Genomic DNA, 57,671 nt, shown 5'->3' with positions numbered 1-57,671 from the left:
TGTATCCGAGATTTAGGTTATTTTCATTTGAAAGATCTTCAACATATACAAAATAAAAAGGCTTATTATATCTCACGTATTAAATCGAATACACGTATTTATCAAAAAAATCCTAATCCTGATTATTTTCAAGATGGCAGAATCAAGAAAGGTACAGAGTATATCCAGATAGATATAGAGGTTTAATGAACTCTCTTCAACCAGGACAAACATATGAAATATCCAACGCTTATGTAGGAATGACGGATAAAGTCCCAACTCGTGTGATTATTCATCGACTAACAAAAGAACAACAACAAAAACGATTACAAGATCAAACTGTAAGAGAATAAAAGAAAGGAATGAAGTATTCTGCTCGTAGTAAACGACTTAGCGGGATCAATGTATATATGACAAATACCTCTACAGATATTGTCCCGATGGGGCAGGTACATGATTGGTATTCTTTACGTTGGCAAATCGAGAGTTTATTTAAAACATGGAAAACTGATTGCCATTCTACTTTGTTCTTCCACCATGTTTCAAATGCGGCAATTACTTCTTATGAAACAGAAACGAGAACTGAGTGAATATAAGGCCATATATATGATTAAAGATTACTTTCTTCTTCTCTTCCGAGCTATATAGAAAAACACCCAAGAGCTATCAAAGATTCTAATTCGCCTGTTCAACCTCCTACAGCAAAACGGGAGAAAATCTCATCGATATGAGAAGAAAACAGTCTTTGATATATTAGGTGTCGTTTACAATTGTACCATGTCTGATAATCAAGCAGCTTAATTCAAAAAAATGAAACCCGTTAGGGTTTATTTCGTATGCAAATCTTTAAATTCCTTACACATAACCTTTAGAAAAAAGAAACACTCTCTACTATAATTGACGTTGTATGAGCTAAGGTTGTGCATGTATAATGCCCCCTCCTAGTGAAGATCCATGCATAAACCTACTTACACATGTCTTTACGAACGCAAAAGAACAGACTATTTAAATAGTCTGTTCTTAAGGTAAATGACATAATTTTAGAGTTTTTACACTAGAACCAATTGTTTATGGATCATAGTGCTAGTCCATTTATTATTTCCAAACCCATTTAGAATGTTCAATAAATGGGGGCAGATTATGTTGATATTCCGTATAAATAATATCATTACATTAATTTTCTTTCGGAAGTACAATCCCTTTATACAATTGAACTGTAATCAAGTAGTAAATCGAGTAAATCACTACGAAAATAATAATTGGTAGCCAAATACGAAAGTACGGATCAGCCAAAAGAACGCTGAACATGTTCATACCAACTAATACGTGAACAATACCCACAATTGCTGGGACTAAAAATACGAAGAGTAACTCTTTATAAATCGATTGTATTAATAACTCCCTGCGAACACCGATTTTACGAAGCATTTGATAACGTGTACTATCTTTGGATGCACCGGATAGAATTTTAAACATTAAGCAGCTTGCCATCATTGCTAAAAATGCAACTCCAACGAAAAAACCCATAAACATTAGTCCGCTGGCAAAATTATGACTCACAATATACGCTTGATACTTACTATCCAATTCTTCCGCTTTCACATTTTTATATTTTGCTATCTGTAATTCATCAAGTTTTTTCCATTCTTTTATGTATGATCCAAAATCATCTGTTTTCCCCATAAACACAGTACTTTCTTTACCCTTCATACCATCATATATGTTTTGATCTACAATTTTCATTTCATAATCAGGATACATATAATCTGGCTGGATCGTTCTGAAAGCCTGGATCCATTGTTTTGTGTTCGTCTCTCTTTGAACCCGTTTTATTGAAAATGCACCAATGGGTATTTCCTCTGAAACTTTCTCTATTTTCATACCTTGCAAGAAAGGGCGATTTTTTTCTACATCTTCTTTAAGATAATAAACATACCTATCATCAACTTTGTAATGATATTCAAGTTTTTCTTGAAATAAGATACCACCCAAAATTTTCTTTTCTTCCGCTGTTGGATTATGAATGACTGAATCGTAAATTCTCATTTGATCTGTCATTTTTAGGATGTTGTTTTTAAATGCCATACCACAAGCAATTCCACCAGCACCAAGAGCCACTAAGATTGCTACTGTTGCAAGCACATTTGTTAGACCATTAATGCGGAAATTTAATTGTGCAAAAGTAAAAGCATTTAGGCCTTTTTCACTATGTTTTTTATTACTCTTTAGCTTGTTAATCATAACTGGGAGAAGTGATCCAAATATAAGGTAAGTACCCAAGGTTGCTGTGATTAATCCAACGGCCATTAATCCCAAACCAATTAGCGAATTTGCATGAGAAATATAAATCAGTGATGCATAACCAATACCTAATAAAAGAATACCAAGGAATGCAACTACAACGGTCACTTTTCCTTTTACGGCGACACGTTCTGTTTGTGCATCTGCATGTACAAGTTGCAATACAGAAATACGCGATAATTTAATACTATTCATAATTGCTGATACTATAAATAGTGCAAAGAAGAAGACGCAAGTAATAGTGATAGATGGCAGATAAAATGCTTTATAACCTTCACCAGTAAACTCGAGTTGTTTCATTAATAACTGACTGATACCTTCTGCAAGTCCTACACCAATTGTAATTCCAATCAAAAGAGATGTGGCACCTAATATGATTGTTTCGATAAACATAAGTAAGGTAACTTTATGCTTTTTTGCTCCTAACATCATATACATACCAAATTCTTTTTGGCGAAGAGCTGATAAGAAAGAGTTTGCATATAAAATATAGAAAAATGTGATAACCGCTAACAAAAAGGAACCAATTTTAAATACAGACACAATATCCCTAATAGAAGAGTTAGATTCAAGGAACGTTTTATTGGATGCTAGCGTTTGAAACATATAAAAAGTCGAAATAGAGACAATAAGACCAACAAGTAAAACAATATAATCTCGCAACTTACTTTTTAGGCCTGACATGGAAAGCTTAAATAACATGATTGAACTTCCTTTCTTACGCTTTTTGTGTGCCTAAGTCTGCAAGCACGTCTAAAATTTCTTTATAGAACTTTTCACGTGAACCACCACAGTGAATTTCTTTATATAGCTCACCATCTTGAATGAACAATATACGCTGACAGTAACTTGCACTGTACGGATCATGCGTAACCATCATGATAGATACACCTTGTTCTTTATTTAAGTTTGTCATCGCATCCAGTAAACTTGTTGCATTTTTAGAATCAAGCGCTCCTGTTGGCTCGTCACCTAAAATAATTGCTGGTTCATGAACTAACGCACGCGCTGCTGCTGAACGTTGTTTCTGTCCACCAGATACTTCAGATGGATACTTTTGAAGTATCGCTGAAATCCCTAACATATCAGCTACTTTTTCTACTTTCGGTCCAATATTACGTGATGAAACACCTTGAAGTGAAAGTGAAAGAGCGATGTTTTCGTAAATAGTTAAGTTCTCCAATAAGTTAAAGTCTTGAAAAATGAATCCTAACTTTTGTGAACGGAAATCAGAAAGCTCACCTTGTTTCATTTTCGTAATATCTGTTCCTGCAATTTCAACAATGCCGCCCGTTGTTTTATCTAACGTTGAAATTACATTTAATAATGTCGTTTTGCCAGAACCAGATGGTCCCATAATTCCGACAAACTCACCCTCTTGAATTGAGAATGAAACACCTTTTAACGCATGTGATTGGTTCTCACCTTTTTTACCGTACACTTTTTGGACGTTTTTCACATCTACAACTGGTTTTGTCATATATATCCTCCTACGTTTGTTTTTTCATTTCTTTAAAATAAGTCGCTATTCATACTTGCTACTAACAAAATAGTCATGTTGCATCTACCTTTTCCATAAGGCTATCACGATGTATTCAATTGAAAGCTGTAAAGAAAATTTTATTTTTAATTTCTCCACTCACCTCATTGCTTTGAATACATACATGATAAACTATGAAAATTAGGAAACACCCTGTAAAATCCTTAAGAATTCTTAAGTTTAATAAAAAAAGCTTATGGAACCTGTAATTCCATAAGCCAATCTATTTGATTGGATGTTCAACAATAAAGGACATCCAGCCATCTTTATATTCTACATATATATTACCATGATGAAGTTCAACAATTCTTTTTGAGATAGCAAGTCCCAGTCCATTTCCTTGATCACTTTTTCTTGCCTTATCACCCCTGAAAAATCTTTCAAACAATTTATTAGGATCGCTAACAGGTGGTTTCTCGATTTTATTAGATACTTTCAAAATTGCTTTATTACCTATTCGTTCAAGACATACGAATAATGCCGATGGTTTCATGCTGTACTTTATCGCATTCATAAATAGATTTTCATAAACACGTACCATTTTTTCTACATCTATGAAGATAGGTATTGTTTCTTCCGTGATTGATTTTTGAACGATTAAACTTTCCTTTTCAAATATAGGAATGTATTCTCCAACTATTTGCTCCAACAAACCTGATAAATCGACTTCATTAAGATTTAACTTAGCATCTATGCCTGATAAACGAGTATATTCAAACAGCTCATCAATTAAATATCTCAGTCTCTGTGACTTTGAATACGTGGTTTCAAGGTATTCCTGTAATTGTGTGTTATTGTTGTATTGCCCTCGTTTTAATAAATCTATATAGCCAATAATAGATGTTAACGGTGTGCGTAAATCATGAGATACGTTTGTTATAAGTTCATTTTTTGTACGTTCTAATCGTCTTTCTTGTTCAAATGTATTTTCCAATTCCTTAGACATATAGTTGATATTTTGAGCAAGTTGGGTCAATTCGTCCTTCCCCTTAATCCCAATTGTCAAACCCAGTTTTCCATTGGCAATAGCATTTACATTATCCGAAATGAGCTTCAAATATACTATTTTCTTTCGAACCAATATCAAAAAAAGTATGATAAAGTTAAAGATTGCGAACGCGAATAAGAAAAACAGTGCCAAATTGCCTTCAAAGATACCAAATTCTTCGTGTTTTACAAATAATGGATCTATGACGTATACCAAAATGAGGATTGTTAAACCAAATGAAATAAAAAAACTAACTGCAACAGCACCAAGAAGTTTTATAATGATCTTATTTCTAAAACTAACATTCTTCATATTTTATATCCAATTCCCCACACAGTTTTAATATAAATGGGATGTTTAGAATCTTCTTCAATTTTGTCTCTTATTTTTGTAATATGCACCATGACAGTATTGTCTGATTTATAAAAAACCTCTTCCCAAACTGCTTCATATATTTTTGCTACACTCAGGACAATCCCTTTGTTGCGGGCAAGTAGTTCGAGAATAGCAAACTCTTTTGGAGTTAGCCTTGTTTCCTTTCCCCTTACCCATACTTGACGAGTATCTGTATTCACGGTTAAGTCACCAATTTCTAGAATGCTTTTATTATGTTCTATTGATGTATTGTATTTTTTAAACCTTCTTAATTGCGATTTTACCCTAGCAATTAATTCTAATGGGTTAAACGGTTTTGATAAATAATCGTCTGCACCAGAGGCTAGACCTTGAATTTTGTCTATATCCTCAGATTTTGCAGATAGCATAATGATAGGCATATTGCGATTCTCCCTAATCTTCATGCAAGCTTCAATACCATCCATATTCGGCATCATAATATCTAAAATAATAAGATCAAATTCCTTTTCTTCTAACAATTGTAAAGCTTCCATAGCATCTTCAGCTTTTTGAGTTTTCAGACCTTCATTTTCCAAATAAACAGAGATAAGATTTCTAATCTCTTTATCATCATCAACAATAAGAATTTTTAACTCCATATGATTCCTCCACATTTTTTCTCGTATTGAACAGCTAAAGACATAAACAGTTGAAACATTTCTATCTTATTTTCTTCAAATTAATTCCTTAAATTATTTTGAATCCAATAAACCTTGAAATTGGAAGGGCTGTACCAACTGATTCCTAGTTCATTATATACAAAAATAAGAAAATGAATTTTTTTCATACTTAATCCACCCACAGGTTTGAATTCATAATTATACACTAGTGTCCAAATCTTAAAAAAAGGTGGGAAAAGTTCTTAAGAATTCTTAAGCTTTCTACAGCATTTTGTCATAAGGATATATAGCAACTCTTGAAGTGTTCACTATTAGGTCTGCTACTTCTTTTAATATCACATTCATAAATAATGAAATAGGTATCCCATATCGTTGTAATTCCTCTGTAAATGTTTGTAGCTCATCTTGAATCGAGAGACTCATCAAAAAACGTCATCCTTTCTAATCTAGCTTATTTAGAAAGGATAACGTTTTTTGGTACTTGAGGTACTAAAATTTCTTAAGTTGATGGGCATGTATGGTGAACCCACTATTGTTATTTATTCGTAGCTTTTAAAGCATCTAACACTATTTTAGTTGCTTCTGCAATAAGTTTATCATCGTAGTTAGCATCCTCTTTATCATGATTAGAAAGTATCGCAAGAACAATTGGCTTTTTATTTGGTGGCCAAATAATTGCGATATCATTTCGGGTTCCATAAGATCCTGAGCCAGTCTTATCAGCTACTTCCCACCCTCCTGGAACTCCGGCACGAATTAAGTTGTCTCCCGTAGTATTCCTTTTCATCCAATCTATTAATAAATCCCGTTTGTCAGTTGAAAGTACATCTCCTAGACCGAAAGCCTGAAGACTAGTGGCTAATGCCTTTGGGGTACTAGTATCATGAGTGTCTCCTGGATGCACTTCGTTTAATTCTGGTTCAAAACGTTCAGGATTTGTAACAGTATCTCCTATTTCTCTCAGTGATTTTTTGAATTCACTAGGCCCACCTAATTGTTTAAGAATAAGATTTTGTGCAGTATTATCACTATATCGAAGGGAAGCATCTGCAAGTTCTTTCAAAGTCATACCTGTATCAACATACTTTTCTGTAATTGGATTGTAATTAACAAGATCTTCACGAGTATACAAAATTCTTTGATTTAGATCTTCTATTGATTTCTTTTGTAAAAGTACTCCCACAGCTAGAGCTTTGTGGGTAGATGCGTATGCAAACCGTTCATCTGATCGATAAGTAACAGTTTGATTCGTACCAGTGTCCAATGCATAAATACCAAGCTTAGCATCAAACTCTTTTTCAAGTTTAGAAAAAGGATGGTTAACTGTATTTTCTTGTTTGGTTTGTTTGGGTGGTTCAGATTGAGTAGTATTATTGGAACAGCCTATAAGCGTTACACTTAAAAGCAATAATACAGGTATATTTTTTTTATAATGTGAAATGTTAAAAAACTTATTTAAAACTATCATAAAGTTTCAACCTCTTTCAAGAAAATATAGATTTTGTCTAGGTATTTTAAATACCGATGCAATTAAAGAGTGGATGGGATAACACTACTCTCACACTTCTCTTATTATAAAATAAGCAAACTATCATGTTGTTTTCAAAATCATCATTCCTTTCAAACTTTTACTACTAAAAACAAATATTAAATTCAATACATTGTATCCAATTTAAACACCAGTTTTATACGTATACTTAATAGACAATCTAAGTAACAAGTTTGTTCCATACATTTAAAAATATTTTCAATCAACAAAAAAGTTGTTAACCAAAAACAAAAAATGAAAAATAACAACTATGATAGCTTCCATTTCTCATTTCGAACCATATTTTTATTCTTTATATTATAAAGGCTTGTATATAGATAGAGTTTTTTCAATCCACCATACATCGCCATCAAGCTAAGGTTTTGAAGTACCCCCTAAATGAAAATTTTCTTTTTCTACAATTAGTTTTTTTTGAGATATGAGCTCATTTTTTTGTTTTGGGGATATTTACTTTTCTTTAGTTGATGGGCATGTGACGGTACCCCATAAATCTCCTTTACCATTATTAAATGGAATAATCTTTCTAACACTAGCTACATTTCTATTTGGAATTTCTTTTAATGAAACATGATAGTTCATCTCAACAACATCCTATCTTATCGTTTTCATTGGGGCCTCGAGAAGACATAATTGTTTTTGTAGGTCATTTATTTTATCCTTGATTTGAGCACTACGATTTTCAAATTGTGATTTTATTATTTCAATATTATCGCTCTCCACTATTTCTTTAATAGTAGAAATATTGAACCCCATATCTTTTAACGTTTGAATTTGATTTACTTTCTTTAATCGGGCCTGAATAGTATCAATATCCACTTTGTTCATCAACTTTTACTGGTTGTAATAATTCCACTTTATCGTAGTGTCACAACATACAAATACTAATGGAAGATAGTTTTGAAAAGTCCCCTATTTTAAATATATTTGCCTCCCATTAAATACCTCTACTTCCTAGCTCAACTTTATCCTAAACAATGACATCGTGTGAGAGTCAACTGTTTATAACACTTGAATTATATTTCTTTAATTATTTCCCCTTATACTCTCTTCCGTCTTAAGGCTATAAATATTGATATTAGTCCGTTCACGACTAATAAAGTTACTATAATACTTGTAAGAAAGGCTACATCTGCCGCAAATATTTTAATTGTTCGCCATGGTGAGCTTGTACTATAAGTAAGAATCGGGATGAAAATAATAGATAATAGTAGAAATAGATTTCCTACGAAAAACCAAGTTAGTTTTTTAATATTTTTCTTATGCCTATACGTTTTAACAAACATAATTGGTGAAATGAAAAGTACGAGTATAACTAAAGACATAGCAATTTGTGTAAATGGTATGTTTTTAGGTGGATCAATTGGTTCTTTTCCATTCAAAATACTAATAATCCCATTTTTCAGCACTGATAATGTTTGCTCTTCTAATACATGATTTTTATTCGTTAAAATCACACCACTCCAGCCACTATGATTTAAAGTAAACATTTCTGCACGAGCATCGGGAGTTGATCCTGAATGCCAAATCATCTTTTCACCTTCATTTATATTTGTTGTTCTTAACCCAAAACCATAACTTTTTTCTGAATTAATTCTATAAAGTGATGATAGATAAAGAGCTATGTTTTCTTTCTTTAAAAATTTGTGCTCTTTATAATTCAAAAACACAAGAAATTGAATCATATCTTCTAAACTTGCAGTAATATAGCCATAAGGTGCCCCTGCATTATCATAGGACACTACACTTTTTCTTGGTATGCCAAACCAAGACTGATAACCTGTTAAATAACCCTTTTCATATGCAGTTTCTTTACTTGCTGCCGCGCCATTCATATTTAATGGCTGAAAAATATGCTTTTCCATATATGATGAATATGTTTCATTTGTGACTCCTTCAATAATTGCACCTAATACAATATAATTCGCATTACTATATTGATATTTTTCACCTGGTGGAGCAGTTAATTTTACATTTGAAAGTTTCATTACATTTTCTTTTAAAGCTGTAGAATTTTTGGATTGCTTATCTGATAATGCTAAGCCCTCATATGTACCGATTCCGCTTGTATGAGTTAGTAGATGTTGGATTGTTATAGTTGAGGATATTTGAGAATCTTTTAGTTTAAACCAGGGAAGGTATCGTTGAACTGGATCCTCTAATTTTAATTTTTTATCTTCTATTAATTTTACTATAGCTAAAGCTGTTAAAGATTTACTTATTGAGCCGATTGCAAATGGGGTTTTACTATTTACCTTTTTTTCAGATTCTCCAGTAATTCCTATCGTTTTTGTGAAAAATACATCTTTTTTATGTACAATTGCAACAGAAGCTCCTGGAATGTTCTGCTCTTTTATAAATTTTTCAATATACTTATCCAATGCAATTTTAATATTTTGCTGAGCGTAAACTTTTGGATCTGTAATACATAACATTAATACATTACAAAGAATATAAATTAGAGACATTTTATAGATTGTATTCTTCATTATGCTTTAGAGAGCTTTCTTTTTTTATAACTTACTAAACTAATAAATACTAATACAGAGAGCATAAAACTAATCATTATTAATAATGAATTCCACCATTGATTTTCTGAAATACGATATAAAAGATTATACTGAAATGTATTTTTACTATTAGTTGGATTTAATGATTTAGTTAAAAATATTGTAAATGTAGTTTGCGAGATGAGGTAAGTAATAACTGCGATGAATATGCCGCGTAAGATAGATTTGTTTAATTTCCCCTTTTCATTTTTCAATTGCTTCCTTTTAACTTGTAAATCAATCTCATTTATTTCTAAATAATCTTGAACAAATAATTGAGGTGTACCTAAATCATCTATACTATCTTCACCATGTTCACGACATTCTTGAATATGTTCTAATATTTGCCGCTTAATATTTTCCCTTTCTTCTAAACTAATATTGTATTGCTTTAATTCCTTAAGTACGTCTGTTAAAAATTGTTTTTCTTTACCTAGTAATCTATTCCTCATTTCAGAAGGTCTCCTTTCAAACCGCTTTTTAGTAATGTTTGAATATCCAATTGCAATTCTAACCACTCATTAATCTTATTCTCAAGACGTATTTTCCCGCTTTCATTAATTTCATAATAAATCCTAACTTTACCACTGTCTGTTACTACTTGATAAGTATTAACCCACTCTTGATTTTTCAACTTAGTTAAAATAGGGTAAATACTTCCTACTCCTTTCAATTTTAAATTGTTTACTTCAAGTTCTTTCATAATCTCATAACCATAACTTTTCTTTTTCGACAAAATAGATAATACACACATTTCTAAATGACCTTTAATTAAACTTGTTCTATCCATAGGATAAATTTAACAGAAATATATACTTCATTCAAGTATATATTTCTGTTAAATTTAAATAATCAGACAAAATAACGAAGATATTAAATTAGCAATAACATCACTTATAAACTGTTTTCACACTTAATAATTATTTTTACAATATAATAATTACATAATAAATTAACTGTTCATCCTATTTATTTCTTATATCCCTTCCGTATATTCATCTTAGTTGAAATACATTATACAGGACATAAAGTACTAAAAAATCCAATTTCTTAATTTTCACATTAAGAAATTGGATTTTCTTTCATTACTCTGTAATACTCATAATGCCTTATTATGAACATTATAAAGAATATATGTTTTATATAAGTTATGTTAATAACACATAAACTAATAAAACTTTACTGATTACTCTCCAAACATTCATAAACCGCCATCATATCCCGCTTATCCAATTCGCGAATGCGATTAAAAATTGGTATTTGCGAAACAACTTCTGTTAATAAGCTTTCATCCACAATATCACTAACTTTTCCAGTTAACCATGTTTGTACATCCACGCCATCAACAACTTCTTTTAGTCCTTCGTCATTAATACCAGTTGCATTACAGGTTACACATGGAATTGTTAGTTTAAACACACCATCATGTAGATTATCTTCTGTTATAACTTTCTTTCCTTTACAAAATGAACATGGATTACTTTTTTTAATTTTATTAATTTGGGTAACTAACTTTTTGTATCCAAATGCTTCGTATACATACGTAAGTTTTTTATATTTACCATTTGTGAAATACTTATCTATAATGTTTTCTCTCGTTTCATATACATTAGGGAAATCACAAACAGTTACTTGATTATTAACACTAATGGATTCAATATTTCTTTTTATTTCATCCCAAAATGGTAAGACATTTTGTAACACCATTTCATAGTTTGAAAAGCTTGCCTGTTCTAATTCAAACATTTTCAGTGCAACTTGTGCTTTTCTTGGCAATAAAGAAACATCTTCTGTCAATCTCATATCGCCACCAACTATAGACTTTAATTTATGAAGTGCAGGTAAATCACCGACTACTTTCAATACATCATCAACTGGTTGATTGATAATTTCACGAATATCGAAGTTACCAAATTTAAGCGGTTTATGATGATTTAATACCGTTCCCTCACAAATTGGACATGTCATCATTTCTTTAGAAGACTTAATTTCTTCTTTAATAGCTGCTTTTGAAATAACAATATATCCACCAATAATTGTATTAAATCCTACCCATGTTCTACGTGTCTTTCCTTTTTTATCATAAAATGATTTTTCAAAATATCCGTACCAAAACGTATGCTTTTCTTCTTCTGACATATCGTTATAGCTCATTGATAAATCGTGACCAAGCTCATTTTTAATTTCTTCAAATAAAAATTCTATTTTTTCATATTGATAAAATTTTAATACTTTCATGATTTCCGGATTGAATAAGCCATCCCAAAATGGAACGTTTTTATCTTGAATTGTAATATCTTTATCGAAAACTTCAATTTGAAGACGTCCAGAACAAGATGGACAGTGATTGTCCTGGGAATAGAAATCAAAACTTCTCGTATCTTTATTAGTTGGATGAGCAGCTACAATATGATTAATTAGTCCACCAATCTCATATAAGAAACTATATTGACTATATAAATGTCTTTCAAGATCAATAGCAACAACAGGTGCAATTGTATTCGATTCATATTCACCATAAATTAATCGCGCCATTGATGATAAACTTTTTAAAATACCACCCTTATAAATATTTTCGGCATTTTTAAAATAGTTAATATGATTTTCTTCTAAATAGCGGACGCCTTCCTTCTGCTTAAGCGCTGAAGAAATATGAATTTGCTCAGCATGATTCACACTGCTTTTTTGACGATAATAATCTTCATGACTTACTACATCAAGATGATTTATAGCTTCAAGCTGTCTTTTCCCGAAATCTACAATATAATCAGAGCTTTCTAACATGTAACTATTATGTTCAATCATAATGATAGAGACTGATTCATCTTGCAATATCTCTCTAACACTATCAATAAATTGATTTAAAATATTTTGTGATAACCCTTTTGAAGGCTCATCAAAAATAAATAATGTATGTGGATTTCTAGTGTTTGCAAATAACTCCGAAACTAAATGAACACATTGAAACTCACCTGTTGATAATGTTTGTGTTTTTCGTTCTAACGTTAAATAACCAAGTCCTAATTTAATGAGTAGACTCAAGCGTTTATACGCAATATCTTCATTTGGAAGTTCATCTATTATATCCTCAATCGAACGCTCAAAAATATCATCAATTTCTTCGCTATACTTTGTTAACTTCTTTTTAATATCTAGGAAAGTGGCTACAGTTGAACGACTTGTAATGGATTGATTTCGATCTTGCCCTACCATAACTAATTTATCTTTTGGATATCGTTTCATGAAATCTGTAGCTAAACATTCGTTAACAAGTGTAGATTTCCCGCATCCAGATTCTCCTGTAACCGTCACAAGCCTATTTTTAGGAATTTCAAACTCCGCCATTTGGATATTACGGCAATATAATTCTTGGAATGTATAATATTCTGTTGGTACTTCCTTATTTAAATCCGACAGTATTGGTTTTGGTCTTGGTGATTCTTTCACAATTTGTCCACCATATTTTCCGCTACCAGGTCCAAAGAACAATTGCTCATCTGTTGTATCAAGTACCGTATCTGAATGATCAATGAGCCAAATTTGATTTTTACACCCTAACTGTTTGATTTCTTCTAATATTTGTAATAATGTTTCATGATCAAGTCCAACTGAAATCTCATCAATAATAATGACAGCATTTTCACTTACTGCCATAAATTCAGCCAAATAAAGTCGTGTTAACTCTCCACCTGACAACGTACCCATAATTCGATTTAATGTTAAATAACCAATGTTCATATTAATTATATTTTGCAGTATATGTTGTTTTGCTTCACTAATATTTAACACTTCTGCTAACGAAAGAATAGACTCAACACTTAAATCATTTATATTTGAAATTGTATGTGGTGTAGCAAATAAATCTATAGTATATTGTTCGATTTCTTCACTATAACGTTTTCCTTTACATTTTTTACACTCAATATTTTTAGTAGTACCTCGGCCTTTACAACCAGTACACCAACCTAACTGATTATTAAACGAAAAAACCTCAGGGGAAAGATGAAATACTTCGGCAAGTTTTTCGCGAACTTCAGTAAACACACCAGTATGAGTACCGATCGTTGAACGTGGGTTGGAAGAAATCGATGATTTCCCTAGAAAAAGTACTAAAGGCATATCTTCCATCTTAATTGCACTAAAATTCGTTTCCATGATATTAGGAAATAAATATTGATATTCAGCCTTTGGTAATAAAGAAACCAATCGTTTTTTTGATTCTTCGCCAATCGTTTGACAAAAAGTTGTTTTACCTGATCCTGATAAACCAGCGATTCCAAACGACTTATTAAATGGAATAACTGTATCTAATTTATTAATGTTATTAGCAATTAATTGATTTACTTTCATATTGACCTCTATTCTTATTTTTCATTAAAACCATTTTTAAAATATAATAATTACACAATAAATACAACTTCTTATGCAATTATCCTCTCGCTTCAATAACCTTATCCTTATATATTTCAAACCATTGTTGCCATTCATCTTTAGAAAATTCTTTCTCTTCTCCTTCTAGAACGTAAGAAAAAATCTCTAAGCAAATATGCCAACCTGCTATATCTTTCGGTGTATGATCAGTAAACTCATGAATGTATTCTTTAAGAAGTAAAAGAGTACCATTTTCCTCTTTATGTATTTCAAATCGTACCCGGTCCTTATCCCAAGTAAATTCAAGCACTGCGTTTACTTGACACTCTAAAATATCAATATTTATAAATGAACCGTCCATCATATCGAACTTTATAATTCCACCCGTTTTAAGGCTTTCGATTTGTAAATTAGACATCCATTTTTTCAGCTTACTGTTTTCTGTTAAAACAGACCAAACTTCCTCTTTTGTATATGGAAATTGACGTTCAAATTTTACAATATATCCATCGGTTATTTTTTGAATTTCAGCTATCATAAATATTGCCTCCTGCCTTCAAACAGAATATATGTTCTTCTTTTATTTTAACCGATTTTATATATAAAATAAATCTTTAAATTATCATAAATAGCCTCTTCCATATTACATACCAATAAAAAAAGTCGCAAATGCGACTCATAAAATTGTAGAATTAATTCCTGCTTTTATTGAATGACTTACCGCTTAATCGCATCGACAATTAGCGATGGAAAACCAAGTTTATCGCCTTTATTTCTAGAATCATACCTTTACGAACGGAAAATAACACCGTCGATTGCATCCCATTGATTATAATAAAACTGACCATTTTCATCACAATATTCAAGTAAAACTACCTCAAACCCAGCAGTTTCAAACATTTTTGTTAATGTTTTATAATTATGAACAATTTTATGACTTGCTGCTGGATGATTTTTCGGACCGAGGCCCCCTATTTGAACTATATTTTGATATGCCTCATCCTAAAAGAATGCATCAGGGACTCCGCACCGAATATGGCCAGATGGTTTTAAAAATTCATAACAAATTTCAGCTGCTCTTACACCTTCTTCAAAATTAAGGTGTTCCCATACATGCTCAGCAAAAATAGCTGAAATTGAATTGTATTTAAATCTTTCTTTCCACGTAGTTTTATCTAGTAAATTAAGTTTATCTTCCTGCGTTTGAATCCAACCTGGATTATTATTAAACGCTCCAGCTCCGACTACTACTTTAATTTCGTCTTGTTTTATTACCACCATTTTCACCTCTTAAATATATTAATTCATTAATATATTCTATATTTACTATTATTCTTCCTCCTTCAACAAATTTAGTAACATGAGTCCAGTACAATACCGAACTCATGCCCTAAAAACTCTCTAATGCAACGATCTGTCTAACATTATAAAATTATTTCATAATATACAATTATTTTCATACTATTTATATACGATTTTTCTTACAGAAATATAGCACACCAAACATTAGCATAATACCAATCACGTAAAAAATTGTTGTTCCCCTCCCACCAGTACTAGGAATTACCCAGTTATTCTTCGCATTTTTCACTGTTATTTTTTGTGTCTTTACTGTTTCTGTAATTTCTATTTCTATTGGATCTCTAAGTAACATGTATCCGTTCGGTGCTTTTATTTCTTTAATCATATACTTTCCAATTGTTAATTGGTTGGAAATTACCTTTCCTTTTTCATCCGTTGTTAATCTAGTAACTTCTTTACCTTCTTTATCTAAGACTTGAAATACAGCACCTTTTAGTTTTAAATTAATATCCTTATCATCAACTTTCTCAATTTCAAATTGCCCAGTCGGATCTGGTAATTTCTTATTCCCTATTTTAATTTCTACTACTGTATCTTTTTCTATTTTTACAGCTATTTTATCTTTTAATAATTCATAACCTTTAGGTGCTTCTACTTCCACTAGAGTATAGTTACCTATTGGCAATTCTTTTGATATCGCTTCTCCTTCTTCATTTGTTACTAACTCACCAACTACTTTTTTATTTGAATCTTCAATATGAAACTTTGCCCCTGCTAGCTTTTTATTTTTATCGCTCGTATCTACTTTTACTAACTTCATTTTACCCATTGGATCTGGTAATTTCTTATTCCCTATTTTAATTTCTACTACATCTTTTTCTATTTTTACAGCTATTTTATCTTTTAATAATTCGTAACCTTTAGGCGCTTCTACTTCCACTAGGATATAGTTACCTATTGGCAATTCTTTTGATATCGCTTCTCCTTCTTCATTTGTTACTAGATCTCCAACTACTTTTCCTTTTGAATCTTCAATTTTAAACTTTGCTCCTGCTAGCTTTTTACTTTTATCTCCCGTATCTACTTTCACTATCTTCATTTTCCCAATCGGATCTGTTGATTTCTTATTTCCTATTTTAATTTCTACCACTGCATCTTTTTCTACTTTTACAGCTATTTTGTCTTTTAATAATTCGTAACCTTTAGGCGCTTCTGTTTCCACTAGAGTATAGTTACCTATTGGTAATTCTTTTGATATCGCTTCTCCTTTTTCATCTGTTACTAACTCACCAACTACTTTTTTATTTGAATCTTCAATATGAAACTTTGCCCCCATCAATTCTTTATTATCATTATTACTATCTACTTTTTTTATCTTTACTTTTCCTGCACTAGGCTTGTTCCAATGTTGCCAGTTAAATTTGAAATTGTGAAATTCAAATCCACCAGTTTGTTGTACCTCACCGACAAATGCTTGTCCATTAATCGAACCGCCTTTTGTTTTTAATACAGCATTTGGAGCAAACACACTCCCAACGACACCATACCCCTCTGTTGTGATCTTTTTTGCATTAGGAAATACCCAAATCACCTTCCCGTATAACTCAGTGAAAGGTGAATTAGGAGAATAGGGTTGTGATGTTGGAATTATATCTGTAGCCCTACCAATATTGTTCGTATCATATAGAATAGAGCCATTTTTAAATGTAACCTCTATTGCATCCGAATACATAACAATAAAATCTTTTCCTTTAGCATTAGGTAAAAAGACATCTCTTATATCTAAATCGATTTTCCCTATCAATTCTGATGAAATATAAATATTAGGATTGTTTATATCTTTTCCGATTCCATAACTCATATTTGGAATTGGGGTATTCGTTTTATATTGACCTGCATTTTTACTGACTTGGCTAACTATGTTTTGAAATTCATTAAATTTCGCGTCAATTTCTAATTTTTCTTTATAAACGATACGATCATAAGAAGATTGTATGATACGATCTGGATCACTCTCTTTTGTCATTACGACTATTCCATTTTGAATGATAAAAGATTCCTCTCTTGATTTTTTAAATTTTCCAGACAATAACAAGGATGGATATCCCTCATCATCCCATTTTTCCCCAACTATATTAGATGTTCCCGCTGCTGCACCTACAATCGTATAGCCAGATGCATCCATATCACCTTGAACTGCAATTGCTCCTTCAATGTCGCCACCTACTGCTTTATGGTTACCGAAGACAACAGCATTATAACGCGATATATCCCCTAGACCTTCTAAGTTAGTCGTGGATCCATATGCTTCTTTTGGTGCAAATACGACAAAACTTACACATAACATTAACAAAACCATAAAATGAATACTTACCAACTTTAATCGTAACCTCAATTCCTTTGTTCCCACCTTTACCGTATTTTTTCTACAGTCGAATAAAGTGAAACTTTTTTCAGTGAGGATTTACTTTACCCTCTATACACCTTCTTTGCTTATCTCTGGATTTTCGGTCCCACTGCCCCTTAATACAGGATAAATAAATTCATTCTATCGAGTTAATTTTTTCTTATAAATTACGACTAGAAACACAAATAATAATAGGATTAAGACTACTACGGTCCACTTATTAAACATAAATATCTCTTTACGCATTTTTTGTTTTTCTTTCTCATTAAATTCCACACGCTCACCTCGAACCAGTAATCTCTTTGTATTTACTCCATAAGGCGTACATGTAATTAATGTTACATAATCTTTATTTTCCACAATTTCCAAATTGTCCGTTTCGTGTGGTAACACTACTTTAATTTGATCTACTTTATAAGCAAGAACTTTGTCTAAAGAATGAATATAAAAAAGATCTCCTTCACTCAACTTATCTAAATCTGTAAATAATTTTGCTGATGGTAAACCACGATGCCCTGTTAAAATAGTGTGCGTATTTTCTCCACCTACCGGAAGTGAAGAATAATCTAAATGACCTACCCCACGACTCAATACTTCCTCAGAGGTCCCTTGATAGATTGGCAGTTTTATATTAATTTTCGATATTTCAATATACCCCATTACATCACCTAAATTTAACGCATCGGCATACGCTTGATGATTATTTTTTTCTTCAGAAAATGGATCTGCAAATGTTTTCGTGGAAGTTTGAACTTGTTTATTATATTCGGCTGCTTCTTTTTCCCTACGTTCAACTTCTTTCTTCTGTAGTGCTTTAATCTTCTTATCGTAGGAGCTAATCTCAGAATAATGTGCACGAGTCGCCAACCAATTACTAATAGTAGGATATAAAAAAATACCTAATCCAAATAAAAAAATACCTCCTAAAACAAGATTTCGTTTCATATTTCCACCTCTGTATATACTAAAATATTGAAAAGAGGGAAGCATTTTGCTTCTCCCCTTTTACATCACTTGGTTACATGTTCCTAAAACCTTAATTATTAGCAAACTTTTTTCTAAAGAAAACAAATGCCGCTGTAACCATTAACGCAAGGCCTAGTACAGTAAAAAGAGTCGTTCCAATACCACCCGTTACTGGAAGAATCCATCCATTTTTATTATTTTCTATCGATAATTTAACCGTTTGATTATTTTCGCTAATCTTTACATCAATAGGGTCCTTTAATAATTGATATGAAGCTGTTGTACCATCTTCTTTTGTATATATTGGTGCTTTCGTTTCAAAAATTTGATAGTCTCCATACGGAATGTTAGTCCATTTAATAACACCATTTTCATCTGATACACCTGTGACTTCTTTACCTGCCACGACAACTATTTTTCCATTTTTATCTTTAAGTACAAACTCTGCACCTTTTAATTTCTTCTTATCAGCACCATCAATTTTTGTTAACTCGATAATTCCAGTTGTCGGAACAACAACTACAGGTTTAGATTCCTTTTCTCCAATTACATCATTTTTATTTATAAAATCAATTTTTGCTGTATTTAAAATTTCCGAACCAGATAGTACTCCTTCTTTTACTTGTGATTTAATTTGTAAATGAAATTCTTTTTTACCATCTAACTTTGTGAAATCTTTTACTGTAGCTGTTACTTTTTGGCCTTCTACAGCTACCTCTACAATGCTTGCATTTACTTCCGCTCCATCAATTTTCACGACTGGTTTTCCTTGAATCATTAAACTATTGTCCAAAGTATCTGTTACTACATATTTTTTGTATTCTTTAATGTCTTCTGGAATTAATGTTTTGATATCATAATTGTAATTAGTTAACGGATTGATTGGTAACGCTTCCAAAACACCGTTAATCTTTTTATCAATATTTGGTTCTTCATAGTTTTGCACTTTTACTTTAACTACTGTACCAGAAGTAATCGTTCCATCTTCGTTAATAGTTCCGGAGGTCTTTATAAAAAACTCGCGTTTAGTCGGATCTATTACATACCCTTTCGGCGCTTTTGTCTCTTGGAAATAGTATTCCCCATACTCTAATCCTTGCACACGAATATGCCCATCACCATCTGTTACTAACTCTTTTTTCACTTCTATACCATCTTTTTTAAATAAAGAGAATACTGCACCTGCTAATGCTTTTTCATTTGCACCAGTCTTTACTAAATCAACTGCACCACGTTTAATCTCATTTTTCGGATACATATGAACATCATAGTTTAGCACCTTACCCTCTTTATTCGTTAATGGAATATCCACCGTATACGTATTTGGATTTAGGTTAACATGCGGAGGTCCTGCCACTTCTTTCACTTCATAACGTCCTAGCGGAAGATCTTTTAATACAGCTTGTCCATTATCATCTGTTACTACTTGAGTTGGAGTTGCTCCCATTACAGGCTTCACATCTTCTTTCACGATTTTCCCATCGTTTGAAATTTTTTCAAACGATGCAACCCTTTTCACTTCAAACGTTACACCTTTTAACGGTTTCGCATTTGTTGGTACTTCTTGATTTGCAGATCCATCACCTTCTAGCCCCAGTGTGCCATCTTTTTCTTGTTCATATTTATGAATCGTTAAAGTACCTTTGGATGGTGAAGCTGCCTTTACGAATACACTAGACCATGTAGAAAATGTTAAGAAAAATACTAAAAGCACACTAAATATTTTTTTCATTTCTCTTATCCCCTTTACTACTTCTATCATTTTAAAAATCTCTTTATTACTATTACCCTCTTAAAAGTAACAGTGTGCCAAGTACCAGATTTAAACGAGGAACCTAAAACATAGTCGTCCAACAATCCATTGTATACAATCACTTATTCACTCTTCTTATTTTCTATTATTACGTTGTCTCTCCGTATGATATATGTAGTTTTCCCCTGAATTACACTTATATCTCTACTTCAAAAATCGTTACACATTAACTTCTATCGCTATTTTTTCATTTATTACTTAACTTCAATTCATTAATCTCTCCCTTCCTATCCCTATTTAAAATCCAATCTTAATCATTTTTAATGCGTATAAGCAATGAACAACGAATAAGTGTGACAATTCATATTTTACGTTACTCCCTAAAACTAATACCTGTATATTCAAATAATATGTGCTATTCATGTTAAATTATGGTATTATTCTTAGAAGTTTATAATTTTTATAGATAAATTTTTTCCGTTTCTACTTGTAAAAAAGGAATATATAAACATTCAACTATTACGCACAACTGTAAGGAGGAATAATATGACTAAAAAGCTCAGTCTAGTTGAGATAGAGTACATTTGTAATATGTTTTTCCAATCTTTTGAAATTCCAGTTTGTTTTTTAGATTGTAACAAAAATATTCTTTTAGAATTTACATCAAAAGATGATTCACATTCGTTCTATAAATCAAAAATAGAACAGTTACATGTGCTTTTTCAAAAAAATGATTCATATAATTTGCCTATCTTCAGAACTCACCAATATTTAGGGCACTTCATTTTAATTCCCATAAAGAGTCATTATATGGTGAACGGTACTGTTATTATTGGGCCCTTGACACATGTGAATTTTTCTACAAGTAAAACGGATAGTAACCTTAATTTTATTTCGAATTATAAAAGAACAAGAGATCATTATTTTTCATTGTCAGTCAAAGATCAAAATTTCTTTGTAAATATAGCAATATTGTTCTATAACATTCTCTATAAAAAAAATTCAGATGTAAGTACCTTTTCAAATAACAGTGACTCTTTTCATGTAAGTCATAGCAGTATCTTAAACGAGGATGTATATATTTCAATGCAAAAAAACGAATCTATCTGTCATAATTTGTATATAGAGCAGCAACTACTTGGAGCTATAGAAAACGGGGATAAAGAAAGCGTACTCAAATATTATTACGAATTCCAACAAGAGACTCTATCATCCTTATCTTCATTTCATCAATTAAGACGTCATAAAAACATTTGCATTTCATCCATTACACTTGCTACTAGATATGCTATAAAAGGAGGACTTCCTTCCAGGATTGCTTACAAGATTTACGATCTACACATCCAAAAGACAGAGGATTTAAAAAACACGGAATCTGTTTGGGATTTATTAAGAAATGTTTTCTGTACTTTTGCAGACCGTGTAAAAGCACAAAAAGTACAGAAACACTCAAAGACTATCGCTATTTGCAAAAACTATATTTTTGAAAATATTTACAATCAAATATCTGTTAAACAACTTGCTAAATTTGCAAACGTAAATTCAGATTATTTATCTATATTATTCAAAAAAGAAGTCGGTATTTCATTAATTGAGTACATTCAACGTGAACGAATCGAAGAAGCAAAAAAATTATTAACTTTCACAACCTATCCCTTATCAGACATATGTGCTTCTCTCAATTTTAGTGATCAAAGCTATTTCACTAAAATTTTTAAAAAATTCACTAACGAAACACCTGGTAAATACCGAAAATCTCATGTTGTCATATAGAGTTAAACTTTCATTAAAACAAAGTGTTTTTAGTAACTTATCAATGGCAGATTAGAATTACTTCCACATTCATGACCTTTTGAATTTAGGCTATTTTTAAATCAAAAAGCACGTTACTATTCTTTTATTTGAATGAGAATAGTAACGTGCTTTATATGTAATGTAGGTCAGTAGGCAAAATAGCGTCCAAACACAAAGTTTTAAAGAAGCAAAATACACCACTTAAATACTAAAATCTTATTAAGTAAAAAATTCATCTAATAATTATTGTGTGAGAAATAATTCCTACTATTATTTTTGTATCTTTCTAAATTTGCGAACCAATGCGAGTACGGTACCTGTAATAACCATCCATATGCCCATTGTTGCACTATTAGTTGTACTTGCACCCGTATTTGGAAGTTCTTTATATGTAGATTCTTTTTTATCGGAATTACTGTTGTTTTGGATATTACCGTTATTACTGTTATTAGTAATACCTTTAGCTTTGCTAGTGTCTTTATCCTTCACTAATACTTTTTGTATTGCATGCACCTTATTACCTACAGAATCTGTAACACTATATATTATTTCAAAAGTACCAGCTTTAGTAGTATCTCCAATACCTTCATATGCTACTTTAGAAGTAAGATCACCGTCTTCTTTATCAGTAGCTGATACTTTTGCCATTGGATTGAATTGATCTCCTTCACTAATTGTAGTTGTAGCAGGTACTTTTAGTGTTGGTATTTCATTATTAACTTCTTCTCTAACTTTGACCGTTACAGTTTGTTTAGCAGTTACTTCATGTCCTTTAGAATCTGTCACTGTGTACGTTAATACGTAAGTACCAGCTTTAGAGGTATTTATTTCACCATTAACTTTGACTTTAGAAGTAAGATCACCATCTTCTTTATCAATAGCTTTTATATTGCTCATTGGGTCAAATTTATCACCGACACGTAGTGTAATTGTTGGCGGCACTGTTAACTCTGGGACTTGGTTTGCCTCAGTTTTTTCGTTTTCTTTCACGGTTCCTTTAATTTTCGCTGCATCAAATGCTTTTTGGACCGCTTCAACCTCAATTGAATTCGCACCATATTTGTTCGTTGCAACTTTAAGACACGCTAATCTTAATTCAGTGAAATTAGATGTCATGTTCAATTCATCAGTATTTGCATAATAGAAAATATCAAACATTTTATCTTCACCAATACCATTTACAGTTACACCGTTATGAGTTCCACCTTGTGCAATTAAATAAGCGACTTTATTAATAATACTTGAGTTGAAATGGACGCCCTCATTATCTTCTCCGTTTAAATCACTGTATTTGCTATAATCATCTGGATACGATACTCCATTAAAAAATTTGACTGAAGATGGATTTTTCATATTACGGAGAACTGATCCGCTTTGTTCTCCTATTGTCCAATTAAATTCCCCATTATTTATATATTTCTCAATAGCCGTTCCCATAATATCAGATAATGCCTCATTAATTGCCCCAGATTCCCCGAAAAATTCAAGATTAGATTCGCTAGATGTAACCGCATGTGTAAATTCATGACCCGCTATGTCAAACGCTCTAACCATCGGATCACCATATATAAGCATACTAACATTGTTAATATTAGCACTAAATGCATTTGCCCAATTTTTAGGATCATCTGTTTCTCCAGAATCCCATGCATGCACAACTGAAACTACTTTTTTCCCCTTATTATCAAAACTATTACGCTTATATTTACCTTTATAAAAATCATATACGTTTGTTGCTAAGTAATGAGCACTTACCGCTTTTGGATCATTAAATGTTGTTGATGTGCTAGTCGCTAATATACCAGGATAATATTTATCTTCAAAAGTAATATCTCTATAATTCACATCGTACGTCTCAATTCCTTGCCCCCTTGTGTAATCAGCAAGCGCATATTTCCCGTTACTTTGTTCAGAAATACCGAATGTACGAGTTATTCCTAAATCATCTTTTCCAGTGCCGGTTAATGATTTAAAATTACTTTTTTTACTCTCCTTAATAGCTTCAACATGCTCTTCACTTACTTTTAAATCTGACTCTTGCACCATATTTTTCAACATATTCCCATTATGAGCATCCACTAAATAAGTTCCAGATACATAGTTTGGTGTTGCAGCAGCAAATGTAACTTGATATGCATTGCTGGCCTGCCCATTATTTTCATTAACAAAAATAACTTCCTTAACTTCTGGTTCAGAAATAAATTTAACATCCTTTCCGTATTTCGTATAAATATATTGCATTGCTTCTTCTTTTGATAAATTTTTTACATTCTTTACATTTTCTTGAGCTAAATTTTGTGCGCTTTCTCCTGAAACACTTTTAATAATACCCTTTTTATCTACATGAGCAGTCAATTGGTGTCCGTATACTTCTATACCTTCATATATTTGTTGCATACGCACGAGTGTAGTCCCATCATAAGAACCACGTTTTTGAACAACTTCGTAATCTACCCCTTCGTCTCCACTCACTTGTTTTGGAGACAAAGCGTGCTCCGTCTTTTCCATAAGTGCATCTTTCACTACATTCTCTGGCGTATTTTGTGATGGTTGTGTAAGTTCACCTGTTCGGAAGGAATCCTCTTGAATTTCAATTTGCATTCCATTCTTTTCCTCTGCATAACCTACTCCATATGGTGTTACAGTTGTTAAGGCCAATCCTGTTGTTAAGGCGACTATAGCTATTTCTTTTTTATTATTCATGTTATTTTCCTCGTATAATTTCTTAAAATATGAAACTGCTTAAATGTATTCCTATCAAAAATAGAAAAACAAAAATTACAGCACATTACGCAAAAGCGTATTATAAAAAAATGACTTCTGTAACGAACAAAAGTCATCCCTTCAATATGTAAAACCCCTAATATATTTTTAATGCATAATTTCTAGATAAAAAGAAAAAATATTCATTAACGAGCATTTTGCAATACTTTTATTAGGTCATTTATATTTTCAACTTTCTGCTGAAACTGATCAAAACTACTATGTAGTAATAAAGGATTTTTATCTTCAGTTGAAATAACTAGTTTTAATTCCTGTTCTAATTTATCATATGTATGAAAGAAATTATCAAATTCTACACTTATGAGTTCTTCATTTTCACGATAAAATCTTTTTGCTTCTAAATAAGTCATATATGATTTATTTAGAAACCCTAATGAAATTAAATATTTAGAAGTGTTTTCTTGATAAATAGCAATATCACATGCTATTTTAATATCAGAATAAGTCTTTTGAACGAAACAATGCAATTCAAAAATCTTAACTTTTAATCCATTATTCATTTCATCCCCTCCCATCCTATCTATTCTACAAAAAAATAGAATATTATACAAAGTAAAATATCAATATAGTACAAAAATAAAAAGCGAAAGAATAACTCCTTCCGCTTTTTACAGCAATACATACATTTCATATTGTGCTAACGAATTCTTTTCAAATCCAGTTTTCTTGAAAAATCCTTCTAGTAAATTGTTGTTTGGAAACCCAATTGATAAACTTGATGCATTTAAGTTTTCTCTTGCCACTTGTAATAAATTTGATCCAATACCACGATTTCTATAGTCTTTGTCTACGAAAAGAAAACTAATTTTACCTTGTTCATTCATACATATTGAACCTTTTAAATCATTATCGACATATGCGCCGTAAAATGTATTATTTGATTTTTCGATATAATCCATATCATTTTGCCAATTTATATGGAAGTGCAACCATTTCTGAATTTCAAGTTTAAACGATGAAAAATCTAATTGTTTTACTTCAATTCCCTTACACTCTTTATTTATTATTTTAGTCATATCTTTTAAATGATAATAAGATAGATCGTACACTTTTTCATAGCCTAATTTCGTATAAAAATGAATCGCTCGGTCATTGCCTACAATGACTTCAAGAAAAAGTTGCTTACACTCATTTTGAACCGCCTCTTCTTTATGTAGTTCAAATAACTTTTGACTCACACCAATACCACGGTAATTAGGATGAATCGCTAATGTTCCACAGCGCATTGTTTTTATGTTTTCGTAATCCTTTATACCGCCAAGTATTACACCAACAGATTTGTTACCGTCTAAAGCAAGAAAGGAATGTTTAAGTGAATTCCCTTCTGGCCCCAAAAACTTTTTTATAAAATCTTCTTTTGAAACTTCCATTTTAATAATATAATCTGAAAATCCATCTTTAAAAGCTTCATATACTAAATCTATACTTACTTCACTGCATCTTTTGTATTGAATCATATAAAATTATCCCCCACTCACTCGTGTTAAACTTAACATTCAAATACGTAAAATGTACTAGTTCCACTCTACCCATCATTCTTTAACATTTAATTTGAAATAAACGGGCACTTCCTTACATATCTGTTACTATTAATTTGTTTTATAACAAATGGTGCTATATCCCCATTTTGTATTTTGATTCCTGGCATATCTACTAAACTCTCTTTTATATTTCCATTACCATTTCCCTCTATAACGAATGGTAATCTAACAATTGTCCAATCTACTTCACTACTTTGAATAATTTGTAATTCTCTATATTTATTTTGCATCATTTTTGATAAAAAAACTTTAAATAAGGTAGCCCCTATCTTATTTACAATTCCCTTTTGATCTCCTGTAACATTTAAAGAACCTCCAGAAATTACAATATATCTTTTTATTTCAAATTCTTTCATTGCTTCTAAAATATGCTTCGTTACTGTGCTAAAAATATAAGATTCATTTTTGGGTTGACCTACCGCATTAATTACAGCTCGACAACCTTTAAGTAATTCCCGTATTGAAGAAAAATCACGTGCATCCCCAATAATAATCTCTAAATTTCTATTAGTTATCGTCATATTATTAGGGTTTCTCGTTAATATTTTTACTTGATATCCTTTTTCTAACGCTTCGTTTACAAGGAATCTCCCGGCTTTTCCGTTTGCACCCAGAATAGCTATTTTATTTGTACTTTCCAATATTAACCCCTCTTACTATCTATTATTTACTACATTAATCTCATACACACGTAAAAAAGCAATTAAATGCTCGCACGCTCGTTCACACGCTAACATTTTAAAGATTTTTTGTTCCTCTTTCGTTTTATCATTCGCTTGATCTGAAGCAGCTTTTAAACATAGAAAAGGCTTGTTATTGATTTGGCATACATAAGCAAAAGCCGCCACTTCTTGATCAACCGCCAATGCTCCATATACAGTATGAAGTAAATATCTCATTTCCGAACTACGAATACGTTGATCTCCAGATAAAAATGTACCAAAATGAATCGGATCATAAGATCGGACCTTTTTTATTCTTCTTACAAGTGACTTTGTTGTTTCAATAGGTGCTGTTCTACCATTATATAAATTAAAAACATCTTCCCCCGAACCCGCAGCAGTAACGTCGTGTTGTATTGCATTAAGAGCTACTACAATATGACCATTTTTCACCTTATTTGATAAGCTTCCGCATATCCCTGTCATAAACAACTCATCAGGCTGAAACTCGCTAATTAATAATTGTACACAACTAGCACAGCTTACCTTACCAACACCAGTTATAACTGAAATAATTTCCAGATCATTTATAGTATGAAAATGAAATTCCCAAGCTGCTCGTTTTTCAATACGTTCACTTGGATAATATTGATGTAAATACGTGAGTTCTGGTTCCCATGCAGATACGATTGCAATACGTTTCATAACACGCTTCACTTCCCCTATTGTTATCATGTAAATACTTTATCTATACTCTCTCGTTCATAATATGGAATCCACTCTTTATATTTCTCATATACATTTCGTATTGTTTCTTTATTCTTCGTAATTACTTCACATCCTCTATCATCATAAATAAACATGATAATATCTTTCGTTACATTTATAAGAAACACATCTGGATAAGAAATTTCTTTTTTGCGCCCAAAACGAGGCTAAAGACCCGGAAAATCTTCATGATTCGCAGCTTGAATAAGCGGCATATACTTTATATCGCTAGCAAAACATATTAACGAAAATTGATATGTACAATATAAATCAGCTTCTTCGTCTTCAAATAAAAAAGGTAATGTTTCTTGTCTTAACTTGAAATTTAAATCCCTCTTTTTAATAAAACTATTGTATACATTTATTTTCTGCGGATTTTTCACATTTTCCTTTTTAAATCGATAAACATTTGTTACTAAAAACACTCCATCTTCTTTTGAAAATATATCTTCAAATAAGTATTTATTATATGTATAAAGTTGAGTGAAGTATTCCATATTTACATCATCGGTTCTTTCGACAAATGGGTCTTTCCCTTTCCCAAAATGAAAATGCAAACGATTTTCCCACTGAAAGTATATATGTGGTACTAATGTAACCCCAGGAAATGTTTGATTCATATATTCTTTTAATTGCATTCTTATACCCTTTCTACTCTACAATTTCTTTTAACTGCCAATATGATTCTTCTAACCAAGGATGTAAAACTTTCAACTTATCTTTTCTCTCCCACAAATATGAAATATATGCAAAAGCAGCATGTTCTAAAGATTTTTCTAATCCTTTTTTTACTTCTGCTAAATGTGGTGGTGCTCCATTTTGATCCCATTCTATTTTATCAGCAACAAATAACACTAAATCCATTTTCGTTGCATGTTTACGTAGTGTAGTATGGCAGCAAATTGCATTCAAAATTTCTTCATTATCCACTTTAAATATCTCTTTAGCGATTACTCTCGAAAGTTTTTGATGAATAATCATTGGGAATTTCCGTTCTTCTTCCAATATCCCTATTCCAAATTCTTCAGCAACTACAATCCGATCTTCATTCGGAAAGATTGCACTAATATCATGTAAATATCCTGCAATTGCTGCCTTTTCTTCATTTACATGATACTTAACCGCAATTTTACGAGCTTCATTTGCAACCCGAATTGAATGTTTATATGTAACTTCTTTACTGTATTTTAATAGAAAAGCTTTTATATCATTTTCAATTTTTCCAGTTGGAGTAAATGAATATATATCCTTATATACCATCGTATGTCCCCTTCTCCCTAATTTTGAATATAACGTTGTATTTAAATATCCTTTATATTTGTATTCGTTAAGAATATTTTAATCCCTTTTTTATACGTTACATGAAATTTTATGTGGAATCATTGCTACAAAATACATAAATGTTTGATATTATAGTAATGTTAATGATTTGTAAGGAAAGGAACTACATAATGAATAAAAACATATTAATTATTGATGATGATAAAGAAATTGTTGAATTACTTGCTGTTTATTTGCGAAATGAAGGCTATAACATTTATAAAGCATACGATGGTGATGAAGCATTACAAATGATTTCTACATATGAAGTTGACCTTATGATTTTGGATATTATGATGCCCAAACGAAATGGATTAGAAGTTTGCCAAGAGGTTCGTGAGAATAATACTGTACCTATTCTTATGCTAAGTGCAAAAGCAGAAGATATGGATAAAATATTAGGTCTTATGACTGGTGCAGATGATTATATGATTAAACCATTCAATCCATTAGAATTAGTAGCTAGAGTGAAGGCTTTGCTACGAAGATCATCTTTCCAAAATGCCACTTCCTCTAAAAAAGAAGATGGTATTATTCGTATTCGTTCTGCTGAAATACACAAACATAATCATACAGTTAAGGTCAATGGAGAATATATTAAGCTTACATCTATTGAATTTGATATTTTATATTTACTTGCGAGTAATACGGGGAGAGTATTTAGTTCCGAAGAAATTTTTGAACGAGTTTGGAATGAAGATGGTTATGGTTCAAATAAAACTGTAATGGTTCACATTAGTAATTTACGAGATAAACTTGAAACAGGAATGAATGGAGAGAAGTTTATTCATACTGTTTGGGGAGTAGGCTATAAAATTGAGAAATGAAGCATTTGATATATTAAAAGATATCCCAAAGTGGAAGTTAATTTTTTGGTTCATGTTAGCTATCACACTTACTCCTATTACGGAATTAATTATATATCGTCTTGTTACAAGTGTAATTGAAAGTTCACTTACGTTAAGCGAACTAGGCAAAGAATTTATTAGAATTTTTGGTTATGAAAAATATAAAGGAATAAAGGAATCACTTTGGATGATGATTGTCACTTATTTATTTTTATTCTCTATTTTCTCATCCTACCTATACATTTTTTATCGTCATGAAAGAAAACTGTACTATGAAACATGTATTAAAAAAATGATAGAAGAGATTCGTTATATTGCAAATGGCAACTTCAATCATAAAGTTTCTATCGTACATCATAATTACCTGGAAGAGTTAGCAACTGGGGTTAATCACATTGTTGAACAATTGAAAGTCTCAATTGATGAAGAAAGACAGGCAGAACAAGCAAAAAGTGAATTGATTACAAATGTATCGCATGATTTACGTACTCCTCTTACCTCTATAGTTGGATACGTGAATTTAATCCACCATGATAATTATAGAGATGAAGTGGAATTACGTCATTATATACAAGTCATTTACGATAAAGTAACACGCCTTAATGCATTAATGAATGATTTGTTTGAATATACACGTGTTCAAAATAAAGAGTTAAGTTTATATTCTGCTCCTATCGACATTGTAGAGCTGCTTGGACAATTAACTGTTCAATTCCGCATTCAGGTTCAAGAAGCTAATATAGAATGTCGCCCTTCTTTCCCATCTCAAAAACTCATGGTATTAGCTGATGGAGACAAATTAGTTCGCGTATTTGAAAATCTAATTATTAATGCGATCGCTTATGGTAACGACGGTGGATATATCGACCTTGTTGCCTATGAAAGCAATAATATGATTACTATAGATATAACAAATTACGGCCAACCTATTCCTAGTACAGATTTACCTCATATTTTTGAACGTTTTTATCGCGTTGAAAAATCTCGCTCTACGAACACTGGTGGATCTGGTCTCGGATTAGCAATTGCAAAAAGTATTGTTGAATTGCATAAAGGAACAATTGAAGTATATAGTGATGATAAAAAAACAACTTTCACTGTAAAACTACAACAATATAAATGTTAATAGAGCTTAACTTTAGGTCCAATTCCTTATCATAAAAGGAATTGGACCTTCCATTTTCCATTAACATCCAAATTTTAATAATCCTTTATAATTCTTTAGAAATTCTTTACCTTTTCTTTCTTCCTAATTAAGCATTCCTTTTTACAATATTATTATCGATGTCATATTAGGAGGATCGCTTATGCAATTCCTGAAAAAATTCACTATTTTATTATTATCTTTTGTTATTACAGCACTTATCGTTTTATATTTTTATCTTTATGTAAATGGTCCAATTATTCAAGCTAAATCAGCTATTTTAATAGATGCTAATTCAGGTGAAGTTGTTTATAAAAAAAATGAAGATATTTCTATACAGTCAGCTACTTTATCTAAATTAATGACAGAGTATATCGCAATGGAACAACTGAATGAAGGAAAAATACACTTAGATGAATTAGTAAAAATAAGTAACGAAGTTTTCCGAGCAGAAACGAGCCCTATACAAGTAACTTCGAAAGATAAAACGACAGTTCGTGATTTACTTCACGCATTGTTTTTGACAGGGAATAATCGTTCCGCACTTGCCCTTGCAGAACACATTGCTGGAAACGAAGATAACTTTACACTTTTAATGAATGAAAAAGCAAAACAACTAAAGTTATCACAAGCTTCCCCGTTTCTAAATGCTACTGGTATGAATAACGATACAAATAAACAATCAAATACAACAGCGATAGATGTAGCGAAACTAGCAACACAATTAGTAAAAGACTTTCCAGATGTATTGAATATTACGAAACTAACCTCTTACCAATTTACCTTCAAAGATTCAAAAGTTTTCAATACAAATAAGATGATTTATTCCCTTAATAAAAACATTAATCTCCAAGGTGTTGACGGCTTACAAACTAGTTTTTCAACTAATGGTAATTATAGTTTTGTCAGTACGGCACATCGAGGAGATACTAGACTTATTTCTGTAATATTAGACTCAAATGAAGAAAACAGTACCTTTATTGAAACAAAAAAACTACTACAGTACGGTTTTGATCCATCCTCGTACTCCTCACTCCAAGCTTTTAAAGATGCTGTTACCTCTTGGACAGTATTACTTCAATTTCAAAATTTAGTCATACAAACATTATTGATTTTTTTCATTATTACATTTTTAATGTTTTTACATATACGCCAGAAAAAATCCGAGGATTTCAACTAGGAAATCTTCTTATATATAAAACGGCTTGCATTTATAGTGCAAGCCGTTTTTCAAGTCTATAGTCCTCTTCCAATTAAATTTGCTGAAATAGGCTGAAGATTTAGCTCTCTCGCCCATATAGATAGCTGACCAATGTGATGAATTTCATGTACAATTACATGTCTTAAAACTTCACCGTATGTATATGTTTTATCTGTCCACGAAGCTTTTAATATCTTATATTCTAGGCTAGATGACCAAAACTGCAAAAAAACTCCTAATTCTCGTTTATATAAATCAGATAACGCTCTCACTTGTTGGATCGATTTATAATCTTTATACTGCGGTTCATTATCTTCTTTTCCTTGAAGTGCGCTAATCCAGCTGTATTCAACATCGACAATATGGAATAATGTTTCTAAAATACTTCCTACACCACCTACACGCTTGCGGAGTAATTCTTCTTCTGAAAGTTGCTCACACCACTTAAACCAGTCGTCCCTTACTTGCCAATTGTATTGAAATAAAGTGTACATATTTATCTCTCCCCAACCTCTATTATCCACTTAACAGCATCTGTTATATATTGAGGCTCATCTTTTTGAATATAGTGACCGCTTTGTTTTGCAATTACAAATTTATTATTGCTTGATAATCGTAATAATTCTTCTTGCAATTGTAACCATTTCATTTGTGCATCTGGTGAATAAAAAGCTTTTTTACCTGCCGCTAACACGACAAGTGGAATATCATTCATTGATTTACAATGTCTATCTACTTCACTTAAACTAAATGTAAACTCTTCATAGGAACTTTCATATACAAATTGTTTATAGTAAGCTTCTTGAAATTCAGTAGACATGATTGGTAAAAATGATTCTTTATAATTTTCTGGTGTCGAATCCACCAAAACGATTCCCAACATATCTTCGGGATAAAAAGTGGCAAATAAACGTGCATTTATACCTCCAAAAGAATGTCCTATAAAAATATAAGGTGGTTTCAATTGTAATTGCGCTAAGCAACACCTTAAATCTTTTACCATTTCAGAACTAATATCTCTCTTGGAACTCTTCTCACTTTTCCCTAATCCCGCTCGATCATATGTAAGTACCGTCCCATATCCCGTCAACTCTTCAGCAATATGATCCCATGTCTTTGAATAATCGCCATAACTTGCCTCCATTATAATAACTGGCTGCAGCTTCTTTCCTTGGAACTTTTTCGTATACATTTTAAAATCATCAACTTGTACATATTCCTCTATACATTTAATCATTAACAATCACTTCTCTCAGGCCAAGTTCCTCAACAGCATGATCAATTATTTCACCAACAGATAAAGAGCCATCCAATATAATATCCGAATTCGGCTTAACAGTATGAATTGCTTCTAAATAAGCTTTTCTCGCAAATGTCATATAATGTTTCAAATCATTATGTATTTCATCTATTGTATCCTCTTTAAAATCTCGCAAGATTCTTCTAGCCATTGCAATATCTAAAGGCGTATCGATAAATATAGTTGCATCAATACATTCTCGCATTTCACTATTTAAGTATGCAAAAGGATAATCTACAATAATATAATCTACATTAGCCTCACCTATAAGATGCTGAATATCATGAATTAATGGCGTAAGCACCCATTCATCATAATTTGCTCCATCATCAATCCATTTACAAATATCAGTAGGACAGTTTTTAAAGTGATAGCTATCAAAATAAAGTGCTTTTGAATTTGTTAGCTTTTGAGTTAATTTTTCTGTAACAGTAGTTTTACCTCCTCCTGAAACAGCTGCAATTGTAATGATTTTCGTTTTATTATTCATAATTCCCCAACACACCCCATTAAGTTAACATAATATAATTATAGAAAACTATTATTTTTTACCACTCCATTCATATTCTAACATGCTCATTTCCCATAAATTCCAGTACGTTTCACCTACTTTTTTTGACTCGCGTAATAAACCTTCTTTTACAAACCCTATTTTTTCATAACAAGAAATGGCGGACGTATTAAAATCATAAACACCAAGAGTTACTCTATGTAGTTTTAATTCTTCAAATGCAATTTGTAATACGGCTTTCATCATATGTTTCCCTATAGAACGTCCTCTCATTTTCGTATCACCAACTAGCACTTTTCCAATCCTTGCAGACTTATTAATATTGTCTATTTGCCCAAGTGAAATATGACCAACTACTTTCTTAGACTCTTCATCTATTACTTTAAATACAAGTGTATTTAAGCTTTCTATATAATTCTCTAATTGTTGTTCATTTAGAGGATATGCAAATGCATTTCCCGACCATTGTATTAAAAACTCTTCAGAGTCAATCCAACCCATTAATTGTTTGAAATCAGACTTGTTAAAGGTTTCTAGTTTAATCACTTTTATGCTCCTTTCATACAGCATACTTTAAAGCCTCAAACCTATTTCTATATAAATAATATATTCTCCTTTATATGAAATTAAAATAAAGCCATTCTTAAGAATGGCTTTACCAAAAAAGCGAGATTACTCTTTTTCCTTATGTCAACAATGGCTCAATCGCTTCAATTTTACAAACTGAAATAATTATTGTAACTACCCCAGCACTATTAGCAAGCTTTACAACATCACAAGTGACCGAAGAAACAGTTCCAGCATAATTATTACTTCCTGTTGTAATGCGCACTGATCTGTTTACTAACTTTCTCAGCTCATCTTTAATTCCTTGTACACAGCAACAATCGCATGCTTTATTTTGTTCTTCTTGTTCTTTTTTACATTCTTCGAAAGCATCCCAGCAATCATCCTGTTTACATGAACACTTCTTTCTAGAATTACTATAACGATATCCCAAAATCTCACCCCCTAATCATTTCTATTAATATAGTATGTCCACTAGCTTCAAAGTGTACGAGGCAAAAGCATAGAAAGAAAAAACAAACGCATGTACTAAATTAAACTATATACATAAAAAACAAATGTATTGCTGTATGAACTCCCAGTGTATATACTGAGGATCCTCACATTAATAATTTCCTTTTTCTATTCAGCGCAATGCAAAAAAATAAAAATTGACCTCTAACAATTAGAGGCCAATTTTTATTATACATACTTTATATCTTATAATTTGCTAGACTGTAACCCCTGAATAAACGGAACTACCTCAGGATTCACAAGTGATGATAAATCGCCTAATTCTTTTCCTAAGTAAGCAGCTTTAATGACGCGTCGCATTACTTTAGAATTACGTGTTTTCGGTAAATCTTCTACAACGTGAATATCTTTTGGACATAATGCTTTTCCAATATGAGAGTTTACTAAACTCATTAATTCCTTCTTTAACTCTACTGTGAATGTTACATTGTCCCTTAATACTACAAAACAATGACAAACTTCACCTTTAACTTCATCAGGTACACCAATCGCGGCTGCTTCTATGACATCATTATGCTTTACAAGAATTGATTCATATTCAGCAGGTCCAATACGCTTTCCAGCAATGTTTAACGTATCATCTGAGCGTCCTGTAATAATATACTGCTCACCATCATAAATTACCCAGTCACCATGAACCCATTTATTTTCAAAACGTGACCAATATGTGTTCACATAACGTTCATCGTCTTCCCAGAAACTCTTCGTCATACCAACCCAAGGTTTCTCTAAACATAATTCTCCAACTTCATCACGAATTGGATTACCTTGAGCATCGAGCACAACCGCTGCCATTCCTGGTAAAGAAGCGTTAAAGCTTATCGGTGCAATTGGTTTAATAAGGACATTTCCGAAAATCCCACCAGAAATTTCAGTTCCGCCTGAATAGTTACAAATCGGCACATTACTTTTTCCAACCGTTTCAAATAGCCACATCCAAGGGTCTGGATTCCAAGGTTCACCTGTTGAAGCAAATACCTCTAAACTCTTAAGCGAATGTTTATTTACATATTCATCACCTTTTGCCATTAACGCACGAATTAATGTTGGTGATATACCCAAATGTGTAATTTCATATTTATCAACTGTCTCCCATAAACGATCTGCCTCTGGGAAGTCAGGTACACCTTCATACATAACCATCGTTGCTCCATTTATGAGAGAGCCGAATAGTAGAAATGGTCCCATCATCCAGCCCATATCAGTTACCCATAATACGCGGTCACCTTGTTTGATATTCATTCCAAATCCTGCATCAAATGCAGCTTTCAAAGGGAAACCAGCATGTGTATGTACTGTTCCTTTCGGTTTCCCAGTTGTACCTGATGTATAAATGAGCATTAATGGATCATCACTATGCATTTCTTCAGCATGTACAAATGGCTTTTCTTTTTCTAATGTACTCCATGAGAAATCATAATTATGTGGTGTAAATTCGTTTCCCGCATGACGCACAATAACAACTTTTTCAACAGTTGGACAATGTTCACAAGCTTTATCTACTTCATCTTTTAATGAAACTATTTTACCGCGGCGTGAAAAACCATCTGCAGTAATGATCATTTTAGATCCTGCCGCTTGCACACGTGTCATGACTGCATCAGATGCAAAACCTGAGAATATTGGTGAAATAATTGCTCCGATTTTCATAACAGCTAGCATTGCAACAACTGTTTCTGGAATCATCGGCATATAAATGGTTACTCGGTCACCTTTTTCAATACCCGCATGTTTCAAACCGTTTGCAACACGACTTACCCAGCTATCAAGTTCTTCATATGTAAATGATTTTGAAGTTCCATTTTCCCCCTCATACTGAAGTGCTGGTTGTGTTCTTGTTTCATCATCTGCAAGCCAGCGTGATAAAACTGATTCTACAACGTTACATGTTCCGCCATTATACCACTGTGCAAACGGCGTTCCATTTTCTAAATCTAGCACTTCTGTATAAGGTTTCATCCATTGATAGCCAACCGCTTTTTCAGCTTCTCCCCAAAACCAAGCTGTTTCTTCAATAGATTTATTATAAAACGTTTCATAATCTTCATAGCCCAATGATTTCATCCAACCATACAAACGCGTTTTTTCTTTATACTCTTCTGTTGGAAACCAAACTGCTTGTTTCAATGTTTTCCCCTCCTTGACTTTTTGAGCAAGAAAGCCCTAATTAGGGCTTTTAAACTGGATAAACAGGATGTTTACGATCCGTAAATATTTGATATTTACTCATATACATTTCGAATCGTCCTTTTAACTCTTCTCTTAAATTGTTTGGATGAACAATACCATCAATGACCATCTCTGATGCTAAATGGTAAATATCAATATCTTGCTTATACTCTTCGCGTTTTTCAGCAATGAAGCTATCACGCTCTTCTTCTGGTAAAGCTGCAATCTTATTTGCATATACAGCATTGACCGCGGCTTCTGGACCCATTACCGCAATAGAAGCTGTTGGTAATGCTAGGCAGCAATCTGGTTCAAAGGCTGGACCTGCCATCGCATATAAACCAGCACCATATGCTTTACGAACAACGATAGAAATTTTCGGTACAGTTGCTTCACTCATTGCGGAAATCATTTTTGCACCGTGACGAATAATACCAGCACGTTCTACTTTTGTACCAATCATAAATCCAGGTACATCTGCAAGGAATAATAACGGAATATGATATGCATCGCATAAATTAATAAACTTCGCTGCTTTATCAGCTGAATCGTGGAATAATACGCCGCCTTTCATTCGCGGTTGATTTGCAATAATACCTACTGGCTTACCATCAATACGTGCTAAACCTGTAATTAGTTCTTGAGCAAATAATTTTTTCACTTCATAGAAAGAACCTTCATCAATAACTCTATTAATAAGATCTTTCATATTGAAAGGAGCATTTTGATTTTCTGGAATGATTTGTTCTAACGTTTTATCGAATTGTTTCGGTTCTTGAGGTGTAACCAATGGAGTCTTTTCTAAGTAGTTATTTGGAAAATATGAAATGTATTGTCTTGCTTGTGTAATTGCATCTTCTTCTGTTTTACATAAAACATCTCCGCATCCTGATACAGAGCAATGCATACGAGCTCCGCCCATTTCTTCTAAAGTTACCTTCTCACCGATAACCATCTCAGCCATACGAGGAGATCCTAAATACATAGATGCATTTCCTTCTACCATCATAACAACGTCACAAAAGGCTGGAATATATGCACCACCAGCTGCAGAAGGTCCAAATAATAAGCATACTTGCGGGACTTTACCTGATAATTTCACTTGATTATAAAAGATTCTTCCTGCACCGCGGCGCCCTGGGAACATTTCAACTTGATCAGTAATACGCGCCCCAGCAGAGTCAACTAAATAAAATAACGGAACACGTAATTTTTCTGCCGTTTCTTGAATACGTAAAATCTTTTCAACTGTACGTGCGCCCCATGATCCAGCCTTTACCGTAGAATCATTTGCCATTACGCATGCCGTACGACCATGTATTTTTCCCGTTGCTGTTACAACACCATCAGCAGGTAATCCTGTTTGTTCACAATTTGCAAATAATGCATCTTCTACATATTCACCATTATCAAATAAAAGAGCTAAGCGATCTCGAACGAATAATTTTCCTTTTGCTTTGTTTTGTTCATGATATTTTGGTGCGCCGCCTTGTTTAATCGTTTCAACTCGTTCTTCAAATGTATTCGATTGTTGTTTTTGGTCTAACATATTTACTCCCCCTTATACATTGGTGTGCGTTTTTCTTTGAATGCTTGTAATCCTTCTAATCTATCTTTCGTATGGATTACACCTTCATACGCTTGTTTTTCCATTTGTAATCCGGTATGTAAATCAACTTGAATACCGTTTGAAATTGCTTCTTTAGCTAATCGAACAGCAATTGGACCATTACTAGCAATTCTCTCTGCCATTTCAATTGCTTTCTCTTCAAGTAAATGAGCCGGTACAACGAATTCTACTAGGCCATATTCTTTCGCTTCTTGCGCCGAAATGCGTCTGCCTGTATAAATTAATTCTTTCGCTCTACCAACACCGATTAATCTTGGTAAACGCTGCGTACCGCCTGCTCCTGGTATAATTGCAAGTGTAGTTTCAGTAAGACCAAGACTTGCAGTGTCAGAAGCAATTCTAAAATCACAAGCTAAACTTAATTCCGTACCACCACCAAGTGCGATTCCATTTATAGCAGCAATCACCGGCTGTGGTAATTGTTCAACCATTTCCATAGTAGAACGAATCATACTAACAGCATGACGAACTTGTTCTTCATTCATGCCAGCACGTTCTTTTAAATCAGCTCCGGCACAAAATGCTTTTTCACCAGCGCCTGTTAGAATAACTACACGAGTATTTGACTCTTCATTTATTTGAGTTAATATGTTTTGTAACTCTTCTAATAACGCTAAAGATAATGAGTTTGCTTGTCTTTCACGATATAATGAAATCTTTACAACGTGAGGTGTTATATAATCAACTGAAATGTTTTGTAATTGTAGCATCTTCTCACCTACTTATCGTTTTATGTTGAAGCGCTCTATACACATGACTCGGTAATTGGATATTTAATTTACTTTGAATAAATTGACTCGCTCTCAATAACTTCTCTTCATCAATATTCGTTTGGACCCCTAACTTATGGAGCATATGAACTAAGTCATCAGTTGCAACATTGCCTGATGCTCCTGGTGCATATGGACATCCACCAAGACCACCACAAGAACTATCAAATGTAGTAATACCATATTCTAATGACTTAACTACATTCGCCAGAGCCATTCCATATGTATTATGGAAGTGCATTGCAAACTGCGAAGCATCATATTTCTTTAATAAATGTTCTAATACTTTCTCTACTTGTAACGGATTTGCTACACCAATCGTGTCACCAAGAGATACTTCATAAATGCCATATGAAAATAGTTGATTACATAATTCGTCAACTGCTACGACGCTTATATCTCCTTCATAAGGACAGCCAAATACAGTAGAAATATAGCCCCTTACCTTTTTTCCTTCGAATAATGCCTGTTTTGTTATATCTTCAATTACAACTAATGCTTCTTTAATTGATTTATTAATATTACTTTTATTATGAGATTCACTTGCTGATAAAAAAACATTCACCTCATCTACATTTTGCAAAAAAGCTCGTTCCAAACCATTTTGATTTGGAACAAGCGCTGCATATGTAACATTTGGATCCCTTTTCAGCTCAGAAAACACATCATTTGCATCTGCTAATGCAGGAACCCATTTAGGGTGAACGAATGAGGAAACTTCAACGTACGATAATCCCGACTCTGTAAGTAGTTGAATCCATTTTACTTTATCTTTTGTGCCAACAATCTTTTTTTCATTTTGTAAGCCATCACGTGGCCCGACTTCTTTAATGACAGCAAAATTAGGTAGTTTCAATTCGCTTCCCCCTATATCTCCCTATTCAATTTCTAGTAATACATCTCCTTCATTTACAAAATCGCCTTCTTGTACATTAATTTTCATAACTGTGCCAGCTTCTTCTGAAACGATTGGAATTTCCATTTTCATAGATTCCAAAATGACGACATCCTGCTCTTCCTCTACTGTATCTCCTACTCCTACAACAATCTTCCATACATTTCCTGCCATCGATGCATATACTTTCGTCATCATTTTTTCCCCCTTAATATTGTTAAATCTTATTTTTTAACAAGTTGTTTTGTTACAAAGCCTGTTGTATAAATACCGCTTTTGAACACATCATCTTCTAAAACTTGAATTAACATTGGCGTGTTCGTTTTAATACCTTCTACCTTTAATTCTTCTAAAGCATCATGTAATTTCAAAATTGCTTCTTGACGAGTTTCACCATGAGCAATGACTTTCGCAATCATTGGATCATAGAAAGGTGTAATCGTTACTTGATTCTCTAAAAAGTGATCAATACGTACATTTGTTGGAAGCGTTAAATCTGTAATTTTCCCAGGTGATGGGAAGAAAGTTTTCGGATCTTCTGCATAAATACGTGCCTCAATGGCATGACCACTACGTTTTACATCATCTTGTGTAAACGATAATTTCTCACCATATGCAATTAGAAGTTGTTGTTCTACAAGATCTAAACCAGTAATTTCTTCTGTAACTGGATGCTCTACTTGTAATCTCGTATTCATCTCTAAGAAATAGAAGTTTTTCTGATCATCAACTAGAAACTCAACTGTACCAGCATTTGTATATCCTAGAGCTTTAGCAGCTTGTACAGCAACTTCACCCATCGCTTTTCGTGTACCTTCATCTAAAAATGGTGAAGGTGCTTCTTCAATTACTTTCTGATTTCGGCGTTGTACGGAACATTCACGCTCCCATAAATACACTGTGTTACCATGTGTATCTGCTAAAAGCTGAATTTCAATATGGTGTGCATCTGCTATATAGCGTTCTAAATACATTTCTCCGTTACCGAAGAAGTTTTGCGCTCTTGTTTTGTTACTTTCAAATGCTTTGGTGAGCGTTTGCTCAGTTTCCATCAACTGCATTCCAATGCCTCCGCCGCCTGCGGATGCCTTCAACATTAATGGATAACCAATCTGTTTAGCGATTTCAATTGCTTCTTCAGCAGTTTCAATATTTGTAGTAATACCTGGAACTACTGGGACATCTGCAGCTTGCATTGCAATACGTGATTCGATTTTACTTCCCATCTTCGTAATGATTTCTTCTGATGGTCCGATAAATACGATTCCTTCTTCTTTACAACGAACCGGAAAAGATGGATTCTCAGATAATAATCCATATCCCGGATGGATTGCTTCAGCATTTGTCTTCTTAGCTATCTCAATAATTTTTTCAAGGTTTAAATAGCTTTCTTGGACACGCGGCCCACCTACTAAGTAAGCTTCATTTGCCATTTTTACATGTAGGGCATTTTCATCTGCCTCAGAATAAATAGCAACAGTGCGAATGCCAAGTTTTTGACAAGTTTTCATAATACGAACTGCGATTTCCCCGCGATTAGCAATTAATATTTTTTGAAACATAGTGATTCCTCCCTTTTATCTACATCCTAAATGTCTAGCAATTACGAGACGTTGAATTTCAGAAGTTCCTTCACCAATTTCTAATAGTTTCGCATCACGAATATGTCGTTCCACTTCATATTCACGCATATAACCGTATCCACCGTGAATTTGTACTGCTTGATTTGCAATACGGCTTGCTGCTTCCGATGCGAAAAGTTTTGCCATAGCCGCTTCTTTACCGAAAGGTTTATCATTATCTTTTAGCCAAGCTGCTTTATGTACTAAATTACGAGCTAGCTCTACTTCAGTCGCCATATCAGCTAATTTAAATTGAATTGCTTGAAAGTTAGAGATTGCTTTCCCGAATTGTTGACGTTCTTTCGCATATTGCAGTGCACGTTCAAATGCAGATTGCGCAATACCAACAGCTAATGCTGCGATCGAAATACGTCCTCCATCAAGTGTATATAAGAATTGTTTAAATCCTTTATTTACATCACCAAGAATATTTTCTTTCGGTACACGTACACCATCAAGTACGATTTCACATGTATTAGAAGCACGAACACCCATCTTATCGTAAGGACTTGAGATTGTTAATCCTTCACTTGTAGTCGGTACAATAAATGCCGAAATGCGTTTTCTACCATTGTCTTCAACACCGTTGACAGCGGTTACAATAATTGTATTTGCATACTCTGCATTTGTAATCCAACATTTTTCACCACTAATAACATACTCGTCTCCATCTAATACCGCTTTCGTTTGTGTACCACCTGCATCAGATCCTGCGTTCGGCTCAGTTAATCCGAAAGCACCTAACGTTTTACCTGATGCCATTGGAACTAAATATTTCTGCTTTTGTTCTTCTGTACCGAAATAATAAATTGGAGAAGCACCTAATGAAATTGTTGCAGCGTAACTTAATCCTGTTCCACCACAAGCACGACCAATTTCTTCAACTGCTAACGCGTACGATACAGTATCGCCACCTGAACCTCCATACTCTTCAGGGAATGGGATGCCTAATAATCCTAGTTCGCCCATTTTTTGAAATGTTTCATATGGAAATTCCGCAGTTTTGTCATAATACACAGCTTTCGGTGCGATTTCCTTTTCAGCAAAGTCACGTACCATTTCTTTAATCATTTGTTTTTCGCGAGTTAGAGTAAATTCCATTCCGCTACACACCCCTTATCGAATATTGAGTTTCGACAGCGTGCGAGTTTCTACTACAAACATTACAAATTAAAAGACAAGAACATTAGTTAGATAATTGTTATAATTCTGTCATAATCTAATTTTAAAACAGATTCTGTACTAATGCACAAAAAAATTCCTACATTGTTCTACAACAACATAGGAGTTTTTTTGTCGAAATATGTAATTTATTGTTTAATAATCTCTACCTTTACCCGAATCTGAAATCTCTACTAAAGCTTCAGGGTATGGTTCGAAATATGTTTGTCGTAATAAATACTTTTCATCAAATCGAAGAGCCCATGATTTTAAAATTGCAAGTATACTACTAAGCGGACTTTTCTTTTCTTTATATTTTTGTATCAGATCTAAAAAATGATCTTTTTCTTGTTTTTTCAATTTTGTTTTAAAATATCCAAAAATATGCTCACAAACATTTACATTCGATGTATAGCGGGGTGTGCGCATAAATAATTCATATAAAGTTTTCTCATATTTTTCAAATACCACTTCAATCATTTCATTTTTGTGATTTGCAATTATTCGTCCCAATTCCTTTTGTTTTACCTGATTATATGCCATAAATAAATATTTATTGTCCGACTGAAACGATACAAGGTCTTTCATATTTTTATTATGTTTAATCATTTTGTAAGATGCGATTGTAAATAGCCTTGTAAAGAAATGTTCTCTAATAATAAAATTCGACAATCTACCTTCTTCTTCAATTGGAAGATGCGAAAAATTTTTTATTACTGCTCCGCCAAATAAACCAGATCCCTTTCCTTTTGCTGGTGCCTTTTCAAAACCAGAATAAATTTTCACATCACGCGTACCACAACTTGGCGAACGATTCTTTAAAATAAAACCATCCACGTCGGGTATCGTTCGTAAAAAATCATTTGAGAATTGCTCCATTTTTTTAGTTACATCTTCCCGCGTCGACGGCTGCACAAGCTTATTCACACCATTTTCTTCTACAATTCGTATCGTTTCACGAGGAGTGCCCAATCCGATCTCGACTTCTGGACAAACAGGTATAAATGTAACAAATGGCTGCAAATTTCGTATTGTTACATCTGGAATCATCTCACCATTATAACGACAAGCATCAAATTCTAAACATTTACTAACAACAATTGTTGGTTTTGCAAATTGTCGCATTTCATTACCTCCTTTGTACTAGTCCGTACTATATAAATTGTACTAAGTTTAGTATCGTAATCAAAGTTTGTTTTATTTATATTTTAATGCACATATCCAATACCATTTTAACAGTTATTTAGCTCTACGACGTAAAGATGTTCGAATTAAAATCATGGTTTGATACTATTACAAATGAATAATGCACAAAAGAGTTGGAGAATGTAATACGTAAGAAAGGAGGGGAAATTTATGAAGAAAAAATTATCATCTATTTTAAGTGTTTTAGCACTATTTATTATGTTTTTAGGTACATCTGCCCATGCTGAATACGATGGAAATCATATGAATAGAGTCAATAACACTGATATTTCAACTCGAGTTAATGACAATAACTTAGACAGAGTTAATAATGATGTGAGAACTCGAAATGTAAATACGACAAATGATTTAAATGATAATCGTGATAGAAATAATAATTGGGCTTGGCTCGGTTTATTAGGACTTGCAGGATTATTAGGTCTTAGAAGAAGAGACAAAGAAGTACGTTAATCTGGAATATTTTTCGTAAACAAGTACTTATTTATCATAAAATATAACAAATATAAATCGCCTTTTTAAAGGCGATTTATTATTTTGCTTAAATGTAACATATGTAATTCATACTTCGACGATTAATTCCGTGGTGTTACTCCATACAATATAAATTGAATCGTATTTTCAATTTCCACTTCATCATTCCATTTTTCTTCTGGCAATAATAAAAATCTTGTTAATAATAAACCTAATACAGCCGATAAAGTAAGTCTTAATACTGAAGATGGCGGCATTTCAATAATTTCCCCGTCTTCTTGAAACTTTACAATTAACTTTTTAAAATGTGAAAATAACTCTGTTTCTACTAAATGTTGTATTTCATTTTTTAGTTCTGGCTGAAATGGCACTTCTTGAATTAATATTTTAATCATTGGAAAATGCTTTTTTGCAAATTCAAATCTATTATGAATAACAACTCTTAGAAATGCTTCATATGATTTATATTCCGACTTAAATACTTCCTTTGCGAAGGCTTGTACGAAAAATGGTGCAGCAAACTTTGTTAATGTTGGCATGACGACTGCTAACAATAAATCTTTTTTCGTTTTATAGTAGCGGAAGATTGTTCCTTCCGCTACACCAGCACGCTTTGCAATTTCACTTGTTGAAGTTGATGCATATCCTTTTTCACCAAACATATCAACAGCCGCCTCTAGTATACGCATTTGACGTTCATTTCGTTTATCCGTATTTGTTGCAGTAATTAATTCTTCTAGCCAATCTTTCTTCATCTATAATGCCCCTTTGTATCATCATTATATTTTTCGATGTTTCTTTAATGCAAATACATTTCCTATTGCAAATAATACTGAGAAAAATAGTAAAACAGTTAAATCTAATGCAATCTCTGTAAATCCTTGATTTCGAATCATCACTTGTCTCATTGCGTCAGCGCCGTATGTGAGCGGAAATAATTTCCCGAGCATTTGGAGCCACTTATTCATCGATTCAATTGGAAACAAACCAGAAAAGAATATTTGTGGCACAATGACAAGCGGTATAAACTGAATCATTTGAAATTCATTATTTGCGTATGCTGATAAAAACGTTCCTAAAGTTAATGCCGTTAAAGAAAGCATACATGTAATAAGTAAAGTTAGCCATATGGAGCCCGCAACGTATAAATCTAAAATATAAACGGAAAAACTTACGATAATAATGGATTGTATAAAGGCGAAGATTCCAAAACCAATAATATATCCTACAACTATTTCCCATCTTTTAATTGGAGTCGATAATAACCTTTCTAAAGTACCACTTAAACGTTCTCTTACGAAAGACACCCCTGATAAAATAAATACAAAGAAAAATGTAAAGAAACCGATTAATACAGGCCCAAGCCCATCAAACATTGTAAAGTCTTTAGAAGCATGTAAATAATTTACTTCAGGTTTCATAATTGAAACATCGTTCTTCCCTGTACTTTTTTGTAATATTTGAAGTACAGCACGATTTTTTGATGAATCACTACCTTCTAATACAATATTCATTTTCCCATTTTCTAAACGTATTACAGCATCTACCTTTTGTTTTTCCAATTCAGACATTGCCTTTTCTTTACTATATTCATAAATCGTTGCTTCCTGATTTTTCATTATTTTTACTACCTTAGCAGGCATATCAACAACAGCAATATGCGGTACATAGTCTTTTTGAGTAAACACTAGTGACAATAACCAAAGTAATAACATGGGGGCTCCAAACATCATCGCTAACGAACGCTTATCTCGAAAAAATTGGCGAATAATACGAATGATTACACCAGTAACTCTCATGATAGGACCTCCTCATCCAACAAAAAGACATCTTCAATCCGTCCTGAAGATACCCGCTTTTTCAATTCTTCAGGTGTTCCAGTCGCTACTAGCTTCCCTTCTCTAATTAACCCTAGGCGTTCACAATATTCAGCTTCGTCCATAATGTGCGTTGTTACAATAATAGTAGTGCCTTTCTTTTTTAAATCATGAAATTTTCCCCAAATCGTTTTTCTAAGAATAGGATCTATCCCAACTGTTGGCTCATCTAAAATTAATATTTCAGGTTCATGAAGAAGGGCTATTGCTAAAGATAAACGCTTCTTCATCCCGCCTGAAAAGTGCTGTACTTGTTTTTTCATATGTTGTGATAATTGAACAAGGTCAAAAACCTCTTGTATTCTTTCTTTTTTATGCTTTCCCTTTAATCCATACATTGTTGCCATAAAATCTGCATTTTCATATGCTGATAATTCTTCGTATAATGCATCAGCCTGAGCCATATAACCAATTCTTTTCATTTCATTTAAATTAGGCATGTTCGTGTTGTAAACAAACACTTCACCTTTAGTCGGCTCATTAATACCAGCAATCAATTTAATAAGTGTCGTTTTCCCTGAACCAGAAGGCCCAACTAAACCAAATATCTCAGCTTTTTCAACTTGCAATGAAAGATTGTGTAACACTTCTTTTTTGCCAAAGCTTTTTGAAACGGTTCGTAAAATAATTGCAGGTTGCTGCATGTTTTCTTCCCCCTTTTTAAAAATGAGTGAGTACTCACTATTATTTTACTCTTGCGTAAGTATATGTCAAACTTCATTGATTAGTATATATTTTCAATCAACAATATTAAACAATGAAACAGAGTCGACATTAGAATTTCATTTCCTAAAGTCGACTCTGTTTCATTTAAATTATATATTTTATTTTACGTTTTTAAATTCATATATTTCCTAATTCTAGCAACATCTAAAGAATATTCGATAACTAACTGCTGTAACGGTAATATAACTGTGTCGGGATATAAATGGGCATATTGTAACGTTTCTGCATATTTTTCTAACCTTTTTTCTAAATACTTTATAATTTGATCAGGATGACTTACTAATAAACATTTACAATAATAATGTATTTGTTCCTCAATCGCCGTATACTCTTCAATTTCATATTCTTTATGCATGTGTACACCCCTTTATGTTTTTATACAGATTTTTTATCACACTTTTCACTCGACTAATTTTTAAGTTTTTTGATTATTTACACTATAACAAACTCTTCGGGTCAAATTTTGTTACTTTATGTAACGTAGAAAATTTTTAACAAAATTGTAATGTTAACTTGTATAAAGTGAAACTTTAATCAGTGGGGGTTTTCTTCATCCCCCACTGATTATTAGCCCTCACCAATCGGACTTTTATGGGCAGCCCCCCCCACCTAACTTCTTTGCATTCGCTGAATTTTGAGGTCGGGGTCTTACTGCCCATTAAAGCGGGATAAATTTCATACGCCCTATTTTTCTCTGTACAAAAAATCGTACAGTTCAATTTAACTGTACGACTACAAGTTCTGGCCTATTGAAAATTCTTTGCGGAATGACACTATTGCCTAAGCCTCTACTCACTACCATAGATGTATTTTGTTTTTCATATAAACCGGCTGTATATGTAGGGAATATACCTTGATTCGGAGCAACTAAACCTCCGATAAATGGCAATCTAACTTGTCCTCCATGAGCATGCCCTGATAACACTAAATCTATTTTCTCATTAGCATACTCTACCAGAAATTCAGGTCGATGGGATAGTAATACATTATATGTATGTGGCTTCATTTCAAATTTTGCTTTTAAAATTTCATCTTTTACAACATTTCTTTCATCACGGTTTCCAGCTACAAATGCCGGATCATCAATTCCAAGTAAATTTATTTTTTGTTCTCCTTTTTGAATTGATACATGTTCATTTCTTAAAACAATAACATGATGCTTCTTTAATTCTTTGTCTAAATCATTATATTTTCCTGACCATTTTTCATGGTTTCCTGTCACAAAATAGATAGGATAATCCTTTACAAGCTCTCGTATTAATTCCATACTTACTTCTGCATCGTATGATTTCCTGTCAATTAGATCACCTGTAATAACAATAATATTTGGATTTTCACCTTTTACTTTTTGAATTAAAGTTTCTTGATTGTCGCCAAATTTTTTATTATGTAAGTCTGAAATTTGTAGAATTTTAAAGCCTTTAAATGTAGAAGGAATTTTACTAGATTTTATATTAACTTCAGTTATACTTATTAAATTGTTCTGTACATGTAAAAAGATACTTATACCTATTAAAGTCACAATAAATAATATGATTCTTTTAGACTTTTTGTTCATATTCTCTCCTTTTATTTTTATAAAACACTTATTTATTTTAACTGAATTATATTATATATTTGCGAAATTGTTTACGTTAATAAAATGCAACATTTGAAATTCCAGATGAAATACATATTAAATATTTGAAGTTGTTTACTTTTATCCTTTTCATATTAAGAATACAAAAACGATTCTTTTCACATGAAAAAGAATCGTTTTCTAACTTTATTCTTTTAATAACATTATTTTTACAAATGTACAATTCAAATACTATCACCTTAAAGCATTAACTATAACTTCAGCAGCCTCTGCAATAAGTTGATTATCATAGGGAGCATCTTTCTCATCTTTACTAGATAAAATTGCGATAATAATTGGTGCTCTATTCGGCGGCCAAACGATAGCTATATCATTTCGTGTTCCATAACTTCCAGCCCCTGATTTATCTCCAACTATCCAATCAGTTGGTACACCCGCGCGAATAAGTTTGTCTCCTGTAGCGTTTCCTTTCATCCAATCTGTAAGAATGTTGCGCTTATGGTCTGGAAGTGCATTTCCGACTGTAAACTCCTTAAGATTTGTAGCAATTGCTTTCGCTGTACTAGTGTCACGATTGTCTCCTGGAATAGCCTCGTTTAATTCTGTTTCAAAACGATCAGACATAGTAACCCGATCCCCCATCTGTCTGAGCGCTTTTTCATAGCCTTTCGGTCCGCCTATTTTATGAAATAAAATATTTCCTGCGGTATTATCACTGTAACGCACAGCAGCCTCCGCAATTTCTCCTAGTGTCATTCCAGTATCTACATGTTTCTCTGTAACAGGTGAATAATCCACTAAGTCTTCTTTCGTATAAGTAATAACTTCATTTAACTTCTCGGTAGAGTTTTGTTGTAGTAATACCCCTGCCGCTAAAGCCTTGTAGGTCGATGCGAAGGCAAATCTTTCGTTAGGTCGATAAGAGATTGTTTGATTTGTACCAGTATCAATAGCATACACACCTAATCGAGCATCATATTTTTTCTCTAGTTGAGAGAACTCTTTGTACGTCGCCTGATTTTTATGTTTTATTTGTCCCTTCTTTTCTTTCGCTTCAACTTGCAGTGGTCCTCCTGTAAAAGCTTCTAGGCTTGTAAGGCTTAAACCTAATATACCAACACATATCCCTATCTTTAGCATCCTCTTGTTTTTCAAAATCATCATTCCTTTCGAGTTCTTAACCATTTTTTTCGTACTCATAATAGACAATCACCGAAACAAGTTTGTTCCATAAACTTTTAAAATTTTTTAACTAGTATGAGGGTCATTATCAAAATAAGAGATAACAACAATGATCGCCGCTATCTCTTATTTCAAATCTCATTTGTATTTATAAAGACCTTTAAATAAACAGAATCTTTTTCACTTAGAGAATTGTACAAGTTTTACTGATTTTGATTCGGATTATCTGTACTAGCAGCTTCACCTTGCATACGCTGCTTTTTCAAATCAAAATATACATCTAAAACTTCTTTTCCAATTATAGAGTTAATTCCACTTTTATCATTATGAAGCCACGGAACTACTACAGAGAATGCTACTTCTGGATTATCATAGGGAGCATATCCAACTAACGTTAAGTTGTAACATTCCATACGTTCTCCTTTTGCATTTCTACCAATTGGATCATCTCCACCATATACAGTTTGAGCTGTTCCTGTCTTTCCTGCTGGCTTGTATGAAGCATTTTTGAAATGCTTCACGCCAGTTCCATCACCTTCCTGGAATACCCATCTAAACCCTTCTTTTATTCGATCAATATGCTCTGTCTTCATATCAATCCGATTTAATACGACAGGCTCTATAGAACGAATAACTTTGCCAACCTCTTCTTTTATTGATTGCTCTCGTATTTCTTGTACAATTTGAGGTTGCATTCTATAACCGCCATTAGCAATTGTTGAAATATATTGCGCTAATTGCAATGGCGTATACGTATCATACTGGCCGATAGAAAAATCTAGTAAAAAACCAGGTTGACTATCTACTTTTCTAGTTTGTCCAATTATTTCATTCGGTAAATCAATACCTGTAGGAACACCTAAGCCAAATTGCTTAAAATAATAGCGCATCGTATTAAATGCTTCTTGTTTTATATCCAATGAACCATTTGGTACGTAATTAACGCCCGCAATTTTTAAAGCTGTTTGGAACATGTATACATTCGACGATACTTGTAGAGCTCGTAAATCATTAATATTACCAAATCCGGATACATTCCACGATTTCTTAGCTTGTGTACCTTTAAATTTCATCGGTGCATCATAAAATTGATCTCCTGGTTGTATTGCCCCTGTCTCATATCCAGTTAATAAAGTTGCACCTTTTACAGCTGACCCTAGTTCATACGAAGTTGTCATATTACCTAATGCCAAATCCTCGATTTCCATTTTCCCTTCTTTTTCTACAATTCTTTTGCCTGCCATAGATAAAATCTGTCCGTTATTCGGATTCGTCATAACGACAAAAGCTCGGTCCAATAGTGTCTCTGAACTCTTAAAAGCTCTCAAATTTTTCTCTAAACTTTCTTCCACTTTCTTTTGTAATTCCATATCAATCGTTAATGTTAAACTATTACCACTTTTTCCTTTAGAAATTATTTCTGTGTTTATAATATTTCCTGATTTATCTGTAATATTTTTCACTTCTTCTTTTGTACCGTGTAACACATCTTCATATCGTTGTTCAATATAACTTTTCCCTACACGATCATTACGGTTATATCCACGTACTAAATAAGAATCTAAATTTTCTTTTGGCAGACCTTCTTCACTACTCGTAATATTACCTAACACAGAACGAAATAAATCACCATTTACATAATTGCGTTCCCAATCAACCGTTGCATCTACCCCAGGAAACTCCGCAAGATTTTCACTAATTCGCGCATACTCTTGATCTGTTACATCTTTTTTTATAATTTGTGGTGTCAGTTGATAACCTGAGCTCATTTTACTTTTAATTGCTAACACCTTTAAATCTTGTGCTGTTAATTCTGCCAATTCTACTTCTGTAATGCGACTTCGTCTTAAGTCTTCTATTTTTTTATCTAACTCTTTTCCCTCTATACCTTTTTCTTTAAACTTTTCAATATCTTTTTTCGTAATCTTTGTCTCCGCACGTTTCGTATTCAACTGCATCCAAAAATCTTTTTTATCGATATCTGTTAATTTGTTTATATCTTGTTCAGGCATTTCAAGTACTTTTGCCAAGTCTTTTGCAGTTTTTAAAATATCTTCACTAGAAATTCCCTTTGCCCTTGTATACGTAATCGTACGAAGAGATTTATTATTAACAACTGTTTTCCCTTCGCGATCTAGTATTTGTCCACGTGGAACTGGAATACTAGTTGTTACATTTTGACTGTTTTCCACTTGATTCTTATAAGCCTCTCCTTCTACGATTTGCACTTTTCCAAGCTGCATAATAATAGCTGAAAATAATAAAAATATGCAGAGGAACATTAGGTTTAATCGAATAGATATATATGTCTTCTTTCCTTTTTGCTTTTCCATAAATCCTCCATATATTTGCTTATAAATTACGTAACGATGGCCGATTATAAAGTGAAACTTTAATCAGTGGGGTTTTCTTCATCCCCGACTGATTATTAGCCTTCACCCATCGGACTTTAATTGGCAGTTGATCCCCCACCTAAATTCTTTGCTTTCGCTGCATTTTGAGGTGGGGGTCTTACTGCCCATTAAAGCGGGATAAATACAGATTCGACTTTTTCACTAAACCATTGTAAGCATCCATTTCTTCTCGTTTTGCTACGTAATTCAAAACTCTCCTGTCTTGTTTCCTCTCTATTTTTGTCGCTTGCATTAGAAATGCTTCACTGTATAACGACCAATCTTAAAAGTAAAATTTCATACTATTTATTCCTTTCTTCATGCTGTAATACTAAATAGACAATCTAAATAATAAAGATGTTCCACATTTACAAAAAAAATAATTAACTATAATATGGAATAAGCTAAAAAGGGAGGGTTTTATGTTACATACAAAAATAAAAAGATGGAGAGTTATAGCGATTCTTTCTATTGTAGGTTTTATATTAATAATTTTGTTTAAAAGCCATTTCTTTTCAATTACTATCGAAACTTCTTCAGCCGAAAGAGGCCAAATACTTGATCAAAATGGTGTAATACTAGCTACAAATAAGAAAGTTAAGTCTCTATATTGCACTTTTAATGATGAAAAGATATCGAAACTAGATACATCAAACACATTAGCTTTTTTCAATCAATTTTCAAGCCAGTTTCAACATGACATTTCTGCAAAAGACATACAATTACACTTACAACACTCTTGTAAAAAGCAAACTATGAATGATATACCGTTATACTCTGACATAAATGAGAGTGAACTTACATTCGTAAATAAGAACAAACCCAATAATGTAATAATTAAAGATGAAGTGATCCGATATTATCCCAAGCATGAAATTGGTTCACAAGTAATTGGTTATGTAGAAAATGACATTAATTCAGAGCAGGTGCCTGTTGGAAAAAGTGGGGTTGAGCTGCAATATGAAAATGATTTAAAAGGAAGACCGGGTAAAACCCTTGTTTTTAAAATGAATAATAAAAAGTTCTTATGGAACATTCAAAAAGTACAAAAAGGAAAAGATATCCGGCTAGCTTTAGACTCTAAGTTACAGCAAAAAACAGAGGAAGCATTAAGATCTCAAATCAAGAAAATAACTGATGTTAATGCTGGTTATGTTGTGGTAACTGATGTAAAAACTGGCGCAATTTTAACTATGGCAAACTCGGCAGTTTTTGATCCAAATATATTAAATACACATATATCACCTAAAATAGACAACATTATATCGCTTTCGCAAAATAAAACAATTCAAAAACTAAAGTATGGTGAATACTATGTAAATATGGCGTCTACTATAAAACCTCTTACTATTTTAATTGGGTTAAACGAAATGCTTTTTCAACCTGAAGATACTTATTTAGACAAGGGTACTTTTGAGTACGATAATCAAAATAACATTACGAATGCACCTGGAACGCCAGTAGGTGAGATTACACCGAGGCAGGCTATCATTAATTCATCTAACACATTTATGACAGCAAAAGTAGCTCTGCCCTTATTCAACCAAAATAATGGCAATATAGAAAAAGTGGCAAATATATGGACAGATTATTTAATGCAATTCGGCCTACGTTCTAAAACTGGTATTGATTTACCCTATGAAGAAGACGGACAATATGACTTCCATCCTTCTAATAAGTTTGAAAATGGAATCTCTGCGTTATTAAATGCCTCTTGGGGAGGAAATGAAGTGCATACTCCTCTTCAACTTGCTCAATATGCAGCAACTTTGGCAAGTAAAGGTGATAAATATAAGCCTCAAATCGTAAGTGCTATTATTGGTCCAAATGGTAAGGAAATACAAAATTTTAAACCAATTTTAGAAAGTTCAAATCATTATCCGACGGACTTTTGGAATGTCGTGCAAGGCGGAATGAGCCAAAATATAGAAGAGATTAAAAAACTACCCTTTGACGTCGCAGGTAAAACAGGTATTACAGGTTTTCCGAATGAGCAAGAAAGAATGATAAATCATTCTCTTTTCATTGCATATGCTCCTACCAAAGATCCACAGATTGCCGTTTCTGTCGTTATTCCTGGTAGCAATTCAGAAAAAAACATTGCAGCTCTCGTTACATCAGAAATTTTAGAGTACTGGAATACTCTTCAAAAAGAGAATAAAAACAATGAGGAAGGTTCATTAAAATGAACCTTCCTCTTTTACCATATAGAATCAATATTTTTTATTTTCCATATTCCTTCATTATTCTTTTCGAACATAAATGAATATTTAATATCCGTTAAAACGTACTCTTTTTGTACATATCCAGTATTACCGTTAATTGTCGATATTTTTATATATCCATCATTCTGTACTTTTTCTGGAATCCAAGCTTTTACCATTTCATTAGATACTTCATATAAAACTCGTGATTCTCGATTTGGTTCAGCTAATATTTTCGTTTTATTTCCAGTAACAGTTGCATATATAAAGTGCGCTTGCTTTGATTCGTTACTTTCTGTCAATCCACTTGGTACTTTGTATACTTGCTTTGTATCATTTGTAAATTCTCCCCCCATTGTAAGGGCAACTTGCAACTCATGAAAAATATCTTCATCAAACTCCAATTCATCCTTCTTATAACTCTTCCCTTTAAATAGAACTTCATCATTTAACGCTCTATACAAGTCATTTTCATTTTTTGCATTTGTACTTTGATATAAATCATTCATAAATTGTTTTAATGTTGGATCTTGATCAGACTCATCTTTTGTTTTAGGCTTAATTTGAGTGCTACTTTGTACCGGTGATTTATTATCATCTAGCCAAGGTTGTTGCACGATAACAAATAACATTGTACAAACAAAAACAACTACAATAGGTAATGCTTTTTTTCGAAACGGTCTTTTATATTTTACAAGATCCGCTTCATTATTTTCGTATATAGACTGCTTTATTTTAAAAATAAACTCTTCTTCATCTTTACGATTCTCCATTGGGCCTTTTTTTAATTGTTTATACCAGTCAGGATTTTGTTTATTGTTCATCACTACTACCCTCCCCTATTAATTTTGAAACCTTACTTCTCGCTCGACTTAATCTTGATTTTACAGTTCCAATGGATACTCCTAGTGTTTCGGCCATTTCTTCATAAGATAATTCATATTTCGCGTCTAAAATTATTATTTCACGGTGTTTTTTAGGTAGTTTTAATACAATTTCCCACACTTCATTCATTTCCTCTTGCTTAAAAAATTCTCGTTCTGCCGATGGAGATTGTTTATCATCACTAAAAAATCCTATTAAAGATATCCTTTTAAAATAAGAGGATTTCAAATAGTTTATTGCCGTATTTCTTGTAATTTTTAATATCCACGTTTTAATAGATGACTCCTTTCGAAATGAATTCCAATTTTTAAATACCTTTATAAATACATCTTGCGTGATATCATCTGATAAGTGTGGATCTTTCGTAATAATAAATGAATAATTCCATACATCTTGCCAATAATCTTTTATAACATAGTCAAGCTCATCATGATTACATTTTTCAATAAACTTCTGCTCCATTTCCACACCTCGAACTTATTTGAATAAACATAAAACTACCCTCACTTTTAATATGGTTTCAATATATAGACATGATACAAGTTTCATTTGTTCCATTGTTTATCTTTTTTTGATAGAAAAATCCTCCTGAGAATGTAAAGGTGTGCAATTACTTTCATAAAATAATCACCAATACATTCTCTTACATGACAGGATCCTAAAAAGAAATAAAGCATAAAATGTTAACAATACACTCGTAAAAATCTGATTATTATTTGTGAATTTCACACAACACTCTATTTGTATCACCTATTTTTCTTAGAGCATACTTATTTTTGTGTTCTATTTATGTTTTACTAAATAGCTGGTTTTTTTAGTTTAAAACTTGTCCATTGTAATTTGTTTCACTCTTCTATTTACTATCAGCAATGTCACCCTTTCAAAAATGAAAATAAAGATAAGATATCAACTTTCTACATTCATAACAAAAAAGCATTCTCAATTAAGAAGAACGCTTTTTCGAAGCTTAATTGTACTTTGTTTTGTATGATTTATACCTTTGTGTTAAGCAAACAATGAATGTAGTAAAAGATTTTACTTTATAATTAATTATTATTTTTGGAAAATATGTTTTATTTTTTCACCTGGTACGTTACTCCCCCCCCTTCCTTTTACATCTTCGATCATCATAGTAACAATCATGTCAGGCTCATTTGCATCAAAAGCTGCAAACCATCCAAGTTCTTTTCCGTCTGCTTCTTTCGACTCTTTCAGTTCTGCTGTACCAGT

49 protein-coding genes and 4 pseudogenes (2 of these 53 cut by a window edge) are annotated in these 57,671 nt (G+C 32.5%); 7 read left to right on the top strand and 46 right to left on the bottom strand.

Going from position 1 to position 57,671, the window contains the following annotated elements; translation table 11 throughout:
• Positions 1 to 780: pseudogene (locus AC3WTI_RS03475) on the top strand (IS4 family transposase); it begins 537 nt to the left of the window's first position.
• Between the two features lie 372 nt (positions 781 to 1,152).
• Here AC3WTI_RS03475 and AC3WTI_RS03470 read toward each other — a convergent pair.
• From AC3WTI_RS03470 to AC3WTI_RS03395, 16 genes and pseudogenes are all read right to left on the bottom strand, one after another.
• Positions 1,153 to 2,982, bottom strand: coding sequence for an FtsX-like permease family protein (locus AC3WTI_RS03470; protein WP_097841034.1), 1,830 nt, complete (start codon positions 2,980 to 2,982; stop codon positions 1,153 to 1,155).
• A gap of 16 nt (positions 2,983 to 2,998) precedes the next feature.
• A complete protein-coding gene (locus tag AC3WTI_RS03465; RefSeq protein ID WP_097841033.1) occupies positions 2,999 to 3,760 on the bottom strand; it encodes an ABC transporter ATP-binding protein in 762 nt (253 codons plus the stop codon).
• Positions 3,761 to 4,043: 283 nt separating this feature from the next.
• A complete protein-coding gene (locus AC3WTI_RS03460) occupies positions 4,044 to 5,120 on the bottom strand; it encodes a HAMP domain-containing sensor histidine kinase (protein ID WP_097841032.1) in 1,077 nt (358 codons plus the stop codon).
• Positions 5,117 to 5,803, bottom strand: a complete 687-nt coding sequence (locus AC3WTI_RS03455) for a response regulator transcription factor (protein ID WP_087956558.1) — start codon at positions 5,801 to 5,803, stop codon at positions 5,117 to 5,119. Before AC3WTI_RS03455 ends, AC3WTI_RS03460 begins: the two co-directional genes overlap by 4 nt.
• A gap of 282 nt (positions 5,804 to 6,085) precedes the next feature.
• On the bottom strand, positions 6,086 to 6,247 hold the full coding sequence (locus AC3WTI_RS03450; protein ID WP_179861165.1) for a hypothetical protein: 162 nt from the start codon (positions 6,245 to 6,247) through the stop codon (positions 6,086 to 6,088).
• Positions 6,248 to 6,359: 112 nt separating this feature from the next.
• Positions 6,360 to 7,292, bottom strand: a complete 933-nt coding sequence (gene bla, locus AC3WTI_RS03445) for a class A beta-lactamase (RefSeq protein WP_087956557.1) — start codon at positions 7,290 to 7,292, stop codon at positions 6,360 to 6,362.
• 555 nt (positions 7,293 to 7,847) lie between these two features.
• A pseudogene (locus AC3WTI_RS03440) lies at positions 7,848 to 8,226 on the bottom strand (MerR family transcriptional regulator); the annotation flags it as partial.
• 184 nt (positions 8,227 to 8,410) lie between these two features.
• The gene (locus tag AC3WTI_RS03435; RefSeq protein ID WP_097841031.1) at positions 8,411 to 9,859 is read right to left on the bottom strand and encodes a serine hydrolase domain-containing protein; all 1,449 of its coding nucleotides are present in this window, start codon (positions 9,857 to 9,859) and stop codon (positions 8,411 to 8,413) included.
• The gene (locus AC3WTI_RS03430; RefSeq protein ID WP_142286495.1) at positions 9,859 to 10,371 is read right to left on the bottom strand and encodes a DUF1700 domain-containing protein; all 513 of its coding nucleotides are present in this window, start codon (positions 10,369 to 10,371) and stop codon (positions 9,859 to 9,861) included. The genes AC3WTI_RS03435 and AC3WTI_RS03430 overlap by 1 nt, the downstream gene beginning before the upstream one ends.
• A complete protein-coding gene (locus tag AC3WTI_RS03425; protein WP_309247731.1) occupies positions 10,368 to 10,673 on the bottom strand; it encodes a PadR family transcriptional regulator in 306 nt (101 codons plus the stop codon). The genes AC3WTI_RS03430 and AC3WTI_RS03425 overlap by 4 nt, the downstream gene beginning before the upstream one ends.
• A gap of 425 nt (positions 10,674 to 11,098) precedes the next feature.
• Positions 11,099 to 14,269: an ATP-binding cassette domain-containing protein gene (locus AC3WTI_RS03420; protein ID WP_492304301.1), complete on the bottom strand. Its 3,171-nt coding sequence runs from the start codon at positions 14,267 to 14,269 to the stop codon at positions 11,099 to 11,101.
• A 79-nt stretch (positions 14,270 to 14,348) separates the two neighbouring features.
• Complete coding sequence (locus AC3WTI_RS03415) at positions 14,349 to 14,828, bottom strand: SRPBCC family protein (protein ID WP_253621565.1); 480 nt, start codon at positions 14,826 to 14,828, stop codon at positions 14,349 to 14,351.
• Between the two features lie 179 nt (positions 14,829 to 15,007).
• Positions 15,008 to 15,571: pseudogene (locus AC3WTI_RS03410) on the bottom strand (class I SAM-dependent methyltransferase).
• Between the two features lie 184 nt (positions 15,572 to 15,755).
• Complete coding sequence (locus AC3WTI_RS03405) at positions 15,756 to 17,987, bottom strand: SpaA isopeptide-forming pilin-related protein (protein WP_087956551.1); 2,232 nt, start codon at positions 17,985 to 17,987, stop codon at positions 15,756 to 15,758.
• A gap of 153 nt (positions 17,988 to 18,140) precedes the next feature.
• Complete coding sequence (locus AC3WTI_RS03400) at positions 18,141 to 18,944, bottom strand: class C sortase (RefSeq protein ID WP_087956650.1); 804 nt, start codon at positions 18,942 to 18,944, stop codon at positions 18,141 to 18,143.
• A gap of 91 nt (positions 18,945 to 19,035) precedes the next feature.
• Positions 19,036 to 20,697 carry a SpaA isopeptide-forming pilin-related protein gene (locus tag AC3WTI_RS03395; protein ID WP_087956651.1) on the bottom strand — a complete coding sequence of 554 codons (1,662 nt, stop codon included), beginning with the start codon at positions 20,695 to 20,697 and terminating at the stop codon, positions 19,036 to 19,038.
• Between the two features lie 567 nt (positions 20,698 to 21,264).
• Between AC3WTI_RS03395 and AC3WTI_RS03390 the strand changes: the two genes are divergently transcribed.
• Positions 21,265 to 22,491: an AraC family transcriptional regulator gene (locus AC3WTI_RS03390; RefSeq protein WP_142286498.1), complete on the top strand. Its 1,227-nt coding sequence runs from the start codon at positions 21,265 to 21,267 to the stop codon at positions 22,489 to 22,491.
• Positions 22,492 to 22,782: 291 nt separating this feature from the next.
• Here AC3WTI_RS03390 and AC3WTI_RS03385 read toward each other — a convergent pair whose 3' ends face one another.
• From AC3WTI_RS03385 to yqeK, 7 genes and pseudogenes are all read right to left on the bottom strand, one after another.
• On the bottom strand, positions 22,783 to 25,215 hold the full coding sequence (locus AC3WTI_RS03385) for a M4 family metallopeptidase (RefSeq protein WP_253621563.1): 2,433 nt from the start codon (positions 25,213 to 25,215) through the stop codon (positions 22,783 to 22,785).
• Between the two features lie 206 nt (positions 25,216 to 25,421).
• Positions 25,422 to 25,796, bottom strand: a complete 375-nt coding sequence (locus tag AC3WTI_RS03380) for a hypothetical protein (protein WP_048529919.1) — start codon at positions 25,794 to 25,796, stop codon at positions 25,422 to 25,424.
• Between the two features lie 108 nt (positions 25,797 to 25,904).
• The gene (locus tag AC3WTI_RS03375) at positions 25,905 to 26,753 is read right to left on the bottom strand and encodes a GNAT family N-acetyltransferase (RefSeq protein ID WP_097841026.1); all 849 of its coding nucleotides are present in this window, start codon (positions 26,751 to 26,753) and stop codon (positions 25,905 to 25,907) included.
• Positions 26,754 to 26,842: 89 nt separating this feature from the next.
• Positions 26,843 to 27,478, bottom strand: coding sequence for an SDR family oxidoreductase (locus tag AC3WTI_RS03370; protein ID WP_097841025.1), 636 nt, complete (start codon positions 27,476 to 27,478; stop codon positions 26,843 to 26,845).
• Between the two features lie 15 nt (positions 27,479 to 27,493).
• Positions 27,494 to 28,231, bottom strand: coding sequence for a phosphorylase family protein (locus AC3WTI_RS03365; RefSeq protein WP_142305862.1), 738 nt, complete (start codon positions 28,229 to 28,231; stop codon positions 27,494 to 27,496).
• Positions 28,231 to 28,905: pseudogene (locus tag AC3WTI_RS03360) on the bottom strand (DUF3885 domain-containing protein). The gene AC3WTI_RS03365 and the pseudogene AC3WTI_RS03360 overlap by 1 nt, the downstream one beginning before the upstream one ends.
• A 13-nt stretch (positions 28,906 to 28,918) precedes the next feature.
• The gene (gene yqeK, locus AC3WTI_RS03355; RefSeq protein WP_087956543.1) at positions 28,919 to 29,527 is read right to left on the bottom strand and encodes a bis(5'-nucleosyl)-tetraphosphatase (symmetrical) YqeK; all 609 of its coding nucleotides are present in this window, start codon (positions 29,525 to 29,527) and stop codon (positions 28,919 to 28,921) included.
• A 191-nt stretch (positions 29,528 to 29,718) separates the two neighbouring features.
• Here yqeK and AC3WTI_RS03350 point away from each other — a divergent pair, with 191 nt between their 5' ends.
• The 3 genes from AC3WTI_RS03350 (at position 29,719) to AC3WTI_RS03340 (ending at position 32,759) form a co-directional block, all read left to right on the top strand.
• Positions 29,719 to 30,414 (top strand): response regulator transcription factor, encoded by a 696-nt coding sequence (locus AC3WTI_RS03350; protein ID WP_087956542.1) that lies wholly within the window; start codon positions 29,719 to 29,721, stop codon positions 30,412 to 30,414.
• On the top strand, positions 30,404 to 31,561 hold the full coding sequence (locus AC3WTI_RS03345; protein WP_087956541.1) for a sensor histidine kinase: 1,158 nt from the start codon (positions 30,404 to 30,406) through the stop codon (positions 31,559 to 31,561). Before AC3WTI_RS03350 ends, AC3WTI_RS03345 begins: the two co-directional genes overlap by 11 nt.
• 181 nt (positions 31,562 to 31,742) lie before the next feature.
• The gene (locus AC3WTI_RS03340; RefSeq protein ID WP_087956540.1) at positions 31,743 to 32,759 is read left to right on the top strand and encodes a D-alanyl-D-alanine carboxypeptidase family protein; all 1,017 of its coding nucleotides are present in this window, start codon (positions 31,743 to 31,745) and stop codon (positions 32,757 to 32,759) included.
• Between the two features lie 56 nt (positions 32,760 to 32,815).
• Here the strand turns inward: AC3WTI_RS03340 and AC3WTI_RS03335 are convergent, their stop codons facing one another.
• The 13 genes from AC3WTI_RS03335 to AC3WTI_RS03275 form a co-directional block, all read right to left on the bottom strand.
• Positions 32,816 to 33,274, bottom strand: coding sequence for a DinB family protein (locus tag AC3WTI_RS03335; protein ID WP_087956539.1), 459 nt, complete (start codon positions 33,272 to 33,274; stop codon positions 32,816 to 32,818).
• 2 nt (positions 33,275 to 33,276) lie between these two features.
• Entirely contained in the window at positions 33,277 to 34,017 is a 741-nt protein-coding gene (locus AC3WTI_RS03330) for an alpha/beta fold hydrolase (RefSeq protein WP_097841021.1), read from the bottom strand.
• Positions 34,010 to 34,570: a nucleoside/nucleotide kinase family protein gene (locus AC3WTI_RS03325; RefSeq protein ID WP_087956537.1), complete on the bottom strand. Its 561-nt coding sequence runs from the start codon at positions 34,568 to 34,570 to the stop codon at positions 34,010 to 34,012. Before AC3WTI_RS03325 ends, AC3WTI_RS03330 begins: the two co-directional genes overlap by 8 nt.
• Positions 34,571 to 34,621: 51 nt before the next feature.
• On the bottom strand, positions 34,622 to 35,161 hold the full coding sequence (locus AC3WTI_RS03320) for a GNAT family N-acetyltransferase (protein ID WP_142286499.1): 540 nt from the start codon (positions 35,159 to 35,161) through the stop codon (positions 34,622 to 34,624).
• A 115-nt stretch (positions 35,162 to 35,276) separates the two neighbouring features.
• On the bottom strand, positions 35,277 to 35,591 hold the full coding sequence (exsK, locus tag AC3WTI_RS03315) for an exosporium protein ExsK (protein WP_087956535.1): 315 nt from the start codon (positions 35,589 to 35,591) through the stop codon (positions 35,277 to 35,279).
• A 266-nt stretch (positions 35,592 to 35,857) separates the two neighbouring features.
• Positions 35,858 to 37,798, bottom strand: a complete 1,941-nt coding sequence (locus AC3WTI_RS03310) for an AMP-binding protein (RefSeq protein ID WP_087956534.1) — start codon at positions 37,796 to 37,798, stop codon at positions 35,858 to 35,860.
• 49 nt (positions 37,799 to 37,847) lie between these two features.
• Positions 37,848 to 39,389 carry an acyl-CoA carboxylase subunit beta gene (locus tag AC3WTI_RS03305; protein ID WP_087956533.1) on the bottom strand — a complete coding sequence of 514 codons (1,542 nt, stop codon included), beginning with the start codon at positions 39,387 to 39,389 and terminating at the stop codon, positions 37,848 to 37,850.
• Positions 39,390 to 39,391: 2 nt separating this feature from the next.
• Positions 39,392 to 40,180: an enoyl-CoA hydratase gene (locus AC3WTI_RS03300; RefSeq protein WP_087956532.1), complete on the bottom strand. Its 789-nt coding sequence runs from the start codon at positions 40,178 to 40,180 to the stop codon at positions 39,392 to 39,394.
• Positions 40,181 to 40,184: 4 nt separating this feature from the next.
• Positions 40,185 to 41,096 carry a hydroxymethylglutaryl-CoA lyase gene (gene mvaB, locus AC3WTI_RS03295; RefSeq protein ID WP_087956531.1) on the bottom strand — a complete coding sequence of 304 codons (912 nt, stop codon included), beginning with the start codon at positions 41,094 to 41,096 and terminating at the stop codon, positions 40,185 to 40,187.
• A gap of 21 nt (positions 41,097 to 41,117) precedes the next feature.
• The gene (locus tag AC3WTI_RS03290) at positions 41,118 to 41,333 is read right to left on the bottom strand and encodes an acetyl-CoA carboxylase biotin carboxyl carrier protein subunit (RefSeq protein WP_001985297.1); all 216 of its coding nucleotides are present in this window, start codon (positions 41,331 to 41,333) and stop codon (positions 41,118 to 41,120) included.
• Between the two features lie 26 nt (positions 41,334 to 41,359).
• Positions 41,360 to 42,697, bottom strand: coding sequence for an acetyl-CoA carboxylase biotin carboxylase subunit (locus tag AC3WTI_RS03285; RefSeq protein ID WP_087956530.1), 1,338 nt, complete (start codon positions 42,695 to 42,697; stop codon positions 41,360 to 41,362).
• Between the two features lie 15 nt (positions 42,698 to 42,712).
• Entirely contained in the window at positions 42,713 to 43,858 is a 1,146-nt protein-coding gene (locus AC3WTI_RS03280; RefSeq protein WP_087956529.1) for an acyl-CoA dehydrogenase, read from the bottom strand.
• A 216-nt stretch (positions 43,859 to 44,074) separates the two neighbouring features.
• Complete coding sequence (locus tag AC3WTI_RS03275) at positions 44,075 to 45,043, bottom strand: YbgA family protein (protein ID WP_087956528.1); 969 nt, start codon at positions 45,041 to 45,043, stop codon at positions 44,075 to 44,077.
• Between the two features lie 231 nt (positions 45,044 to 45,274).
• On the opposite strand from AC3WTI_RS03275, the gene AC3WTI_RS03270 reads away from it, so the two are divergent.
• The gene (locus AC3WTI_RS03270) at positions 45,275 to 45,574 is read left to right on the top strand and encodes a WGxxGxxG family protein (protein ID WP_087956527.1); all 300 of its coding nucleotides are present in this window, start codon (positions 45,275 to 45,277) and stop codon (positions 45,572 to 45,574) included.
• A 122-nt stretch (positions 45,575 to 45,696) separates the two neighbouring features.
• Here the strand turns inward: AC3WTI_RS03270 and AC3WTI_RS03265 are convergent, their stop codons facing one another.
• The 7 genes from AC3WTI_RS03265 to AC3WTI_RS03235 all read right to left on the bottom strand — a co-directional run bounded on the left by AC3WTI_RS03265 (position 45,697) and on the right by AC3WTI_RS03235 (position 53,292).
• A complete protein-coding gene (locus AC3WTI_RS03265) occupies positions 45,697 to 46,350 on the bottom strand; it encodes a TetR/AcrR family transcriptional regulator (RefSeq protein WP_087956526.1) in 654 nt (217 codons plus the stop codon).
• A 24-nt stretch (positions 46,351 to 46,374) separates the two neighbouring features.
• The gene (locus AC3WTI_RS03260; RefSeq protein ID WP_097841020.1) at positions 46,375 to 47,394 is read right to left on the bottom strand and encodes an ABC transporter permease; all 1,020 of its coding nucleotides are present in this window, start codon (positions 47,392 to 47,394) and stop codon (positions 46,375 to 46,377) included.
• The gene (locus AC3WTI_RS03255) at positions 47,391 to 48,116 is read right to left on the bottom strand and encodes an ABC transporter ATP-binding protein (protein WP_097841019.1); all 726 of its coding nucleotides are present in this window, start codon (positions 48,114 to 48,116) and stop codon (positions 47,391 to 47,393) included. Before AC3WTI_RS03255 ends, AC3WTI_RS03260 begins: the two co-directional genes overlap by 4 nt.
• A 185-nt stretch (positions 48,117 to 48,301) precedes the next feature.
• Positions 48,302 to 48,553 (bottom strand): hypothetical protein, encoded by a 252-nt coding sequence (locus tag AC3WTI_RS03250; RefSeq protein ID WP_000548621.1) that lies wholly within the window; start codon positions 48,551 to 48,553, stop codon positions 48,302 to 48,304.
• Between the two features lie 360 nt (positions 48,554 to 48,913).
• Positions 48,914 to 49,756: a metallophosphoesterase gene (locus AC3WTI_RS03245; RefSeq protein WP_097841018.1), complete on the bottom strand. Its 843-nt coding sequence runs from the start codon at positions 49,754 to 49,756 to the stop codon at positions 48,914 to 48,916.
• Between the two features lie 255 nt (positions 49,757 to 50,011).
• Positions 50,012 to 50,977, bottom strand: coding sequence for a class A beta-lactamase Bla1 (bla, locus tag AC3WTI_RS03240; protein ID WP_373605225.1), 966 nt, complete (start codon positions 50,975 to 50,977; stop codon positions 50,012 to 50,014).
• 185 nt (positions 50,978 to 51,162) lie between these two features.
• Positions 51,163 to 53,292, bottom strand: coding sequence for a peptidoglycan D,D-transpeptidase FtsI family protein (locus tag AC3WTI_RS03235; RefSeq protein WP_097841017.1), 2,130 nt, complete (start codon positions 53,290 to 53,292; stop codon positions 51,163 to 51,165).
• 482 nt (positions 53,293 to 53,774) lie between these two features.
• On the opposite strand from AC3WTI_RS03235, the gene AC3WTI_RS03230 reads away from it, so the two are divergent.
• Positions 53,775 to 55,541 (top strand): peptidoglycan D,D-transpeptidase FtsI family protein, encoded by a 1,767-nt coding sequence (locus tag AC3WTI_RS03230; protein ID WP_097841016.1) that lies wholly within the window; start codon positions 53,775 to 53,777, stop codon positions 55,539 to 55,541.
• An 11-nt stretch (positions 55,542 to 55,552) separates the two neighbouring features.
• Here AC3WTI_RS03230 and AC3WTI_RS03225 read toward each other — a convergent pair whose 3' ends face one another.
• The 3 genes from AC3WTI_RS03225 to AC3WTI_RS03215 all read right to left on the bottom strand — a co-directional run.
• Positions 55,553 to 56,380 (bottom strand): SH3 domain-containing protein, encoded by an 828-nt coding sequence (locus AC3WTI_RS03225; RefSeq protein WP_097841015.1) that lies wholly within the window; start codon positions 56,378 to 56,380, stop codon positions 55,553 to 55,555.
• Positions 56,370 to 56,903, bottom strand: coding sequence for an RNA polymerase sigma factor (locus AC3WTI_RS03220; protein WP_142286500.1), 534 nt, complete (start codon positions 56,901 to 56,903; stop codon positions 56,370 to 56,372). The genes AC3WTI_RS03225 and AC3WTI_RS03220 overlap by 11 nt, the downstream gene beginning before the upstream one ends.
• A 591-nt stretch (positions 56,904 to 57,494) precedes the next feature.
• Positions 57,495 to 57,671 carry the final stretch of a penicillin-binding transpeptidase domain-containing protein gene (locus AC3WTI_RS03215; RefSeq protein ID WP_097841014.1) on the bottom strand. 1,791 nt of this gene lie beyond the right edge of the window, so only the last 177 of its 1,968 coding nucleotides appear in the window; its start codon lies beyond the right edge, outside the window; the stop codon is at positions 57,495 to 57,497.

Source organism: Bacillus sp. EB106-02-03-XG38, from assembly GCF_058792175.1.
Note: the sequence above shows the minus strand (reverse complement) of the source record. Positions and strands in the feature narration are given on the sequence as shown.

Coding starts and splice junctions, on each gene's coding strand:
- AC3WTI_RS03465 (WP_097841033.1), bottom strand. CDS start 3,760: ATGACAAAACCAGTTGTAGATGTGAAAAACGTCCAAAAAGTGTACGGT.
- AC3WTI_RS03340 (WP_087956540.1), top strand. CDS start 31,743: ATGCAATTCCTGAAAAAATTCACTATTTTATTATTATCTTTTGTTATT.
- AC3WTI_RS03450 (WP_179861165.1), bottom strand. CDS start 6,247: ATGAGTCTCTCGATTCAAGATGAGCTACAAACATTTACAGAGGAATTA.
- AC3WTI_RS03245 (WP_097841018.1), bottom strand. CDS start 49,756: ATGAACAAAAAGTCTAAAAGAATCATATTATTTATTGTGACTTTAATA.
- AC3WTI_RS03375 (WP_097841026.1), bottom strand. CDS start 26,753: ATGATTCAATACAAAAGATGCAGTGAAGTAAGTATAGATTTAGTATAT.
- AC3WTI_RS03425 (WP_309247731.1), bottom strand. CDS start 10,673: ATGTGTGTATTATCTATTTTGTCGAAAAAGAAAAGTTATGGTTATGAG.
- AC3WTI_RS03420 (WP_492304301.1), bottom strand. CDS start 14,269: ATGAAAGTAAATCAATTAATTGCTAATAACATTAATAAATTAGATACA.
- AC3WTI_RS03400 (WP_087956650.1), bottom strand. CDS start 18,944: ATGAAACGAAATCTTGTTTTAGGAGGTATTTTTTTATTTGGATTAGGT.
- AC3WTI_RS03260 (WP_097841020.1), bottom strand. CDS start 47,394: ATGAGAGTTACTGGTGTAATCATTCGTATTATTCGCCAATTTTTTCGA.
- AC3WTI_RS03350 (WP_087956542.1), top strand. CDS start 29,719: ATGAATAAAAACATATTAATTATTGATGATGATAAAGAAATTGTTGAA.
- AC3WTI_RS03285 (WP_087956530.1), bottom strand. CDS start 42,697: ATGTTTCAAAAAATATTAATTGCTAATCGCGGGGAAATCGCAGTTCGT.
- AC3WTI_RS03430 (WP_142286495.1), bottom strand. CDS start 10,371: ATGAGGAATAGATTACTAGGTAAAGAAAAACAATTTTTAACAGACGTA.
- AC3WTI_RS03335 (WP_087956539.1), bottom strand. CDS start 33,274: ATGTACACTTTATTTCAATACAATTGGCAAGTAAGGGACGACTGGTTT.
- AC3WTI_RS03220 (WP_142286500.1), bottom strand. CDS start 56,903: ATGGAGCAGAAGTTTATTGAAAAATGTAATCATGATGAGCTTGACTAT.
- AC3WTI_RS03455 (WP_087956558.1), bottom strand. CDS start 5,803: ATGGAGTTAAAAATTCTTATTGTTGATGATGATAAAGAGATTAGAAAT.
- AC3WTI_RS03280 (WP_087956529.1), bottom strand. CDS start 43,858: ATGGAATTTACTCTAACTCGCGAAAAACAAATGATTAAAGAAATGGTA.
- AC3WTI_RS03390 (WP_142286498.1), top strand. CDS start 21,265: ATGACTAAAAAGCTCAGTCTAGTTGAGATAGAGTACATTTGTAATATG.
- yqeK (WP_087956543.1), bottom strand. CDS start 29,527: ATGGTATATAAGGATATATATTCATTTACTCCAACTGGAAAAATTGAA.
- AC3WTI_RS03290 (WP_001985297.1), bottom strand. CDS start 41,333: ATGATGACGAAAGTATATGCATCGATGGCAGGAAATGTATGGAAGATT.
- bla (WP_373605225.1), bottom strand. CDS start 50,977: ATGAGTACGAAAAAAATGGTTAAGAACTCGAAAGGAATGATGATTTTG.
- AC3WTI_RS03415 (WP_253621565.1), bottom strand. CDS start 14,828: ATGATAGCTGAAATTCAAAAAATAACCGATGGATATATTGTAAAATTT.
- AC3WTI_RS03300 (WP_087956532.1), bottom strand. CDS start 40,180: ATGCTACAATTACAAAACATTTCAGTTGATTATATAACACCTCACGTT.
- AC3WTI_RS03460 (WP_097841032.1), bottom strand. CDS start 5,120: ATGAAGAATGTTAGTTTTAGAAATAAGATCATTATAAAACTTCTTGGT.
- AC3WTI_RS03395 (WP_087956651.1), bottom strand. CDS start 20,697: ATGAAAAAAATATTTAGTGTGCTTTTAGTATTTTTCTTAACATTTTCT.
- AC3WTI_RS03250 (WP_000548621.1), bottom strand. CDS start 48,553: ATGCATAAAGAATATGAAATTGAAGAGTATACGGCGATTGAGGAACAA.
- AC3WTI_RS03380 (WP_048529919.1), bottom strand. CDS start 25,796: ATGAATAATGGATTAAAAGTTAAGATTTTTGAATTGCATTGTTTCGTT.
- AC3WTI_RS03265 (WP_087956526.1), bottom strand. CDS start 46,350: ATGAAGAAAGATTGGCTAGAAGAATTAATTACTGCAACAAATACGGAT.
- AC3WTI_RS03305 (WP_087956533.1), bottom strand. CDS start 39,389: ATGTTAGACCAAAAACAACAATCGAATACATTTGAAGAACGAGTTGAA.
- AC3WTI_RS03255 (WP_097841019.1), bottom strand. CDS start 48,116: ATGCAGCAACCTGCAATTATTTTACGAACCGTTTCAAAAAGCTTTGGC.
- bla (WP_087956557.1), bottom strand. CDS start 7,292: ATGATAGTTTTAAATAAGTTTTTTAACATTTCACATTATAAAAAAAAT.
- AC3WTI_RS03470 (WP_097841034.1), bottom strand. CDS start 2,982: ATGTTATTTAAGCTTTCCATGTCAGGCCTAAAAAGTAAGTTGCGAGAT.
- AC3WTI_RS03235 (WP_097841017.1), bottom strand. CDS start 53,292: ATGGAAAAGCAAAAAGGAAAGAAGACATATATATCTATTCGATTAAAC.
- AC3WTI_RS03330 (WP_097841021.1), bottom strand. CDS start 34,017: ATGATTAAATGTATAGAGGAATATGTACAAGTTGATGATTTTAAAATG.
- AC3WTI_RS03385 (WP_253621563.1), bottom strand. CDS start 25,215: ATGAATAATAAAAAAGAAATAGCTATAGTCGCCTTAACAACAGGATTG.
- AC3WTI_RS03435 (WP_097841031.1), bottom strand. CDS start 9,859: ATGAAGAATACAATCTATAAAATGTCTCTAATTTATATTCTTTGTAAT.
- AC3WTI_RS03225 (WP_097841015.1), bottom strand. CDS start 56,380: ATGAACAATAAACAAAATCCTGACTGGTATAAACAATTAAAAAAAGGC.
- AC3WTI_RS03275 (WP_087956528.1), bottom strand. CDS start 45,043: ATGCGACAATTTGCAAAACCAACAATTGTTGTTAGTAAATGTTTAGAA.
- AC3WTI_RS03325 (WP_087956537.1), bottom strand. CDS start 34,570: ATGAATAATAAAACGAAAATCATTACAATTGCAGCTGTTTCAGGAGGA.
- AC3WTI_RS03230 (WP_097841016.1), top strand. CDS start 53,775: ATGTTACATACAAAAATAAAAAGATGGAGAGTTATAGCGATTCTTTCT.
- AC3WTI_RS03270 (WP_087956527.1), top strand. CDS start 45,275: ATGAAGAAAAAATTATCATCTATTTTAAGTGTTTTAGCACTATTTATT.
- AC3WTI_RS03320 (WP_142286499.1), bottom strand. CDS start 35,161: ATGCTGTATGAAAGGAGCATAAAAGTGATTAAACTAGAAACCTTTAAC.